The sequence below is a fragment of the Candidatus Ozemobacteraceae bacterium genome, assembly GCA_035373905.1.
GTDB lineage: Bacteria > Muiribacteriota > Ozemobacteria > Ozemobacterales > Ozemobacteraceae > MWAR01.
Genome location: DAOSOK010000012.1, coordinates 57,672 through 115,342 on the forward strand (window position 1 = coordinate 57,672; position 57,671 = coordinate 115,342).

34 protein-coding genes (1 of these 34 only partly in view) are annotated in these 57,671 nt (G+C 59.3%); 20 read left to right on the plus strand and 14 right to left on the minus strand.

Annotation, left to right across the window (positions count from 1 at the left end; translation table 11 throughout):
• Positions 1 to 76: 76 nt before the first annotated feature.
• From PLU72_07725 to PLU72_07740, 4 genes are all read right to left on the minus strand, one after another.
• Complete coding sequence (locus PLU72_07725; protein HOT28064.1) at positions 77 to 3,553, minus strand: flagellar hook-basal body complex protein; 3,477 nt, start codon at positions 3,551 to 3,553, stop codon at positions 77 to 79.
• A gap of 365 nt (positions 3,554 to 3,918) precedes the next feature.
• A complete protein-coding gene (locus PLU72_07730) occupies positions 3,919 to 4,323 on the minus strand; it encodes a flagellar biosynthesis protein (GenBank protein ID HOT28065.1) in 405 nt (134 codons plus the stop codon).
• 46 nt (positions 4,324 to 4,369) lie between these two features.
• Entirely contained in the window at positions 4,370 to 4,795 is a 426-nt protein-coding gene (locus PLU72_07735; GenBank protein HOT28066.1) for a flagellar hook capping FlgD N-terminal domain-containing protein, read from the minus strand.
• Between the two features lie 11 nt (positions 4,796 to 4,806).
• Positions 4,807 to 6,990 carry a flagellar hook-length control protein FliK gene (locus PLU72_07740; GenBank protein HOT28067.1) on the minus strand — a complete coding sequence of 728 codons (2,184 nt, stop codon included), beginning with the start codon at positions 6,988 to 6,990 and terminating at the stop codon, positions 4,807 to 4,809.
• A gap of 432 nt (positions 6,991 to 7,422) precedes the next feature.
• Here PLU72_07740 and PLU72_07745 point away from each other — a divergent pair, with 432 nt between their 5' ends.
• Positions 7,423 to 9,363 (plus strand): M23 family metallopeptidase, encoded by a 1,941-nt coding sequence (locus tag PLU72_07745; GenBank protein HOT28068.1) that lies wholly within the window; start codon positions 7,423 to 7,425, stop codon positions 9,361 to 9,363.
• A gap of 293 nt (positions 9,364 to 9,656) precedes the next feature.
• On the opposite strand, the gene PLU72_07750 is transcribed toward PLU72_07745, so the two are convergent.
• The 3 genes from PLU72_07750 to PLU72_07760 all read right to left on the minus strand — a co-directional run bounded on the left by PLU72_07750 (position 9,657) and on the right by PLU72_07760 (position 13,394).
• Positions 9,657 to 11,297 (minus strand): PEGA domain-containing protein, encoded by a 1,641-nt coding sequence (locus PLU72_07750; GenBank protein HOT28069.1) that lies wholly within the window; start codon positions 11,295 to 11,297, stop codon positions 9,657 to 9,659.
• A gap of 61 nt (positions 11,298 to 11,358) precedes the next feature.
• Positions 11,359 to 12,726: a carboxypeptidase regulatory-like domain-containing protein gene (locus PLU72_07755; protein ID HOT28070.1), complete on the minus strand. Its 1,368-nt coding sequence runs from the start codon at positions 12,724 to 12,726 to the stop codon at positions 11,359 to 11,361.
• A 23-nt stretch (positions 12,727 to 12,749) separates the two neighbouring features.
• Entirely contained in the window at positions 12,750 to 13,394 is a 645-nt protein-coding gene (locus tag PLU72_07760; protein HOT28071.1) for a carboxypeptidase-like regulatory domain-containing protein, read from the minus strand.
• 398 nt (positions 13,395 to 13,792) lie between these two features.
• Here PLU72_07760 and PLU72_07765 point away from each other — a divergent pair, with 398 nt between their 5' ends.
• The 3 genes from PLU72_07765 to PLU72_07775 all read left to right on the plus strand — a co-directional run bounded on the left by PLU72_07765 (position 13,793) and on the right by PLU72_07775 (position 18,419).
• Complete coding sequence (locus PLU72_07765; protein ID HOT28072.1) at positions 13,793 to 15,451, plus strand: FecR family protein; 1,659 nt, start codon at positions 13,793 to 13,795, stop codon at positions 15,449 to 15,451.
• A gap of 26 nt (positions 15,452 to 15,477) precedes the next feature.
• A complete protein-coding gene (locus tag PLU72_07770) occupies positions 15,478 to 17,448 on the plus strand; it encodes a hypothetical protein (GenBank protein HOT28073.1) in 1,971 nt (656 codons plus the stop codon).
• Positions 17,449 to 17,528: 80 nt separating this feature from the next.
• On the plus strand, positions 17,529 to 18,419 hold the full coding sequence (locus tag PLU72_07775; GenBank protein HOT28074.1) for a hypothetical protein: 891 nt from the start codon (positions 17,529 to 17,531) through the stop codon (positions 18,417 to 18,419).
• A 239-nt stretch (positions 18,420 to 18,658) separates the two neighbouring features.
• Here the strand turns inward: PLU72_07775 and PLU72_07780 are convergent, their stop codons facing one another.
• The gene (locus tag PLU72_07780) at positions 18,659 to 18,832 is read right to left on the minus strand and encodes a hypothetical protein (GenBank protein ID HOT28075.1); all 174 of its coding nucleotides are present in this window, start codon (positions 18,830 to 18,832) and stop codon (positions 18,659 to 18,661) included.
• Positions 18,833 to 18,943: 111 nt separating this feature from the next.
• On the opposite strand from PLU72_07780, the gene PLU72_07785 reads away from it, so the two are divergent.
• The 9 genes from PLU72_07785 to PLU72_07825 all read left to right on the plus strand — a co-directional run bounded on the left by PLU72_07785 (position 18,944) and on the right by PLU72_07825 (position 32,730).
• Positions 18,944 to 20,068 carry a hypothetical protein gene (locus PLU72_07785; GenBank protein ID HOT28076.1) on the plus strand — a complete coding sequence of 375 codons (1,125 nt, stop codon included), beginning with the start codon at positions 18,944 to 18,946 and terminating at the stop codon, positions 20,066 to 20,068.
• Positions 20,069 to 20,086: 18 nt separating this feature from the next.
• A complete protein-coding gene (locus PLU72_07790; GenBank protein ID HOT28077.1) occupies positions 20,087 to 21,247 on the plus strand; it encodes a hypothetical protein in 1,161 nt (386 codons plus the stop codon).
• Positions 21,248 to 21,537: 290 nt separating this feature from the next.
• A complete protein-coding gene (locus PLU72_07795) occupies positions 21,538 to 22,815 on the plus strand; it encodes a DUF4912 domain-containing protein (GenBank protein HOT28078.1) in 1,278 nt (425 codons plus the stop codon).
• Positions 22,816 to 22,860: 45 nt separating this feature from the next.
• Entirely contained in the window at positions 22,861 to 24,453 is a 1,593-nt protein-coding gene (locus PLU72_07800; GenBank protein HOT28079.1) for a DUF1957 domain-containing protein, read from the plus strand.
• A gap of 11 nt (positions 24,454 to 24,464) precedes the next feature.
• Positions 24,465 to 27,242, plus strand: coding sequence for an adenylate/guanylate cyclase domain-containing protein (locus PLU72_07805; protein ID HOT28080.1), 2,778 nt, complete (start codon positions 24,465 to 24,467; stop codon positions 27,240 to 27,242).
• 47 nt (positions 27,243 to 27,289) lie between these two features.
• Positions 27,290 to 28,537: an HRDC domain-containing protein gene (locus tag PLU72_07810; protein HOT28081.1), complete on the plus strand. Its 1,248-nt coding sequence runs from the start codon at positions 27,290 to 27,292 to the stop codon at positions 28,535 to 28,537.
• Positions 28,534 to 28,887, plus strand: a complete 354-nt coding sequence (locus tag PLU72_07815) for a phage holin family protein (GenBank protein ID HOT28082.1) — start codon at positions 28,534 to 28,536, stop codon at positions 28,885 to 28,887. Before PLU72_07810 ends, PLU72_07815 begins: the two co-directional genes overlap by 4 nt.
• Positions 28,866 to 30,587, plus strand: a complete 1,722-nt coding sequence (locus PLU72_07820) for a hypothetical protein (GenBank protein ID HOT28083.1) — start codon at positions 28,866 to 28,868, stop codon at positions 30,585 to 30,587. Before PLU72_07815 ends, PLU72_07820 begins: the two co-directional genes overlap by 22 nt.
• 178 nt (positions 30,588 to 30,765) lie before the next feature.
• Positions 30,766 to 32,730, plus strand: a complete 1,965-nt coding sequence (locus tag PLU72_07825) for a C25 family cysteine peptidase (protein ID HOT28084.1) — start codon at positions 30,766 to 30,768, stop codon at positions 32,728 to 32,730.
• Positions 32,731 to 33,081: 351 nt separating this feature from the next.
• On the opposite strand, the gene PLU72_07830 is transcribed toward PLU72_07825, so the two are convergent.
• Genes PLU72_07830 through PLU72_07855 form a run of 6 tightly spaced genes read right to left on the minus strand, consistent with a single transcriptional unit; the run spans position 33,082 to position 47,725 of the window.
• On the minus strand, positions 33,082 to 33,585 hold the full coding sequence (locus PLU72_07830; protein ID HOT28085.1) for a phosphatidylglycerophosphatase A: 504 nt from the start codon (positions 33,583 to 33,585) through the stop codon (positions 33,082 to 33,084).
• Positions 33,545 to 34,153, minus strand: coding sequence for a CDP-diacylglycerol--glycerol-3-phosphate 3-phosphatidyltransferase (gene pgsA / locus PLU72_07835; protein HOT28086.1), 609 nt, complete (start codon positions 34,151 to 34,153; stop codon positions 33,545 to 33,547). Before pgsA ends, PLU72_07830 begins: the two co-directional genes overlap by 41 nt.
• A complete protein-coding gene (rimO, locus tag PLU72_07840; GenBank protein HOT28087.1) occupies positions 34,150 to 35,457 on the minus strand; it encodes a 30S ribosomal protein S12 methylthiotransferase RimO in 1,308 nt (435 codons plus the stop codon). Before rimO ends, pgsA begins: the two co-directional genes overlap by 4 nt.
• A 43-nt stretch (positions 35,458 to 35,500) precedes the next feature.
• Positions 35,501 to 40,108: a tetratricopeptide repeat protein gene (locus PLU72_07845; GenBank protein ID HOT28088.1), complete on the minus strand. Its 4,608-nt coding sequence runs from the start codon at positions 40,106 to 40,108 to the stop codon at positions 35,501 to 35,503.
• A 48-nt stretch (positions 40,109 to 40,156) separates the two neighbouring features.
• Entirely contained in the window at positions 40,157 to 44,998 is a 4,842-nt protein-coding gene (locus PLU72_07850; GenBank protein ID HOT28089.1) for a tetratricopeptide repeat protein, read from the minus strand.
• 9 nt (positions 44,999 to 45,007) lie between these two features.
• On the minus strand, positions 45,008 to 47,725 hold the full coding sequence (locus tag PLU72_07855; GenBank protein HOT28090.1) for a DNA translocase FtsK: 2,718 nt from the start codon (positions 47,723 to 47,725) through the stop codon (positions 45,008 to 45,010).
• Positions 47,726 to 48,146: 421 nt separating this feature from the next.
• On the opposite strand from PLU72_07855, the gene efp reads away from it, so the two are divergent.
• The 7 genes from efp to PLU72_07890 form a co-directional block, all read left to right on the plus strand.
• On the plus strand, positions 48,147 to 48,713 hold the full coding sequence (gene efp, locus PLU72_07860; GenBank protein ID HOT28091.1) for an elongation factor P: 567 nt from the start codon (positions 48,147 to 48,149) through the stop codon (positions 48,711 to 48,713).
• 131 nt (positions 48,714 to 48,844) lie between these two features.
• The gene (locus PLU72_07865; GenBank protein HOT28092.1) at positions 48,845 to 49,921 is read left to right on the plus strand and encodes a hypothetical protein; all 1,077 of its coding nucleotides are present in this window, start codon (positions 48,845 to 48,847) and stop codon (positions 49,919 to 49,921) included.
• A gap of 856 nt (positions 49,922 to 50,777) precedes the next feature.
• A complete protein-coding gene (locus PLU72_07870) occupies positions 50,778 to 51,290 on the plus strand; it encodes a hypothetical protein (GenBank protein HOT28093.1) in 513 nt (170 codons plus the stop codon).
• A 14-nt stretch (positions 51,291 to 51,304) separates the two neighbouring features.
• The gene (locus tag PLU72_07875) at positions 51,305 to 52,270 is read left to right on the plus strand and encodes a pseudouridine-5'-phosphate glycosidase (protein ID HOT28094.1); all 966 of its coding nucleotides are present in this window, start codon (positions 51,305 to 51,307) and stop codon (positions 52,268 to 52,270) included.
• 371 nt (positions 52,271 to 52,641) lie between these two features.
• Positions 52,642 to 54,678: a hypothetical protein gene (locus PLU72_07880; protein HOT28095.1), complete on the plus strand. Its 2,037-nt coding sequence runs from the start codon at positions 52,642 to 52,644 to the stop codon at positions 54,676 to 54,678.
• A gap of 148 nt (positions 54,679 to 54,826) precedes the next feature.
• Complete coding sequence (gene glgA, locus PLU72_07885) at positions 54,827 to 56,032, plus strand: glycogen synthase (GenBank protein ID HOT28096.1); 1,206 nt, start codon at positions 54,827 to 54,829, stop codon at positions 56,030 to 56,032.
• A gap of 2 nt (positions 56,033 to 56,034) precedes the next feature.
• On the plus strand, positions 56,035 to 57,671 hold the 5' portion of the coding sequence (locus tag PLU72_07890) for an alpha-1,4-glucan--maltose-1-phosphate maltosyltransferase (GenBank protein HOT28097.1). 349 nt of this gene lie beyond the right edge of the window; 1,637 of the gene's 1,986 nt are visible here — the first part of the coding sequence; it begins with the start codon at positions 56,035 to 56,037; the stop codon falls past the right edge of the window.

Consider the following 57,671-nt stretch of genomic DNA (forward strand, 5'->3'; position numbering starts at 1 on the left):
TTATCATCGGAACGGAGTTCCGGACCTGCCCTTCACCGCATACCGTTCTTCTCAATTACCTATCGGCTGATTCCGGTTAACGCTTGAGGTTCACGACTTCCTGGAGAATTTCGTCCGAGGTCGTGATGATTCTGGAACTCGCCTGGAAGGCCCGCTGCGTAACGATCAGATTGGTGAACTCCTCGGCGATGTCGACGTTGCTCATTTCGAGAGACCTGGCGAGGATCGAACCTCGCTCGCCTTCCGCCGGCCGGCCGATGATCGCGAGACCGGAGTTGGGGGAATAGGCATACATGTTCGAGCCGGTCTTCTCGAGGCCGCCGGGGTTGTTGAACGTCGCGAGCGCCACCTGGCCGATCGGCTGCTTCTGCCCGTTCGAATACACGCCGCGAATGGTGCCGTCCTGCTCGAAGTAGATGCTTTCGAGGAGTCCCATCTCGTAGCCGTCCTGGTCGCGGGCCTTGGTCGTGAAGGCGGAGTCGAACTGGGTGATGAGATCCATGTTGAGCTTGATCGTGACCTTGTTGCTCCCGGCCGGGGTCATACTGATCTCGTTCACGATGGATTTGGCGATGTCGATCTTGCCCTGATTGGTGAAGTAGCAGGTGCCGGTGCGGCCGGAGATCAGGGCGTTGTTTGCCCGTTCGAGTTCTTCATCGGTCGGATCTTGCGGGTCGACGACGCCGTTCTGCGGGTCCTTCAGCCAGTTCACGATTTCGGGGTCGCTTTTCCCGTAGGAAATCTTGTACTGCCACTCGTGCGTGGCCTTGTTCGTATGTTCCCAGGTCGTCACCAGTTCGTGGGAACTGCCGAGCGAATCGTAGATCGTGATGCTGGTCGTGTGGGTTTGCCCCTTGTTCAGCGCTCCGGAGATCTTGGTTTCGGTCGTTCCGACCTTGGCGACGAAGGTCAGTTCGTCGGACGAGGGGGTGGGAACGTAGATTTTCACGCTTTCCGACTGGCCCTTCTCGGCCGTCGTGGTCATCGTCATCGTGTCGTTCGGCACCCACGGGATGCTTCCTTCGTTCAGGGTGAAGTCGAGACCGCCGAGATTGAACCGGCTGGTCGCCGCCTGTCCGTGAACGACGGTGCCGTTGATGAAGCCGAGCTGCTCGGGATTCTCGCCTCCGATCTGGATCAGCTCGCCGAGGCCGCTCCCGGTGCCGGTGATCGCGAGCTGGTCGGGAATGCTGTCGTTGTTCGAGTCGACGAACTGCGCGTAGGCGGCGACGTTGTTCGCGGCCAGTTTCGAGTTGATGGTCGAGAGAATCTCGCCGCGGTTGTAGATGCGGTTGTTGCCTTCGACCAGATCGTTGAAGGTGATGAGGGCCGAGTGGCCGTTCTTGTCGGTGATCGTAAAGCTGACGTCGCGCGACGGATCCCACTGGTCCGTGGCCATGTTCCAGAGGGTGGGAATTTCGAGGCCAAGCTGGTTGAGGCCGCCGCGATCCGCGATGGTCAGCGTCTCGCCGGCGCCGACCGTGTTTCCGGTGATCAGGAGCGTTTCGTCGGTGCCGTCGCCGTCAGAATCGGTGAACGAAGCGGTCGCATCGACGCCCTGGGCGGCGAGGGCGACGTTGATCGTATTGACGATGTCGGCGCGGGTGTAGACGGTGGCGCCGTCGAAGTTGATCGTTGCAACGTTTCCGGCCGTATCGGTCACGCTGAACGAGACGTTGGTCATCGGATTCCACTGGTCGCCGGCCATGTCCCAGAGCTCGCTCTTGCGTGCGGCCAGGCCGGAACTGAAGGTGAACTGGGGGGCGGTCGTGTCGGTTCCGTTCTGGGAGGTGGGTGTGAGGTCCGCGAGCACTTCAGGCTCCGCGGCGCCGGTTCCCTTGACGGTGGTCTGGAACGGCGCGACGGTCAGCAGATCGAGATTCACGGCGTTCTTGATGGTGACCTGCTGGTCTTCGCCGGGATTCGTTCCCGCGATGATCAGGGTGTTGTCCTGGAACTGGGCCGTGGCCGACAGGTTCGCCGCATTCAGCTTTTCCTGGATGATCCGGGTGATGTCTCCGCGGGTGTAGCCGGGGGCGAGGTTCGTCGGAAAAGTGACCGTGGCGGTTTTTCCTTCGGTGTCGATGACGTCGAAGCTGACGTCGGACGTGGGCAGCCAGGGGATCGAGACGACGGGAAGCTCGATCTGCGGTGTGGTCAGCGTCGAGCCGGAGCGGCTCAGCAGGCCCAGCCCCGAGAAGTCGCTCAGATTGGTGACGCCGTTGAGGGTCAGGCTCTGGTCGGCGCCTGTCTGGCGGCTGGTGATCGACATCTTGTTCGTGACGGAGTCGTAGGTGGCGATCGCGTTCAGTCCGTTGTTCGCCATTTGGTTGTTGATCGTGGCGATGATCTGGGCCGGCGTGTAGGTGGGGCCGTTCGGATCGGTGCTGCCGGCGAACTCGACTCTCGCCGAGCGGGGAGGATTGTAGTAGTTGTCGGTGATGGTGAAGCTGAGGTCCGCGTTCGGCTTCCATTTGCCGGCCGTCAGCGACATGACGCCGCCTTCGATCGTGGCGTTGGTGCCGCCCAGGATGCCGGAGCCGATGAAGCCGCGGACGGAGCCGACGACGCGGTACGAGGTCGCGCGGGTCGGGTCGCCGCCGTCGAAGATGACCGTGACGGTTTCGTCCCTGATCTCGCTGCCCGACGCGATGACGCCGGGGCAGGAGCCGTTCGCGCCGTCGTTGGTGACGGTGTTGACCAGATTGGTCGCGGTGGCCGAGACGGGGATGCCGTCGGGATCGTAGGTGAAATAGGCGTGACCGAGCGTGCTGTCGGCGGCGGCCGGATCGACCGTGCTCGCAATGACCTTGCCGTCCTTGTCGGTCTTGATCGTGCCGGTGGCGACGTTGCCCTCGGTGTCGTCGACGGCGGTCCAGATCCAGTTCTGCGAGTCGATCTTCTTGAACTTGAACTGGAGGTTCTGGTAGTTGCCCGCGGTGTCGAGATAGGTCAGCGTGTTCACGCCGAACTCGATGTCGCGCTCGTCCGAACTGCTGTCGAGGTTCGAAGCATAGCTGATATTATTCGTCTGGTGCGCGTGCTTCTTGAGATAGCGAACGGTATTGATATTGGTAGGGACGGTTCCGGTGTCGGACAGCTCGAGATTCCCCGTCTTGGGATTCTGCGTGGCCATCCAGCCCTGGACCTTGTAGCCGCTGGTGCCCATGACCAGGTCGTAGCTGCTGTTCAGGTTGAAGTTCCCGTCGCGGGTGAACAGCTGCCGGCCGCCGCCCCCGTCGATGACGAAGAAGCCGCCGCCTTCGATGGCGAGGTCGGTGTTCTTGCCGGTCGTCTCGGTGGCGCCCTGTTCCATGATGGTGTCGATGGAGCCGAGCTTGGCTCCCAGGCCGACCTGCATGGGGTTGAGGCCGCCATACGGGCCGAACGACTGCTGCGCGTTGCGAATGGTCTGGCAGAAGAGATCTTCGAACATCGCGCGACCGCGCTTGAAACCGGTCGTGTTGACGTTGGCGATGTTGTTGCTCAGCACGTCCATTTTCGTCTGGTTCTGCTTGAGCCCCGTAACTCCCGTGAAAAGTGATCGCATCATAGCACGTTGTCCTTGTCTCTAAACGGCAACCGGTGCCTTCGCGCCGCGGGGCGTATCCGTTCGTCCCGTGCCGGCAACCCTCGGTGGAGGGCTGTGGGCCGGCCCGGAAGACAACACTTCATGTGCCTCTTCCGGACCGGCGCTGCCTGTCAAAAGACGTATCCGGCGCGTATGCTGCCGCCCTCTGTCGATCGGGCGGTGATGCGGGCTTCCCTTTCGGGTCCGGCCTGCGTTCGTTTCTGTCTGGTTTCGTTGCCTCGTGCGCCTTGCTACGTCCCTGAAGAACCTGTGTCGAACTGCTTATGTCGCTTTCAGTGAGATGTTCACCTTCCTTTCCGTGTCAGATGGTTGGTTTGTCGCGCTCCTCATGCGTGATGCTTGATGCTCACGCTATCTATCTGTGTAACTATTCTATCTCGCAGATCGGCCGGGTCCATCGCGGTCACGAGAGTCCGCGTCGGCACGTTCACGACGAACGCGGCGTTTCCCGTCAGGACGAGCGAGTCACGCGCGCCTTTCGCCTGGAGTTCGTCGAGGGCTTCGCCCAGGAGTTGTTTCGTTTCCGTATCGAACGGAATATTTCGCTCCTGGAGACGCTTCTCGGCGTGCGCCGTCACGTTCAGGCCGCTCCGGAGGCCGGTGGTCCGCGTCAGGACTTCCCGCAGCGCCAGGTCGAACCCGTTTCCGTTGACGGCATTCGGCTTCACCGCAGCGGATGGCGTCGCGGTGCGTGTGGGGGTGATCGGACCTATACTGAATCTTGGATCCATCGAACGTTACCTGGTTCTCCCGAAGTCAGAATCGCTTTCCGGAATCTCAGGACGGGAACTTGACGTTGTTGATCTCGGCCAGTTTGATGTCCTGCCCGTTCACCGTGAAGACCGCCTCGCCGTTTTCGAACCGGACCGCCGTCACCTCGCCGGTGATCGACTCGACCTGGCCCGACGGCGTCGCGTTCACTTCCATTCCCAGATACGTCATCGCCTCGGTCTTGTAATTCTGGCCAAGAGCGCTGACGAGCTGGGTGATCGATTTGCCCATGTTGGTGATCTGCTCGAGCGTCGAGAAGTTCGCCATCTGGGCCACGTACTCCGTGTTGTCCATCGGTGAAAGAGGGTCCTGATACTGCATCTGTTTCGTCAGCAGCAGCAGAAACGCGTTCTTGTCCAGGTCTTTGGTCTTCCTGGTGGTTGATGGTCCCATTGTTCCGGGAGCAACGGTGTCAACGAGCTCGAGAGCCATGTGCCTGCCTCCTAGACCGTCACGTCGACGGCCTTGATGTGTAACGCCATTCTTCTGATTTCCGGATTGATGAGAACGGAGGATTCGACCGCGTCCGAATCCGCAGAACCGTTTCGGGACGAACGCCGGGAGCCGATCCGCAAGCCGGGCTGATGCTCGCCGTTCGACATCCCTCTATCACTTCCATCGGATTCTCTCCGCGAAACATCCACGGAAATTTGCAGGATATTCACGCCCTGCTGCTCCAGGTGCTCGCGAATCTGGGGAACGAGCTGCTCCAGCTTTTCCTTCACCACGGCGTTTTCGGCCGAGATTCTCGCCGTCACCGTCCCGTCCTTCGTCGCCAGCTGCATTTCGAGTTTTCCGAGCGCCTCAGGTTTGAGCTGGAGCGTCATGAACTTGATCTGCTGCGGTCCCTTGAAGAACTCGGCTTTCTCGATGATCTGCGAGAAGATCGCCGACTTCACCGTGTCGCCGCCCTTCGACTGCGAGGTGTCGGAACGGACCGACTGCGCGTTCGACGGGTTGTCGCGTGTGAACGAGAACTCGCGCGACGTTTCGTGCCCCGACATGCTGACCCGCTTGACGTTCTGGTTGGAAGCGGCGTTCAGCGCCTGGTGCCCGTCCGCTTTTCCCGTTTCCCCGCGAGACTGGAAGGATTTCAACAGGTCGGAAATGTCCGGAGCGTCGCCGCTGATGGCCACCTGGGCTGACGTGGTGACCGCGAAGGCGCCGGAGGACGCGCCCGTGACGCCCGCGGATCCCGTCTGGGCCGATGCGGAGTGAGAGCGTGATTCCCGTGCTTCCCGATACTCCTGGCGCAGCGACTTCACGTCGCTGCCGAACGTGGCTTTCCGCTCGGGCTCGACGCCGGATTCGCCCTCGGTCGTGACCGCGGATGGTTCCTTCGCGTCTGATTTCTCACGGAGTTTCCGTTCAGGCCGTTTTTCACCGGCCGTCGTTTCGACCTGGCTCCCCATCGTCTGGGAAAACGTGTCGACGGTCATCTCGGAATCTGTCTCGGGAACCGTCTCAACCGGCTTTTCATCGGAGAGAGTCGCGACCAGTTTCTCTCCGGTTCTCCCGCCCTTCATCTTCGACAGGACCGACAGCAGTTTGTGAGCCGTCTCGTCATCGACGTTCTTCCAGAACTCGGCCGTTTCAGGATTCCTGCGGAGCGCCGAAAGAACCTCGTCGGACTGCGAATCGGTCGCTGGCTTGTCGGACGGTTTTCCCGCATCCGAAGCTTCCTGCTTCTTCTCGGACACGACAGGCTTTGCGGCTTCCTGCGCCGAATGCGCAGCGGCCGTGTCGGCCTTCGTTTCCTGGACGGCGCTTACCGCTTCGGTTTCGACGGGAATCCCCGCGGTTTCGGAAACGGCTTCCGTTTCCTGGACCTGGACCGCTGCCTGGACGGGAACGGCCTGCGCCGAAACCGCCTCGATTTCATCCGTCTCCTCGGAACTTCCTTCCCCGTCTTCGGGCATGTCGGGCTGGTCTTCCTCGGATATGGCGTCGACGGCTTCGATCAGGTCGGGCTGTTCTTCAACCTCGGGCGCTGCGGCCTGGACCTCGGGTTTCATGGCTTTCATGAGTTCGAGGCTTGCCGCCAGGATGTCGGGCGTCATCGCTTCCAGGGATTCGATCAGGTCCAGGGCAGTCTTGTCATCGAGCGACTGCCAGAATTCGCCGACCGTTTCATCCGCACGCAGGGCCGAGAGTGCGGATTCAGCCGATGAATCATCGTTAGAATTCAGCTTGTTGACGATCTTGTGGCTTTCCTGGAGAACCTCAACCTCGAGGGCATTGGACGCATCCGAGGCTTGTTTGGAGCCTTCGGACTTTTCGAAGGAAGGCTTTTCGCGCACCCCGGGCGTGGTGTCTTTGGAGGACATCCTCGGTTTCTCGGGCTTTTGATCGATGCGCTTGGTATCTTTCCCGGTTTGTACCGCATGCTCCTTGGAAGGACGTTGAGACACTTCCTGAGGCCTGCCGGCCGATGCGGTTCGCTCTGTCGCCGCAGGTTTCTGCGGCTTCGACGAGAAGGAGACGTTCGATTTTGAGTTCACGAGACCCGACAGGAGTTCTCCGAACGAAGAGGGTCCGGACTGCGTCTGTGAGGGCGGAGTGAAGGACTTCGTGAAGAAGACGTTCACCAGGGAACTGGTATCCACGTGATCTGTGGCTGTTTTCATGACGATGGTTTCACCTCCTTTCGATTGAGTTTCGGGAAGATGCTACTTCCCCATAATCTGTATCGACATTTTCATCCCGAACCTTTAGACCCTTTGCGCCCCTTCGATGAAAAAAAATGAATTTCGAAACGAATGCTCCTCTCAGAGATACGAAACATTGCTTCACCACAGAGTCACAGAAAAATTTGTCACCACGTAGACGCACATCAACCGCTCTACACCCGTAGGAGCGGTTCGCGAACCGCCCATGCCCGGGGCCAATATTCTGTAGGGGCGGGTTTGAAACCCGCCCCTGTGGCGCAACTCTGTGAAGCCTCAGTGCCCTCCATGATTCAGGTGTTGTGCCTCTCCCCTTCCTGCTTCAAGGTTGTGGTTTGACGGAGGGCACGGGGGAGGGTATGATTCCATTTCAAAACAAGGGGGACGGGGCACATGAAAAAAATAATTGTTGCATCTATACTATCTGGGCTCGCGGCCGTCGGGCCATCGCTGGCCGACCAGTTCCGGTGGCCTCTCGACATCGAGATCAGTCCCAGTTCGAGTTTCTGCGAATCCCGCGGCTGGCGGTTTCATGGGGGAGTCGACCTGAGGACGCGCCTCACAACCGGTTTCCCCGTCAAGGCGCCCGCCGACGGCTTCGTGTCGCGGGTGAAAGTCCAGTGGCGGGGCTTCGGATACGCCCTGTATGTCGATCATCCGCAACTCGGCGTCAGATCCGTCTATGGCCACCTGGATGACTTCGCCGGCCCCGTCGCGGCGTATGTCGCCGAAAAACTGAAAAAGATGAAGGCCCGCTACGGCATCGACGACAGCTTCGGGCCCGACCGGTTCCCCGTGAAAAAGGGGCAGGTCATCGCCTTCACCGGCGAGACCGGCCTCGGGCCGCCCCATCTGCACTTCGAACTGCGACGGTTCAACGACGATCCCATCTCCCCGTCCGCCGTCGGACTGACCGTGCCCGATACGATCCCCCCGGTGTTTCTCTCCCTGCATGTCGATCCGCTCTCTCCGGAAACCAGGATCAACGGCGGGTTTCTGCCCGCATCCGTTTCCATCAAACGGCAGAAGGACGGGACCTGGGGCTGGGACGGCGTTCCCGTGCTGGAAGGGAAAAGCGGGTTTTCCGTCGGGCTCGTCGATAACGGAGAAGGCGGGAACAAATTCGGGGTCGAACATATATCTATGGCTATAAACGGGAAAGTTCTGCTCCGGCGCAGTTTCAATCAATATGGATACGATGAGAATTCTCAGGCATCCTGGATTTACGATTACCCCAGAACCAGCCTTCCCGGGGCCGGATACGTGTATACGATGTTCCGCTGGCCGTTCGAGACATTGCGATTTTCCGAAGGGTTCGCCCCCTGGAGCGGTGCCCTCGGAGAGAACCCTGGAAGCGTCGAAGAGATGACGATCGAGGCCGTCGATTTCGGCGGCAACAGGATCGTCGCGAAGGGGCGCGTCGATACGCGCGGCCTTCGGCAGGCGAAAAACGTGTTCGACGGAACGCTTCGCTTTCGCCGGTGCCACTACACCACATACGGCGTCGTCGCCGAAACGGTCCTGGCGGATGCCAAAAATACTACAGGCTATACGCACGTCACGTGCGCGGATGCCTCCGGCGGCGTTGCGGAACTCCCGGCGTCGTTCGGTCCCGACGGCGTCGTGCAGGTGGCATTCCCGAACGAGGAACGCTGGGCGGGCGGTGCGAGATGCGGGGGAGAAACGATTCTTCCTCAGCATGTCTTCGTGCCGGTCAGCGGCGGAACCGTTGCAGTCGATGGGGCACGGGTGGTCATCCCGGCCGGAGCTCTGAATTTCCCGGTCCTGGCCAGGCTGGATATCGTGGATAACGCTCCACGCCCCGGCGGCTCACCCAAAAAGGGGATTCTTCCCGCGAAAAGCCCGGTCTGGCAGTTCTCGCCCCCCTGGCTCGTCACCGCGAAGCCGATCCGGCTCGAAATCGACCTGAAAGGCCTGACGGCATCACGAAGGCTCGGTATCTACGAAGCCAGTGGGAACGCCCGATCATACTCGGGCGGCGAGGGGAGGGAGTCGACCATGTCCGTCACCTCGCGATGTCTGCGCCCATGCGTGGTTCTCGAAGACGCCGTTCCGCCCGTCATCACGGTGAAACCACGACGTACCGTGAAACGTCTTGGTCTCTGCGCCGTCTTCGGCGTCGAAGACACGGGCGAGGGCGTCGACTACGAATCTGCCCGCGCCACCGTCAACGGAGAAAGCGTCTCCCCCGATTCTGACCCCGACAAAGATGAAATCTACGTCCCCATCGGCCCCGGCAAATCGAAAAAGAACGTCGTCCTCACCGTCTCCGACAACGCCGGCAACCCCCGAACCCTCACCTCCAACCGCTAGACTCAGGGCCAGCTTCACCACGAAGAAATCATGGGGACGTGATACCGAACGTTCATATTCGATATCACGTCCCCTGAATCCGCATATACTTGCATACTCGATGCCGTTCGTGCTGGGCTTGTCGAAGCACGAAAGCTCTCGCCCTTCGACAAGCTCAGGGCGAACGGCTATATCATGTCAGGTCGCATGCGATATATTTCACACGCGATAGTTGTTGCGTAACATATGAGACGAGTATTAAAGAAGAACCCCGGAGCCGATATGCCGGCCCCGGGGTTCTTCCTGAGAACGGGTTAATTCTGGACTTTGAAGATCATGACCCCAAGATTGCTGTTCGCAGGGGCGATGACAACGACCTGGTTATTCACGGCGTCATAATGGATCACCCGTTTCCCGAAGGCCGGTGACTCAAGATTCGGCAGCGCTATGCCGTCCTCTCTGTTGCCGACTGCCGAATACCGGGCGATTGAATATGGGTTATTGTTGATGGTGTAGAGTCGATTGTTCGCATCGAAAGCAGTTTGCAGGTATCCGGGGACAAGGGTAATGCTGTCCGTGACATAATGAACGGTACCAAAGTCACCCGAATCGCCCCAAGCATAGCCCAGATTCGGAGACACAGCAAGATCATAGGCGCTTCCGGAGAAATAAGATGTCGTCGAGGCTGTGAGAGCCGGATTGGAATCCACGATGTATCCGCCGGCGCCATCGGAAATCATCAGGGCGGTTCTTGGACTGTTGCCACTGCTGGTATAGGACGTCCATTCCATCGCCGTCGGGGTGACCGGAAGGGTGATAGCCACGGTGGCAACCGCGACCAGAGTAGTCGGAGTCGTGTTGAAATACGTTAGCGACGCAACGCCGACACTGTTCCAGGAAACAGCCTGAAGTGCCGCTGTGACACCCGTATTATTATTGGCCTTCAGTTTGATTCCGAAGGCCGCCATGGCGAAGCTGGCTGAATACGTATTTACGGGGGTGGTTGGTGTCAGATTGTATTTCTGTAGATATACAGATAATGATTCGGTCCAGCCCACATATACGCCTGAAGAATCAACATAAAGATCTCTGACGGTGCTGTATCCAGGCATAACCGGATCTTGAAGCGCAACGGGGGGGTCGGCAGGTGTCGCAGGATTGGCCAGCATGTATCGTACGATAGAATAGACGCCGCTCGTGCTGCCGATGGCGTAGAGATAGCCGTTATAAACGAACGATTTCTCGAGAGTTCCGATACTCCGGGTGGAGTCGTAAACCACTGGAGCGGTGAACACCCTTCTTGTCGTAACCGTGACATTCGTCCGGGGGCTATTAGAGATGCCGTTTCCGACGGCTTCCACGCCGAAGGTATAGGCGGTGTTCGGTGTCAGGCCCGTGAACGTGTAGGAATTGGACGTTGTCGACGTCACATAGGTGCCATTCATGTAAACAAGGTATTGTGTGGCTCCAAGGAGGTAGTTCCAGTTCATCGTGTAGGACGTCATTCCGATTGTGCCTGTTGTGGTGGCCGGACCGGTCGTGAAGGGCTTCGAGAAGCTGCCCGAACCGGCCGAGACGGCGCCGTCCGCTCCGTAGGCCTTCACCGTGTATGCGCCGGGATTGAAGGCGGTCACGTCCAGCGTCAGCTGGTTTGCAGACTGGGTTGTCGGGGTGTAGGTGTTGTAACTCCCTCCCTGCGGCGCAATGTAAAGGTAAGCCGTCCCAAGCCGCGTGCCGGTCACCGTGACCGTCGGGGCCGCGTAGTTGACGAGGCTCACGGTCGGGAAGGTCGGGGTGAGGGTGATGTTTCTCGTGTTATTGCCGGCAGCCAGGGTGATGGAGGTGGAAAACGCCGAATAGCCCGGCGCTGAGACGGACAGCGTGTAAACCCCGGGGGTGATCAACGAGATAGAGTAGCTGGTGCCGCTGACATACCCGGAATACCCGGGGTTCAGAGAAACGTAGCTGACGGGGAAATTCGCGTCGATGCCCGATATCGTGCCGGTGAGGTTCGCCTTATTGTACTGAAGGCGGGCGACGAACGAGGCGTTCCCGGCGGGCCGCGACGGTAATCGAGGCGAGAAGGTCGGTCGAGCCGGCGGCGGGGTTCAGCAGGTTGTAGTTGCTGCCCGGTTCGATTCGCACGTAATACGTTCCGGGGTTCAGGTAGTAGCTGGAGGTTGATGGAGAGGTGCTGTACCCATAATAGAGTTCGTTTTCGGGATTGTTCTGATTATAAAGATAGTAATATACATATCCCCCGGTGCCGGTAAGGCCGGCAAGACTTACGTCGACCTTCGCCGTCGTGGCGCTTCGGGGCAGCAGGGTGACAAGGGCGACTGTTTTCGTGGCGACCGCATCGACGAGCACGACCGTCGATCCCGTATAGTCTTCGCTGCCGTAGTATTTGCTGAAGGTCAGGGTATGCTGGCCGAAATAGACGTTCTGGAGCGTATATTTGCCTTCCGAATCCGTGTAGGCATAACTTCCGCCTCCAGAGACGTAAATCCCGCTATGCATGTTCGCTCCCTGGATCTGAGCGATGCCGGTCAGCGTTCCCATGGCGGCGATGAGTTCGAGCGTTCCGAGATCGGTGTTCGTTCCGGCGACAGGAGTCACCAGCACCGGCGAATTCTTGAACGTGTAGCTCGAGGCGGAGGCCCGGACGGTGGCCTGAACGGTCGAGGTTTCCGGCTGGGGGGATGCCGGCGTCTGATCGGAAGTCTTGACGTCAGGGGCAACGCGAACGGATCCGCCGGGATAATAGCCGCTCGGGATGACCGGAACCAGGGTATAGGGCGTCGTCTCGACGGGAACGTTCATGATCTTGAACGAGCCGGCGAGGTCGGTGATGCCGATATACGAGGTTCCCTGAAGGAAGACCATCGCCTGGACGGGATTTCCGTTGAAGGTGACCTTGCCGGAGATGCTGCCGGTGGGCTTGAGGGCGAGATCGAGGTTCGAAATGGCGCCGACCACGACCGACTGGGAAACCCTGATCGTCGGGGAGATCGAGGCATCCAGCGTATAGGTGCCGACCGGAACCTGCGCGAACGTGTAGTTGCCGTTCGCGTCAGACGTGGTCTGGTATCCGTTGCCATCTGCCGTCAGGACCGAAAAGTCGGGCTTTGGCTGGCTCAACAGTGACGCACGCCTGGAGAGTTCGCTCTGCTGGTCGGTGACTTTGATCAGGTACACGGCCGCATTTGCGACCGGCTTGCCGAGATAGGTCACTTTGCCGTTCAGATCGGCGAGCGACCCATCCGCGACCGGAGTGACTGGACTGGAACTGCCTCCGCCGCCACCTCCGCCGCCGCAGCCGACGGTGAGAAGGACGCCGAGGAACAGGGCCAGGGACAACAGGGTGACGAATGATTTGCGCATGTTCAGATCTCCCTCAAAAAAATCTATTCGATCGTGACGTTCGGAACGGTCAGGAACTCGAAGCCGTCCTTCGCGACGATCAGCGTGTAGGTGCCGGCAGCGGGGGCTTCGAGGTAGTAATAGCCGTTTGCATCGGTCAGGGTTTCGGCGACCCGGACATCGCCCTGGTAGAGGGCCGCGGCGGCGTTCTGGACGGGCAGGCCCGACTGGGCATCCGTGATGTAGCCCTGAACGCCCGTACCGGTGACGACGAACGAGGGGAGGGTTTCGATGACGAAGTTCTCGAAGACCCAGCGGCCCTCATACAGCGAGAGCTCGAACCTGACGTTGACGGTTGTGGCGGCGACATCCCCGAAGCGGTATCGCGTGTAGACATGGGCGATACCGGATACGGGAAACTCGACACCGATGACGTCGAACGTCCACGAGTTGGTTCGATTGATATCCCGGAACGTGATCGTCTGCGTTGCCGTAGTCTGGGCGAGCAGCGGGTGAGCGCTGCCCGTCCATTCGGCCACGAGACCGCGTACCGCCTCTTCCGGCGCGTTCGGCCTCGTCGTCGTCGAGGGGTCGCCCTTGCCGAGGCAGCCCGTCAGGGCAAGCATGCAGGTCAGAAGCACGGGGAGCAGGAGAAACAGGGTTCTCCGAGAAGGGGAAACATAGTACACGTTGTATCCTCCTAAAAAGGTAGGAAGCATCGAACAGCCTCTCATTCCGGCGCTCGTGGCGATTTCTGCCGGGAACCGAAACGCTGCCGCTCTTTTTCCTGTACGGCAGCAGCGAAAATATATCACATCGATCCGGTGTTTACAATATGTCGACAATGATGATCAGCACGGCCCCCTTGAAACGAAGGCCGCCTGACAAGCGCACGCCAGCGGCCATCGTCGCATTCTCGATGAACATTGACTCGACTTGTACGCCATGATAGTATTCCCACCCGGGGCTGTCTGCGTTCAGCTCCATTTGTTTGTATACGTTTCGGTATATAAAAGGTTCGGAATGGTGCAAACGCAGCGGTTATGAGAGGAAGTCGACAAGAGTGAAACTCTATGAGGAGTCTGGTATGAAGCGTCTGTTGTTCGCCGTTTTCGCTTTCCTGTTAAGTTTCGGTGCCGTCGCGATGGCCCTGGAAGACGCCGGCGTCGTGTTTTCCGACCTGGCGGGCCAGGTCGAAGTTCGGCCCGGCGACGATGAAGAAGCATGGGAGTTCGCGAAGATCGACCGCAAACTCTTCACGGACGACCACATCAAGACAGGCCTCGATTCGAGCGCCATCCTCAGCTTTGCCGACATGTCGACCTTTGTGATGAAGCCGAGCACTGAAATCATTCTCAGCTCTCCCACGAAAAAAGAAAGCAAGATCAAGCTCGCCGCCGGCAACATCTGGGTGAACGTGAAGAAAATGGTCCAGGACGGCACGATGGAAATCGAGATGAGCCAAGCCGTCGCCGGCATCAAGGGAACGAACATCACCTGCGAGAGCAATCCCGATGGAAGCGAAGACAGAATCGCCGTGCTGCGCGGTATCGCTGAAGTACTCATCAGGGAAACCCAGGAGCGTGTGGCGGTCAACGAAGGCGAAGAACTTATCGTAAAGGCCGGCGGCAAAGCCGAAAAGAATACGATCGACGTCGACAAGGAAAAGGAAAAATGGAAAGACCAGCTCGGCAGGCTGGGCGAGTCGATCCAGTTGAACGAGATTCCGGATGTGTTGCGTCAGATCCATCAAAGCGAAGCCGAGAGATTTGCGGCGGTCCAGGATTCATACAAAACGCTTCTTGGGCAGGAATCGGTCACCGCAGAAGCTTCCCAGGCATTCTTCAAGGAAGTCGAGCGATTCATCGGCGCCTTGATGGAAGACGGCATCATTCTCAGCTCGATCCAACTCAAGGTGACGAACGCCCTGGCCACGCCTGACCTCAAAGCGGAGGACCGCGTGAGGCTCGTCAGCTACCAGAAGATGATCGCAGACGTCCGGGCGACGATACAGAGCTACCAGAACGAGGCGTCGAAAATGATGAAGGTTCGGTTCAAGACCGCCGCCGTTTCCCTCGAGGAAGAGCTTTCGCCGATCCGCGACAGCGCCCAGGCCGTCTTCGAAACCGTCGATTCGATTATGCGCGAGCTCGAGGGAAATCCCGTCCAGGGTCAGGACTGGTTCCGCGCCTCGATCGACACCTGCACCGACGCCCTTGCGCAGCTTGCTCCTCTCGCCGAAAACGTTTCGACGCTTCTCGAGAAGAGCCCGACCGACGCCGGCGCTCAGTCGCTTTTGAAGCTGATCGCCGCATACCAGTCCAAGATCGGCACGATGCTTCGGAATCTTGCCGTCGTTCCCGTCGACCCCTCGACGTTGACCGAAATGCAGCAGCTGGAAGACCTTGTCAGCGCGTCCATCTTCGCTCTCCAGCAAAAAATCAACGCCTATAACAGCATCTCGGGAACGTCGATCGACGTTCAAAAACGCCAGTTGGAAGAGTCCCTGCGCATCTTGAACGAGTTCTCGATCGCCCGCCGCAAATACATCAGCGCCCAGCGCATGTACGATTCCACGATGCGCGCGGCTTCCGGTCAGAAATACCGCACCACCGAACAGGAAGAGCTGGCCGAGATGTTCACGAGGATTTCCGACTCGTTCAGCCAGCTCGGCGTGGTGGCTGATGTTCTGCAGACCGAGCTGAACGATCTCGAGAACCAGCTCAACACCATCCTGAACCGATGAGCGCACAACAAGGGAGAAAGCATACTATGCGAAACAGAATCACCGGCGTGCTGATGATCGCTGCGTTCATTCTCGTGAGTGCTCAGGCGTTCGCCCTGTCCGTCGCCAGTTCGAAGGCTCTCGACGCCTTCAGGAGATACGAGCCCGATTTCGTGAGTGCTCTCCAGCGACTCCAGGAAATGGACCGCAAGGCGACGAACCTGAAGCTCGATGTAAAGAGCGACGCCTTCGCCGCGATCAAGGACGAGGCGGACGAGAAGATGGAGTTCGTCCAGAAGCGATATGACCTCCTCGAAGATCTCTTCAAGTCCGTTTCCGGCGATTATCCCGCCGACCGGGCCAACCTGCTCGACGGGTTCCAGCGGATCGACGATCTGTACCGCAAAGTTCGCGACTTTCACATGAGCCGGTTCCAGGAACGCACGGCGGCCCCTGCGGTCGACACCGGCAAGACGGAATACGAAGCCGACGTCGCTCCCGCCTCGAAAAGCACTGAGCCGACCGGCGAACCCGCCCCGGCCGCAAAGGCGACGGAGCCGGCGAAATCCGAACCCGCCGAGAAGAAAGCTGCATCCGAGCCCGAGAAGGTCCGGGTCACCGGAACGCTGAAACTCGAAGCGCGAAACCGCAACGAACGCTATACCGACGCCGACACCGCGCTTCCGAACAACCTGTCCCAGGCGAAGCTGTCGCTCATGTACGAGCGGGATGCGAGGAACAAGCTGGCCCTCGACGAGAAGATGCTCCAGCGGCGCCGCAACGAGCTGGTCAAGGAGAACATCCTTGCTCTTTCCTGGCTGCATCAGCATTCGAAGAACACATCGTTCACCCTGAAGGACACCCTGCACCACGTCTGGTATCCGGACGCCGACCTCAAGAGCTACCGCGACAACCTGGCCGAGGCGTTCTGGAACAGCAAGCAGGGAAAGTATGAATACCTGATGAATCTCGGCGTCGACGGCCGCGTGTATCCGAGATACAGCCGATCCGACTTCACGCAGCTGAATTACAACTCGCAGACGACCTACTTCGTCCCGAACGGCACCCTCTTCTTCGAGGGGACCCACAACTGGCGCAGCTACAAGAACTCGCCGAACCTCGACTACATCAACCACACGTATTACGGCGAGTTCAGCCGGTCCTACGAAGGCAACAAGAGCGACATCTCGGTGTCGAACACCTACGATGCCCGCCACTATGGAAATGAGGCGGTCAACCTGTTCCGATCCACATACTGGGACAACTACTTCCGCTTCCGCTACGACATTCCGGTCAGCAAGACCTTCAGCTGGACCTTCGAGGACGAGTGGCAGAAACGCCTGTATCCCAGCGACGGTCCCCGCGGGTATGCCCAACTGAAATTGCATACCACGGCAAATATAACCATTGACAAGGAAACCAAGGGGCGCCTCGGCCACCTGTACACGGCAAACATCGAGAACACCCGCAACAAGACCCACAAGAACCATGAGTTCTCGGGCATGTGGGAGCGCAAGTATTCGAAGAACTTCAAACTGCGCCTCGAGGACATCTTCCACCGGCGCAACGGGCTGACCGACAACACGATGGATTTTCGCGAGAACGAGTTCATCGCCAAGGCGGTCTGGAAACTGCCCAGCAAGATTGAGCTGACCTGGCGGAACGAACTGCTCAAGCGCGTGTATGAGGCCGCGACCTACCCCGACTTCAAGTTCATCGCGACCGTGCTCAGCGCGGCCTATGCGAAACCCAAAAAATACGACTGGCTCCTCGAGGCGGGATACAAGAAGTTCTCGCACGAGCGCGCCGCCGCCGCCGGCTGGAACGATGCCGCCCACCCGTTATTGCTCGCGAAGGTCAACTTCGTGCTTCGCGATGATCTGAAACTCCAGCTGTCCGCCTCGACCGAGAAGACGTTCTACCGGTCGTTCGACACCCTCGCCCAGGAACTGCTCTGGGACTTCACCAAGCCCGTCACGATCACGGACTTCTACGGCAGTCTCGTCTACGATTTCTGATCGGGTGATCGCGACTCTCCGCAGAAAACCCCTTCCGGCAACGGGAGGGGTTTTTTCAAGGCCGCAACGGGAGGAACACCGTGGTTGAATTCGATGATGTCATCTCTTCGCCGCCGCCGCCCCCGCCCCCGCCCCCGCCGTCGCGCGGACAGAGGACCGGACGCATGCCCGCCGTGGCGGCCGGGTCCTGGGGTTCGGGCGTCAGCGGGCGCATCATGCCCCCTCCGCCGCCTCCTGCTTCCGGCGGAGGATTTGCCGGCGTCAGCAGGTCGGGCTCGACGATCACCAGCGCGGATCTGCTTGCGAGCGGCCTGGAAACTGCCGGCCCGGGGCGGCTGAAAGTGGACCTGACCACTCCTCTCGAGAAGCTGTTTCTAACGATCTTTGTTCTCGCCTGCGTTTTGTCGGGGATTCTCCTGATGACCGCCGTCCTCGAAGACAAATCGGCGCTGCCGATCTTCTTTAGTTCGCTGATTCCCCTGGGAATCGCCTTCTGGCTGTACTGGTGGACGGACAACTACTACGTCGTCGACCTGCGGAACAAGATGTTCCTTTTCCATTTTCACTTCGGTCCGATCGATTTCGACTGGTCAGTCGCGCCTTTCAGCAAGATCGTCGCCTGCACGACGACGAGCGTTCACAAGACGTCCAAACAGGGAAAGCACGGCCCCACGCGGCATTGGTGGGAGTATGCGACGGTCGTGGTGCTGGATTCGGGAAAAATCATTCCGGTTTCTGATTTTTCCCGGGAGAGTCTGCATGCCGCGAATCTGCTGGCTGAAAAACTCGCGCGGGTGTTCCAGACGAAGCACGTATTCGGCCGGTCGCAATGTATTCCCGTCGTCAAGCGGGATTCGCGGGGCAACATTGTCGTCACCCAGGAGGAACCGAGCCAGTTATGGCTACTCGTGGTGGTTCTCGTCATTTTCGGATTCGTTCTCATCGCGCATCTGGCCGACAAGGTGAGATAGGAATTCCTGCCATGACATAAGCGAGTTTCCCGTTCCCGTTCGCCCTGACCTTGTCGAAGGGCGAGAACACGTGTGCTTCGACAGGCTCAGCACGAACGGACTCAAGGGTGCGAATACACTGCCGTGTTCCTCATGAGACGAGGAGAAATTCATCGAATCAGGCGCAAAGCAAACCCGCGCCGCTCGAACCGTTCGGGTTCGGCGGCGCGGGCCTCGTATATCAGGGCCGGATCAGGCCCTCAGTGGATGCAGTCGGATTTCGGGCCGTTGGGAAAGGACACTTCGGTCAGGATCTCCTGGATGATCTGGAGCGCGCCGGGGGTCACTTTTTTCCGGGTGGCCGTTTCGAAGTTCGTCACGAACAGGTCGAGATTCGTCAGGATGTAGTAGGCCTCGTCTTTGGTCAGTTTCACCGTTCCTGCCTCCTTAGACAATCATCGGGGTTTTCTTCCCTCTACGTTGAATATCGGCATCTTTCTCCGAAAAATTGAGAGGAAAGAACGAAATGTGGTAAGATGCCTGCCATGAACAGCTCCGAGACCCGTTTCTTCATCGGTTCCGTCGAACAGGCCGCCGCCGGCGGTTACGATCCGTTGTCACCGGCCATATCGGTCAGCCGCAACGGCACCCTGGCCAAGTGGCGCGGGAAGATTCACTTCATGGACCTTCGCGTGAACGATCCGGGGCTGAAAACGTATCGGACGATCTTCGTGAACGTCCTTCAGAAGGCGCTCAGCCTTGGTATCGAGGTGGTCCTGACGCTTCCCGAGGTCATTCCGACGGTCCACGAACCGCCGCCCGAGCCGCCCGTCGAGCGTGCGTCGCGCGGGAAACAGCCGCCGCCCCCGAAAAAGCCGGCAACCCCGCTTCCCGTCGTGACGTTCAAGGACTGCTTCCTGGCCGTTCCCCGGACGGTTTCCGAGCCCGAGCGGTATCACGCGCTGACGGTAGAGGAGTGCCTTCCGATCATCGAACTGGCGAAGGAATTCGGGGTGAAGAACGTGATCGTGCCGACGTCGCGGCCGGGGCTGTTTCTCGATCCCGCGGCCGGGGAGGAGTTCCGGGCCAAGTTGAAAATCCTCGCCGCCGCGGCGAAGCAGTTCGACATCACCCTGCACGTGCGCACCGGCGGCCTCTCCTTCGACCTGTTCCGGCGCATCAACCGCGAATCCGACTGCATGCTGGCTCTCGACGCCGGCTGGACACACCTCGAGAGAAACGATCTGGTCGCCGTTTACGAGGAGTTCAGAGAAAAAATCAGCATCATCCTGCTGCACCAGGTGCAGCCAGGAATCGACAAGTGGGGCGCCTGGAAAGACTCGATGGAACTGGCCTGGCGGGAGTATCAGAAGCGATCGGCCGAGTGGCGGGCCTATCCCGTGGAGGGTGACTCCCAGGAGCGCCAGACGCTCGAAGGGCTCGCCTACGACGCCTACCGCGCCTATCAGAAGACGACCGGTAACGAGCTCGCTTACCAAGGCATTTTCCAGGGGGGCGACATCAATTACGTTCCGTTTCTCAAGACGATTCGCAAAGACCTCGAGGCCGGACGGGAGTTGTATCTGCTTCTCGAGACGGTTCCGAACATGAAAAACGTCGAGTTTCTCGCCAGATATCTGCTCTCGGATTCGATGGCGAAGCCCTTCTGATTGGGGCGCCCGAAGAGAATGCCGAAGGGAAAACGTCTCGCGCTCGCGGTGGCTTTCGCCTGTCTCTGGGCGTCCGGCCCGGCTCCCCTTCGCGCCGCGTCCCCGGGAAATCTGCCGCCGAAGCCGCTCACGGCCCCTTATGAACTGGCCGCCCTCTTGACCCGCGGCGAGGAGTTGTTTCAGAACAACAATTTTCGTGAAGCCGTCATCTTCTACTACGAAGCGCTGACCATGGTTACGGACCCGGCGATGAAGGCGAAACTGCACTTCCGGATCGGCGAATGTCTCGAAGGGGTGAGGCGGTTTGAGTTCGCGACGTATCACTACAAACTCGCGATCAATAGCGGTCGTCTTACCGAAGTTCTCGTCAGCCGGGCGGCGATGAAACTCAAGCATCTCCCGAAGATGGCACAGCACGAGGAAGCGCTGAGGTTGTTCAACAAGGCCATGGCGGCATACCGCCAGCGCGACGTGCGGGGTTGCATCGACGATTATCTGAAGAGCCTCCAGCTTGAGCCCTCGCTCATGGCGCAGGACAACTCGAACCTGCTCGATGACGCGATCCAGTATCTGACCTACGTTTCAGAAAGCAAGGAAAAGGAGCCCGAGCGGCTTCTGAAGCTGGCCACGCTGATGGAACTCAGAGGCGACACCGAAAAGGCCATCGAGACGCTGAAGCAGATCCTTATCATCTATCCGAGCTCGTCGGTGGCCGGCGAGGCCGAAGAAAAGGTCGCGTTTTACACCCAGAAGCGCAGTTCCTATCTCGAGGTCCGGCGTCCGAAGGATGCCGTCTCGGAAGTCCGGGAACGGGCAAATCCGGTCCTTCATCAGACGAGACTCGATTTCGCCGATCCCGGCGCCGTTTCAAAAGATCTGACGGAATGTGCCTACACGTTCAAGGCGGCGAACGAGTCGGCGAACATCCCCGAACACAGGTTCGAAGTTTTCACCGTCATTCTCGGAAAAGGGGAAAACCAGAGGGAGTTCTCCTATCGATCCGACGAGGGAATTACCGAGCGAAAATTGACGCACGAAGACGGGGATGTCGTGTACACGGTTGAATTCACGGAAGTGAATCTCACGACCGCCTACATCCAGGATATTTACGGGGAAGGCGTGCGTTCGACGCAGTTGTTCAGCGGCATCAAGCTCAATCTGACCGTCACGCGCAAGTAAGTTCGGAAAAGGGGGCGCCTGCGGAATGCTGTTTCAGATGCTCGGGTTCGCGTTCGGGCTGGTGATGGCCGTTCATTATTACGTGCTGTTGGTTTTTCTTCCTGCCCTCATCGATGCGTTTCTCGGCGACGAATAACCGGCAGGCGCCGGAAGGTACGGCTTCATCGTCGGAGGGTGTTGACCCCGTTTTCGCCCTGCGCTAAGATTGTACACACTTCCAGGTTCTGTGCTGGTATGAATTTTGCTCTTTCCACTTGGCAAATCACTCATGAGGATACGAGGAGGCGGCCATGGCACGCGGACAGGATGCGCGCGACCTGAAGAAAATGTCGCGTGAGGAGCTGTACAAGCTTGCTCAAAAATTCAACATCAAGGGGCGCTCTGCGCTGACGAAAGATCAATTGATTGAGCAGTTGACGCCGCTCCTGGCATCCGATGACCCTCCCCAGCCAGCGGTTGCGACGAAACCGGCCGCGATGAAAAGCGCCGCTCCCGAGGGCACTTCCGAAAAACCCGCGACGAAAAAGCGCGCTTCCAGAAAGACCGCCGTCGAAGAGCCTGAGATCCCTGCCCGGCGCACGCCGGTCCCGGGAAAACAGAGCGTGGCGGCCCTTGAACCGAACGCTCAGACGTCCGACAAGCGGGCCATCCCTGGGTATGAAGAGCAGACTCGCGCCAAGCAGGTCGTCAACCGCCCGATTCCCGATACGGCGCGCCCCGGCGAAGAGCGCCTCACCGGCGAACTGCCTCTCGGCTACGGCGACACCCGCATCGTGCTCCAGGTGCGCGACCCGCACTGGGCGCACGCCTACTGGGACGTCGCGGACCGCACCCGCCAGCAGCTGCGGAACGCCATCGGCGGCGAGGCCTACGACCGGTCGCTGTTCGTGCTTCGCGTCTACGACGTGACGGATATCGTCTTCGACGGGCTGAACGCGCACAGTTACTACGACATTCATATTTTCGAAGGCGCCAACAACTGGTATCTCAATCTCGGCCGTCCCGACTGCTCCTTCCTCGTCGATCTCGGCCTCATCACACCGTCGGGAGAGTTCGTCCTGATCGCGCGCAGCAACTCGATCCGGACCCCGCGCGACACCTACAGCGAGACGATCGACGACAAGTGGATGGTGCTCGACGAGGAGTTCCGCGAGATCTATCGCGCATCCGGCGGTTTCAACGTCGGCGCGAGCAGCGGCGAGCTTCGCCATGCGCTGACCCAGCGGCTTTCCGAGCAACTGAGTTCGGGCGCGCTGAGTTCGGCGGCCTTGAGTTCGGCAGCGCTGAGCTCCGAATCTCTCTCTTCTCCCGGCGTCGGCCGCGGCGCCCCGCAGAAGGGAAAAGATTTCTGGCTCGTCGTGAATACCGAACTGATCGTATACGGCGCGACCGAGCCCGATGCGACCCTGACGGTCCAGGGGCACCACGTGAAACTGCGGCCGGACGGCACGTTCACGCTGCGGTTCGCCCTCCCGGACGGACATCAGAATATCCCGGTCCGCGCCGTGAATGCCGACGGCGACATGGAGCGGACGATCACGCCGGTCGTCGAGAAAACGACGCGCTGATGCGCGTCCCGTAGGCGCCCTCCGGGGCGGAAAGGCCTGTACGTCATGAGCAACGGCTATCTTTGTCTGGTTTTGCACGCGCATCTTCCGTATGTCCGGCATCCCGAGCATGCGGACATGATGGAGGAGCGGTGGCTGTTCGAAGCCATCACCGAGACCTACATCCCGTTGATCGAGTGTTACCAGAAGCTCGTCGACGACGGCGTCGATTTCCGCATCACGATGTCGCTGACGCCTCCGCTGATGGGCATGCTCACCGATTCCCTCCTGCAGGAGCGGTATATCAAGCATCTCGAGCTGCTGATCGAGCTTTCCGAGAAGGAAGTCGACCGCACGCGCTGGATGCCGGAGTTTCACGACACGGCGCTGATGTACCGCGAGCGGCTGACGCGGGCGCGGCGGCTGTTCTGCGACGAGTATCAGTGCAATCTGGTGCGGGCGTTCCGCAAGTTCCAGGACCTGGGAAATCTCGAGATCATCACCTGCTGCGCCACGCATGGGTATCTCCCGCTGATGGAGCTGTACCGGCCGGCGGTGCGCGCCCAGATCGAGCTGGCGGCGAACGATTACGAGCGCCATCTCGGCCGCAGGCCGCGGGGCATCTGGCTGGCCGAGTGCGCGTTCAACCCCGGTGACGACAAGGTGCTCGCCGATCACGGCATCCGGTTCTTCTTCACCGACGCGCACGGCGTTCTCCACGCGCATCCGAGGCCCCGCTACGGCGTGTTCGCGCCGTTGTTCACGCCTTCGGGCGTGGCCGCGTTTGGCCGCGATCTCGAGAGCAGCAAGCAGGTCTGGTCTGCGGAAGAGGGCTACCCGGGCGATTTCGACTACCGCGAGTTCTACCGCGACATCGGGTTTGATCTCGACCTCGATTATATTCGTCCCTATATTCACGAGTCCGGCATTCGGTTGAACACGGGCATCAAGTATCACCGCATCACGACCAGAGGCGGCGGTCACAAGGAACCCTACAACCGCCGCGTCGCGCTGGCGAAGGCCGAAATGCACGCCGGCCACTTCATGTGGTGCCGCGAGCGCCAGGTCGAGTATCTGAACACGCTCATGGATCGTCCGCCGATCATCGTCTCGCCGTACGACGCCGAACTGTTCGGCCACTGGTGGTACGAAGGGCCTGATTTCATCCATTATCTGTTGCGCAAGGTCGCATGCGACAGCCGGAAGCTGCAGCTGATCACGCCGTCCGAATACCTGTCGGCGCACCCGAAGAATCAGGTGGCCATGCCCTCGATGTCGTCGTGGGGCCACAAGGGATACCATGAGGTCTGGCTCGAGGGAAACAACGACTGGGTCTACCGGCACCTGCACAAGGCCGCCGAACGCATGATCGAACTGGCCGACCGGTACCCGCACGCCGAGGGGACGAAACGGCGCGCCCTCAACCAGGCCGCGCGCGAGCTCCTGCTGGCGCAGGCCTCCGACTGGGCGTTCATCATGAAGACCGGCACGACGGTTCCCTACGCGGTCAAGCGCACGAAGGACCACTGCGTTCGGTTCACCCGCCTGTATCACGACATCAGCGCCGACGCCGTCGACGAGAACTGGCTGTCGGAAGTCGAGTCGCGTGATAATATATTTCCACAGATAGATTACAGGCTCTATGCGACGTCCAGGTGACGTTCTGACGCATGGCTGAGTCGAACGGTTCGCTCGGCGGCGAACGAAGCTGGTTCTGGGGCGGGTTCGCCGACCGGAACGCCGGGCTCATCTTCGCTCTGTGCGCCATTTTCCTCGCCGTCCTGCTGTTCGGCAGCAAGTCGCTGGAGGGAGTCGAGGAGTATCTCCACGCACTCTATTTCCAGGTCGGGTACGAGCCGGAAGTGACGAGGGGCGATATCCTCATCATCAAGAAGGATGAGCATACGTCCGAACTGCTCGAGCGGAACCCGGACCGCGGGGATTTCGCCTCGATCCTGCGGACCTTGACGCAGCCGCATTTCGTCAAATATTCTTCGGGGGGGCGACCGGCCTATTACGGCGGAATCGAGCTGAAGTTCGGCCGTTTCGAGATGAAAAGCTGCCCGGTCGTCAGTTCGCTCAACGAGTGGGATCGCGCGATCCTCGCGAACCGGGCGAAGGAGACCGGCGGAAAAGCCCCCGAACGGCCGTCGATTACCTCGTTTTTCGGCTTTTCCGAACGTCTCTGGACTCCGAAGGGAACCAGCGTCCTGAAGGTGTTCGAACTGCCCGACGCGTATCCGCCCAAAGACGTCGAAAAGATCGACGATGCGGTGCTCGAAAAGTGGGAGGCGTTTTTCCTCGGCCTCTTCCAGGGATATGTAACGATCGATATACGAGCTGCGCCCGACAGCGAGACGGCGTTCTCGATCACGGCGCTGTTCAACCGGCCGGGCCTGCCGCCCGGCAGATGGGTGACGCCGGCCTCCGTCGTCGCCTGGGACTTCGTGCTCCAGGGAAAGAAACTCGAAGATGCCGAACATGACAGGGAATTGATACGGGCGATCGCATCGGCCAGCGTGCCGATCGTTCTCGCCGCCCAGGTCAACGAATCGGTCGTGAGCGAAAAGACCGTCGTCGCGGACGGCCCCGATGCCGGACGGGTTATCTACAATACGGCGAAGCGGATATCCCTGGTCATGCCGGAAAAGGAATTTGTCACCGGTCTTGCGGATCTCGCGTTCATCAATGTCGGCGTCACCGGCAAGGGGAACGTGAACCGGTTGCCCCTGTTCATCGAACCCCCTGGGAACAACCGTCTGGAGCCGTCGTTCTGCCTCCGAACCTCCGCCAGCGCTCTCGACAGGCGCGCCGGCCTCGATTCCACCGCTTCCGACTCGTATGTTGCCTCCATGAAACGCGAGCTCGAGCGGATAACCCCGCTCTGGCAGAAAGGCGCGTATCAGGGTGGCTTCCGCCTCAGGGATATCGACATCCCCTGCGATAACAGGGGCCTGTTCACGATCAAATATGTGGGATCGGTCCAGAGGATCGGCAACCATCCCCCGGTGTTCCCGGCTGTCTCGTTTTACGAGTGTTTCGATGCCGATCACCTGATGGAATGCGCTTCTGCCGCGACAGACCCGAAAAACGCGGAGAAACTCGACCCGGCGAAGGCGCACATGAACACGCTCATCCGGCGCGATTTCGGAAACCGGATCTGCATGGCGGGGCCGTTCGAGGCGACGGATTTCGACTTCTACTCGACGCCGCTGAGCGTGAAGACGCCCTTCAACAAGTTGAAAGAGCAGTTGTTCGGCATCGAGATCCACGCGAATGCCGTCCAGAATATCGTCGACAGGAATTTTCTGCGCGCTCCGGATATGCACGTCACGTTCGGGCTTCTCATCCTGGGAACCCTGACGTTGGGCTTCCTGCTGGACCGCTCCGGTCCGGGAGCCGGGGTCGTCCTGCTGCTCATGGGAACGGGCGGCGTGAGCTGGCTGGCCTACCATTCCTACCACGCGTGGGGCCGGCTGATGGTCATTTCGCCGTGTCTGGTCAGCTTCCCGATCACCTGGGCGGCCACGGTTCTGACGAACTATTTCCGCCAGCGGGCGAAGGCGAACACGACGAAGGCGATGTTCTCCCGGTTCGTTTCGAAAGATGTCGTGCAATATATGCTCGAACACCCCGACCTGGTCAGGCCTGGCGGGCAGAAGGTCGAGATGACGGTGTTCTTCTCCGACGTCGCCGGGTTCACCTCGATTTCCGAAGCTCTGACGCCTGAAGAACTGGTCGTGTTGCTCAACGAGTATCTCGGAACCATGACGGACATCCTGTTCAAATACGGCGGAACGCTCGACAAGTTCATCGGCGATGCGGTCATGGCGTTCTGGAACTTCCCGAAAAGCCAGCCCGATCACGCGGTGAGAGCCTGCCTGTGCGCGCTCGAAATGCAGGCGACGATCACCGAACTCCAGAAGGGGTGGGCCAAGCGCGGGCTCCCGAAGGTCGCGGCCCGGGCCGGTATGAACACGGCGCACGTGGTCGTCGGCTACATGGGCTCGATCAAGGCCCAGATGAACTTCACCTGCATGGGCGACGGCGTCAACCTCGCTTCCCGCCTTGAGGGCGCGAACAAGGAATACGGCACGATGATGATGATCTCCGACGCGACCTACCAGCAGGCGAAAGAGCGCGTGACGGCGCGGTTCCTCGACTTTCTGGCCGTGAAAGGGAAGAAGGAGCCCGTCAAGGTGCATGAACTCGTTTGCGAGAAGGGCAAGGAACCCCCGGGCTGGAGCGAACTCGCGGAACTGTACGATACCGGTATCAAGCTGCATCTCGACCGGAAATGGGACGAGGCGATCGCCAAATTCGAAGAGGTGCTTGCCCGGTGGCCCGATGACGGTCCGAGCAAGACCTACATCGGCCGCTGCCAGGAATACAAGATCAACCCGCCGCCGGAAAACTGGGACGGCAGTTATCACCTGACGCACAAATAATCGCCGCGCTTCTCGCCAATTCGTGCCGGATGTGGTAAATACTGTGCATGGAATCATACAACGTCGAGCCTCTTCTCAGTGAGGCTCTGATCATCGAAGACACCGACACGCTTTCCCGATTTCTCGACAGCGTCGCCGATACCGACGTGGTTGCCGTCGATACCGAGTCGGCCGGGTTTTACAAATACCGTGCGATCGTGAACCTCGTCCAGGTTTCCACGCGCACGCGCGCCGCGCTGATCGATCCGCAGGCGTTCGCCGATTTTTCCCCCCTGGCCCGGTTCGCGAAGGAGCGGGACTGCGAATGGCTGTTCCACGGCGGCGATTACGACGCCGCGATTCTCGCCCGCGAGCTCAACGTGCATGTTCGGAAGATTTTCGACACGCGCATCGCGGCCGAGATGATCGGCTCGAACGAGCTCGGTCTGAGCGCTCTGGCCGAACGCTATCTCGGTTTTCCCCTCGACAAGAAACTGCAGCGGTGCGACTGGTCGCGCCGGCCGCTGACGCCGGGTATGATCAAATACGGGTTGCTCGACGCGATCTGCCTTGTTCCGATCCGCGACGCTATGTATGCCGAGCTCGAACGGCTTGGCCGGCTCGATTGGGCCCGGGAGGAGTTCGAGGTTCTCACCGAGCGGTTCGTCAACTCTCCGCGCCTGCCGATGCACGATAATCCATACGCGTATCTGATCAAGGGGTCCGCCCGCATGCCGATCAGACAGATAGCGATCCTGAAGGAAGTCTGGACGCTGCGCGAGCGGATCGCCGAAAAGATCGACCGCGCCCCCTTCATGGTGATCGGAAATCAGGCGCTGCTCGATATCGCGCGCCAGGCGCCGCGCAGTCTCGCGGGGCTTTCGGTCATCAAGCAGATCGGCCGCGACTTCATCGCCCGCTACGGCCGCGATGTGCAGGAAGCGGTCAAGCGCGGCCTGGAAGCCCCCACCGAGGGCCTGTTGCCGCCGTCTCGCCCGCGCCACGAACAGAACTTTTTCACCTCCTGGGAAGGCGATCTCGTCAGAGCCCTGCGCGACCGGCGCAACGCCGTCGCGGCCCGACTCGGGATGCCGCCGGCTTTGCTGACCGATCCCGAAGTCCTTGGGGTGCTGGCAAAAGAGCGACCGACCGAGATTGCCGGGATGAAAAAAATCCCCGGATTCAGAAACTGGCAGGTCGAGCTTCTGTTTGATGAATATCTTCCGATATTGAATCGCGAGCCGCCGGCGGGGCCCGTCGGCCGGAGGCGGCGCAGGCGCAGAAAGCCGGCCCCGGCTTCCGGTGGCGGCGAGTGATTTCCACCGCCGTCAGCCTGTTTCTGGGAAGCGTCGCCGTTCTGGCGCTGCCCAGGCTGGTTCCGGGGATCAAGATCCGGGACTACGGCTCGGCGCTGAGGCTCGTGATCGCAATGGCCCTGATCGGGACCTTCGTGAACCTGGTTCTCGGGTTTTTCACGCTCGGCCTCTGGCGGGTGTTCCAGGCGCTGTCGCTGGGCGCGCTCTCCCTGCTGGTAAACACGTTCGCGCTTGATTTCGCCTCGGACATCGTCGGGGGCGTCGAAGTTGACAGCTTTTCCAGCGCATTCCGGGGCGGCCTCGTGGTGACGATCTGGACGTATTTCCTGTGGATCCTGATCCCGGCCTGAGCGCTGCGGACCACCCGCAGAAGGCGGTAAGCGGAACGCCGGCCCCCGGTTGGGTGGGTGCTCGTTCTTCGCTCCTTGCGGCATGGGTGCCCGAGATCGTTTTTCTGAGCATCTGCGCCTGGCTGTTTGTCGCCGACCTGAATGCGAACGGACGGCCGTGGGGCTTCCCCCTCGACGACGCCTGGATACACATGACCTTCGGCCGGAACCTCGCCCAGGGCGCCGGCTTCGGCGTCAACCCCGGGGAGCCGTGCGGGGCCTCGACGAGCGTTCTCTGGTCGCTCTGGCTGGCCGCTCTGCACCTGCTGCCCGCGCGATTCGGCCTGGCCGGGGTGATCGCCTGCGTCAAGGCGAGCGGCGTTTTTCTCGGACTGGCCGCCATCGCCGGCACGAGGCGGTTCCTGCGCGCGGCGGGGCTTTCTCCTCGGGAAACGCTCGCCGGGCTGTTGCTGACGCTCGCCGCGTATCCGCTTTCATGGGCTGCCCTCTCGGGAATGGAAGTGCCGCTTACCTGTGCGCTGTGCGCCTGGGCGGCCGCATATCAGGCCGAAGCCGCGAACGGGGCGAATTCCGGCCGCGCCCGCCGGATTGCCGCCGTCCTCTGGGCGCTTGCGACCATCGCCAGGCCTGAAAATGCCGTCTTTCTTGCCGCGGCCGTCCTCCTCATGAGCCGGCATGAGGAGCAGGGACGGCTTTCAGGTATGGTTCGACTCGCCGGATGGGTTCTTCCGATAGTGACCTTATATATATTATCAATGATATATATCAGCGGGAAACCGTGGCCGTCGACCCTCGAGGCGAAGATGACCGCCGGTGCGCTTCCGGCGATGGCAAGAACCGGCGACTGGTCCGGGATTCCAGCCGCGACCTTTGCGGGATGCGCGAAGGCGCTGGGCGAATCGCTGGCCTTCCTGCTCGGCGAAAACGTCGTCGCGCTCGTCGCTTGCCTCCTGGCGCCGTCGTTCTGGTTCATATCGAGAAAGGAGCGCCTCGAGCGTGGAAGCGTCGAGACGGCCTGGTTTGCCTGGGCGAGCCTCCCCGTGCAGGCCGTGCTCGTCGCGTTGATCGCCGCACCCGAATCGTATTCCGCCTTTCATGGACGGTATCTGGCGCACACGGTATGGCTTGCGGTTCCTGCCGCGACGGTGTTCGCTTCCGCCGCCCGGCGCCTCCTCGACAGGCCGCGCCTGATCCGGGCGGTCGCGCTCGTGGGTCTGCTCGCGGCGGCGGACAGGCAGATCGATCTCGCTGATGCGTATGCCCGCGAAACCTCGAATATCACCAACCTGCAGGTGCGTATCGCGCGCTGGTTTGGAGAACGCCTGCCGAAGGGTGGGGCGGTCGCGATCAACGACGTCGGCGCGATGGGCTATTTTTCCGGCCGCCGCCTGATCGATCTTGAGGGACTGATTACTCCGCAGGCCATTCCCTCGAACCGAGCCGGCCGGATCGATGCCTTTCTCGAAGACGTGAAGCCCGAATATCTCCTGATTTTCCCCTACTGGTATCCCGAGGTCGTCGCCCGCCTAGGCTTTTTCAAACCGCTCATGCGGTTCACCATCGAGCGAAACGTCACCGGGGGAGGGGAGGAAATGGTTCTTTTCTCCATGCCCTGGACTTCTGAGCGAACAAGCTCCTTGCCGCCCCTTCCCGAACCGGGTTTGCCGGTCGCGGTACCCCCTGCCGGCGGCAGAAAGTGATATCTGCAGAGAAATCATCGCTGTTGCGTTCTCGGGCTATTCCCTTCCGTTTGAGGACGGGAACGCCGATACTTGTTCCGAGAAGAAAAACGGTGAATTTGCCGTACCCTGAAATTATGGGTATACTCAAAGAATCTGGTCATCGTTTTCAGATCATATTTTATCAAGGAGGAATCTCGTGAAGCGTTTCTTTGGTTCTTTCCTGGCAGCGGCGCTCTGTTTTGCGTCGGCCGGCGGTGCGTTCGCGGCTCCCGGCATCAACATCAAGGCCGTCAAGGGCTTCAACACCGAAGTCGAGGTCGATGTTCCCGAGGTTGCGATCGACGCCTGTGAGGCGGCGGGCCAGAAAGCCCTTTCGATCACGATTCCGAACGGCTCGATCTCTCTCGACAAGGCCTGCCCCCAGCTTCCCAGGCTGACGGCGATGGTCATGGTCGATCCTTTCAAAAACCCGGTTTTTCGCGTGAAGCCCGTCCAGTCCGAGATCATCGACCTCGATGCGCGCGTCGTGCCCAGCAAGGGCAACATCACCCGCAATGTCGATCCGAACACCGTTCCGTTCGAATACGGCGATGTCTACGGCCAGGATCGCTGGTATCCCGCCGATAACGAACTCGTCGCTCTCAGCGAGCCCTTCATCATGCGCGATATCCGCGGCGTTCGCCTGCTCGTGAACCCGGTACAATACAATCCGGTTCAGAACAAACTCCGCGTGCATCGCCGCATGAATATCTCGATCGTCGGCGGCGCCGCCTCCACCAACGCGCTCCGCTCCGCCCAGCGCATCAGCAGTTACTACGAGCCGATCTATCGCAGCGTGTTCGCGAACTTCGACAAGGCCGCCACCCGGCTGCCCCGCCTCGAGGAAAACGGCCGCCTGCTGATCATCACCGCCGACGCCTTCGCCGACGCGATGGGCCCGTTCGTCGCCTGGAAGAAGAAGTGCGGTCTCGATGTCGCTCTCGTGAAGATGAGCAGCGTCGGCAATACCGCCGTCGATATCAAGAACTATATTCAGGCTGACTACAACAAGGGCGGCCTGACCCACATCATGCTGGTCGGCGATGCCGCCCAGGTTCCCACCCTCAAGGGCGTGAGGGAAAACGCGGACTCCGATCCGTGCTACACCAAGCTCGCCGGCGACGATCACGTGCCGGACTGCATCATCAGCCGCCTCTCTGCGACCACCCCGGAAGCCGTTGCCTACCAGGTCGCCAAGTTCGTGAACTATGAGCAGTTCCCCTCCACCGGCGCCGAAGCAGCCTGGTACGGCAAGGGAATGGGCATCGCCAGCAACGAAGGCAATCCGACCGATTTCGTCCGCGCCGGCTGGATCCGCGATGCGCTGCTCAAGGGCCAGTTCTCCTCGGTTGACGAAGTCTACGCCCCGAAGGCCACGAAGGCCATGGTGTTCTCCGGCATGGCCGAGGGACGCAGCCTGATCAACTACATCGGCCACGGCAGCAACACCACCTGGGTCACCACCGGTTTCGGCGTCTCCGACTGCTCTCAGCTGAAGAACGGCTGGAAGACGCCCATCATCTGGGACGTCGCCTGCGTGAACGGCAACTTCGTCAACATGGAATGCTTCGCCGAGGCCTTCATGAAAGCCGGCAGCATCGAGGACCCGAAGGGCGCCGTCGCGATCTTCGCCGCCAGCACCAACATGGAATGGGTTCCTCCCTGCGACGTGCAGAAGGAAATCAACAACAACTACACCGTGAACGAACTCTACAAGACCGTCGGCGGTCTCGCCTTCAACGGCATCATGAAGGGGCTCGAGATCTACGGAACCGATCCGAAGAAAAGCGGCGTCATGATGTTCGAGCAGTGGCACTTGTTCGGCGACGGAACGATGCTGGCCCGCTTCAAGGCTCCCACGGCCGTCAACGTCTCGGTTGAAGCCGCCAAGGCAGAAGACCGCGTCAACCTGACCGCCAAGGTCGTCGATGCCGAAGGCAAGCCGGTCAGCAATGCCCGCGTCACCTTCTACACCGAGCGCATCGAGAACGCCCGGGTCGGAACCACGAACGAGCAGGGCATCGCCAACCTGTCGATGCCTCTCGTCCGCAACGACGGCGGTTACGTGACCGTCATCGGCGCCGACCTGGTTCCGGTCGTCGACCAGAAGGTCCAGTTCTGATCTGATCCAGTCCCGATAACTGGGCCCGGGGAACTTCCCCGGGCCCGGCTTTATTTTTGCGGATATAATCCATGTCGTATCGTCTGGAAGCGGCTGATTGCGATCCGCCCCGCGACGCAGGGTTTTGCGCGCCTCATGTGATAGGCGGCAAATATCACGAATAATATATATTGTATCCGCATCGACATGATGCTCCCGACCGCCCTGAGCCAGTCGAATGAGGAGAGCATTCGTGCTTCGGCAGGCCCAGCACGAACGGCATCGATCATGCGAGTGATCGTCGTGTAACTCCTGAGCGAAAGGGCGCATCGCGATGCCCCTCAATCGATCGGCCAGGGACGATCGTCGGCGTTACAGGATGCCCGACAGCAGCACGATCCGCATCACGATGTTCGCCAGCATGCCCGCGGCGACGTCGTCGAGGACGATGCCCACGCCGCCCCTGAAACTTTCGAAAATGTTCAGGGGGTAGAATTTCAGGACGTCGAACGCCCGGAACAGCAGGAAGCCGGCGACGAGCACGGCGAGATCGGCCCGCCAGAGGAACAGCAGGGTGGCCCACATCCCGACGACTTCGTCGATCACCACGAAATTGGGATCGCGGATGCCGGAGATGCGCTCGGAACGGTCGGCCAAGCCGATCGCGGCGAGACATCCGAAGAAAAACAGGACGACCTGCAGCCATGCGGCGAGGTCGCGCGTCAGCAGAAAGATCGCGATGCCGGGGAGACTGCCCCATGTTCCCGAGGCGACCGGGATATAGCCGAACCCGCCTCCGGCCGACAGGAGGCTGAGCAGACGCCCGCCGGGCGTTTCACTCGTCGAGAAGGTGCCAGTTTCGTTTGAGGTAATCATATCCTGAATAGACGGTCATGATGACGGCGATCATCATGAGAACCTGGACGATCGGCCCGTGATAGACGGCGAAGACCGCCGCCGCTTCCGTGTAGTTCCAACTATAGAGAATCACGCGGGCGCTGATGAACACCAGCGCCGTGATGATCGCCGTGAGCTGGGCCGTCGTCTTCCATTTGCCGAGATTGCTGGCTTCGATGGCCATCCCCTTCGGCGTGCAGATCAGCCTCAATCCCGTGACGGCGAACTCGCGCGCGATGATGACGATGGCCACCCAGGCCGGAGTGAACGTGATGGAGCGGTATTCGACCATCGCGATGAGCGCCGTCGAAACGAGCAGCTTGTCGGCGATGGGGTCCATGAACTTGCCGAACGTCGTCTCCTCCTTGTACCAGCGGGCGACGGCGCCGTCGTAGTAATCGGTGATGGCGGCCAGGATGAACGTGACGGTGGCGACGATCTTTCCCCAGTCGCCGTTCGGCGTGTCGGGCCCGCTCCAGAGGAAGGCCCCGAGAAAGACCGGAATCGCCGCGACCCGCATGAACGTGAGCTTCGTGGCAAGGGTCATCCGTGGACCTCGGCGGCGAAGTCGTAGGCGTCGGCGGATAAAATTTTTACTTTTATTATATCGCCAGGCGTTATATTTGCCTTCGCCGCGAATGTGACCGTATTGTCGACTTCCCATGCGTCGCCGGGAAGACGCGCGGTCGCGGCACCATTCTCGACGACATCGACCATGACGTGCTGGAGCGACCCGACGAGTTTCTGATTGCGCTCCGCCGAAAGCACCTGCTGGAGCGTCATCAGTTCATCGAGCCGGCGGGTTTTCTCCGGTTTCAGGACGCGCGGCCTGATCTTGAGGGCCGGCGTGCCGTCTTCGGGAGAGTAGGGGAAAGCGCCGACCCGGTCGATGGGGTGCTCCTGGATGAACTCGATCAGCTGGGCGAAATCCTCATCGGTTTCGCCCGGGAACCCGACGATGAACGTCGTCCTGATCGTCGCCTTCCGCCAGGTGCGGCGGATGTGTCCGATCAGCGACACGAGGTGACGCCGGTCGGTGCCGCGGTTCATCAGCGTCAGCATGCGATCCGAAGCGTGCTGGAATGGAATGTCGAAGTAGGGTACCAGCTTGGGGAGGCGATACAGGTCATCAAGCAGATCGGGGGTGACCCGTGCCGGATGCAGGTAGTGCAGGCGAATCCAGTCGATGCCGGGAACGGCCCCCAGTTTTTCGACCAGCTCCGGCAAACGACAGGCTCCGCCGTGATCCGTTCCGAAGCGCGTCGTGTCCTGCGCCACGATGTTGACTTCCTTGGCGCCGGTGGCCGCAAGTCGTTCGGCATCGCGGATGATCTCGGCGAACGGTCTCGAATGGAACGGGCCGCGGATTCCGGGGATGGCGCAGTAGGCGCAATGATTGCTGCAGCCTTCGGCGATCTTGAGAAACCCGATGTGCGGGGGGGTGAACCTGCGCGCGGAGGGAACCCATGTGTTGCGGCCGGCGCGGGGCGGGCGCGGCGTCTCGGTGATCCGGGAGATCATCCCGTCGAGTTCGCAGCCGGAGAAGAACTCGAACACCAGGTCGATCTCGGGAATCTCCTTCGCGATCTCGTCGCGGTACCGCTTGATCATGCAGCCGAAAACGGCCACGCGAAGCTCGGGTCGCTCGTCCTTGAGCGCGAGCACCTGCATGACCGTGCGAAGCGACTCTTCCTTGGCGTCCTTGATGAACCCGCAGGTGTTGATCAGGACGAGATCCGCCTCGTCGGCGGACGAGACCCAGACGAGTCCGCGCCGTTCGAGATCGGCGGCGACGACTTCGGAATCAGCCGTGTTCTTCGGGCATCCCAGCGAGATCAGGTGAAACTTCATGGCTCACAAGATACACGGGGTCGCCCCAAAGATCAAGGTTTGCTCAGCCTTCTCCGCGAGATCGTTCGATATGAACCAGCGAGCGTTTCGCATCTTTCGACAGGATGCTCGTCGGATCGAGCTCGATAACCTTGTTGTATTCCTCGACGGCCTTGTCGAACATGTTCTTGACGCGATAGATGCTTGCGAGCCTGAAATGCGCATCCACGAAATCCGGCGCCAGCTGGATCGCCCGGCGGTATTCGTTGAGCGCCTCGTTCTTCATGTTGTGGTCGTAGTTCTCGTTGTAGGCCTCGCCAAGCTCGTAGTGCGCGCGGGGGTTGTTCTCGTCGACCTTGAGGGCCTTCTTGCAGATTGCGATGGCCTCGTCGTACATGTGCTTTCCCGAGATCGACTGCTTGTTGTAGACGATCTTCAGGCCCCAGTACGGCCAGAGATTGTTCGGGTCGGCCGCGTTCGCCTGTTTGAAGTAGTAGACCGCCCACTGCTGCTCTTCCTCGGACGGCGTGAAACCCGAGCTGAGCGTGATGTAGGCGTACCCCAGCGCAAAGCAGTTCATCGAGTCCTTCGGATTCTGTTCGACCTTGGCTTTCAGGTCGGCGATGATCTGGAAGAACTGCTTGGCGCGGCCCTCGTCCTTCGCGTGGGTTTCCTTGTGAAGATCGATGATCTTCATGTGGTATTCGCCGTTTGCCGGCTCGAGCTCGATCAACTGCCGATACTCGGAAATGGCTTCCTGGAACCGGTGCTGCTGTGAGTAGAGGTCTGCGATTCTCCGATGGACGGTGATGTTCTCCGGGTCGAGCTCGAGGATCTTCTTGTAGGTCGCCTCGACCTGGTCGAAGAGGTTCTTCCGGTAGTACACTTTGGCCAGTTCGAGCATGGCGAAGGAGTTGTTCGCGTCGAGTTGGATGACTTTCTCGAAACACTCGATCGATTGCGAGATCGCGTCCTCCTCGGAAATGGTCGTGTCCAGACCCTTCGACACGAAAAGACCGAGTTCGAGCCAGTCCTGCGGAGTCTGGTTCTTGTTGGCCGCTTCGCGGATTTTCGCGTTCAGCTCGGAAAGCTCGTCGGCGGTGTGAAAATTGTTCATGACCTTGAACTTGAGCTGTGTGATCAGCTGAATGCGCACATTCAGGTTGGTCGGGAAGTTCCTCTTTGCCTTGTGAAGCACCTCGACGGCCTCGACGATCTTGCCCTTCCTGGTGTACAGATCGCCAAGCCTGACCGGGATGTCCTTGAACCGGTCCTCCTGGTCATAGGAAATGGCCTGCTCGTACTCGAACGTGGCTTCGTCGAACATGTTCTTCGATTCGTACAGCCTGCCGAGGTGGTAGCGCGCTTCGAGATTGCGCGTGTCGAGATCGATGATGCTGTCGTAATGCATGATCGCGGCGTCGATGTCGCCGCTCTTCTCGGCCTCCTGCGCCTTCTTCATCGCGTCGTCGATTTCCTGGGTGCGCTGCGAAGCGCTCAGATTGGCGAAAAAGTCGGTCGCGATCGCGTTTCCGGCGTCGAGGTCGATGACTTTCTGGAACCACCGCTTCGCCGCGTCGAAATCGTTCTTTTCCTTGTTCAGAATGGCGAGCTGGAGAACCGGATCGAGCCCGTACGGATCGATCTGAACGGCGGCCTCGAACCGCTCGATGGCTTCATCTGCCCAGCCTTTCTGCTGGAAGATCTTTCCGAGCATGACGAGGCCTTCGTAATGGTTCGCCTCGATGCCGAGGAGCTCCTGGAGCTCCATCGATGCGTTGTCGGGTTGTTCGATCTTCAGGTAGGTCTTGGCCAGAGCGATATATACTTCAAGATATTCCGGTTTGAGCTCCTTCGCCTTAGCGAAGCATTCGAGGGCGTTGTCCGTCTGGTTCAATTCGAGGTGGACGAGGCCGAGTTCATACCAGGCGACTTCGTTGTTCGGGGCCATGCGCAGGACGTTCTCGTATTCGAGAATCGCGTTCTTGAACATGCCGCGCTCGTTGAAAACCCGAGCCTGGTTCAGGCCTTCCGATGCCTGGTTGGAAAGCTTGACCTTCGACAGCTGGTCGAACATCTCCTTGCCTTGGATGTGCAGGGGGTCGATGCGCAGGACGGTTTCGAACTCCGCGAACGCCTCTTCGATTCGTTTCTTGGCATTGAGCGCCATGCCGAGCTCGTAATGGGCCGCGGCCGAGTCGGGACTGACTCTGACGGCTTCCTGGAGCTCGTTCATGCCGTTATCGACCATGGAATCATCGTTGAATTCGTTGCCCATCGTCACATAGATCCGGCCGAGCTCGATGTGCCCGGTCGGGTCGGACGGGGCTTCCCTGATGACTTCCTTGAACATCATGGTTGCCTGGTCGAACATCCGTGCGATCGAATATACCCGCCCGAGCTGCACTCTCGCGTCGATGTTCGAGGGATCTTGGGCGATCAGCTGTTTCAACTCGAGAATCGCCATCTCCTGTTCGCCGGACTTCGCGTAAGCTTCGGAGATCAGCGCCGTGAAACGGCTGTCGGTCGGAGCGATGCTCCTGATCTCCTTCATCAGTTGAATGGTTTCGGCAAACTGCTCTCCGGCGATGTACAGCTTCCCCAGTTCGACCGCGACGTCCAGGTTTTGCGGCGCGACCGTGCGGGCCTGGTTCAATAGCTCCAGTGCTTCGGCGTGCTGATTTCTCCCGAGGTAGATCCTGGCGAGTTTGATATAGATGTCGATATCTTCCGGATCGCGCTGGCGCAGGCCCTCGAGTTCGAGAATGGCCGCCTGGTCGTTGCCGGCTGCGAGGTAGATCTGGACGAGCCGGTCGGTGATCCGCCGGTCGTCGGGGGCGAGTTCCTTCGCCTGCTGGAGGGCCTGGCCGGCTTCCTCCATCCGGTTGTTCTGCTGCAGAAGCGAGCCGAGTTCGAGGAAGAGCATCGGTTCGCGCGCGCCGAGATCGATGGCGCGCTTGAGGGACGCGATCTGTTCCTGGATTCTCCCGAGTTGCTTGTAAAGCGCTCCAAGCTCGAGATGGGCCTGAAGATTGTTCGGATCGACCCGGATGATCGCCTGATACGACTCGATGACTTTCTCGTTGAGCCCTTTTTCCTTGTACAGATCGACGAGGGCGTAATGTGGCGACGGATCCTGAGGATCGAGCTCCAGGGCGCGTTTGAAGGAGGTGATCGCCTCGTCGTTCTGGCCGAGCTCCTGGTAGATTTTTCCGAGTTTGACCGACCAGGTGACCGACGGGTTCAGCCGCATGAGAGACCGGAGGGTGGAAATCAGTTCCTTCTTCCGGCCGGCCTGGCTCTGGAGGTTCTCGAGGTCGATCCAGAGTTGGAGGTTGTCGGGTTCGGCTTCGAGCAGATGGGTAATCGCGTCGATCTCTTCAGCCACGAGGCCTTTCGAACGGTAGATTTCCCGCAGTTCTCCCTTGATCTCCGCGCGGTCCGGTTCGAGTTCCAGGACGCGCGTATAGTACGCGTTTGCTTCGTCCATCATGTCCCGGTCCCGATAGGTGCGAGCCAGGAGGAGGAACAGGTTGGCGTCATCGGGGCGCTGGACGGACAACGCTTCGAGCGCGTCCATCACGGGATCGGAGGGGGCGCCTGACAAGACCAGTTCGTATATTTTCTCGGCTACGCTGAGATTCTCGGGATCCGCATGGAACGCCTTGTGATACGCATCGAGCGCCTTGTCGAGCCGGCCTGCCGATTCGTATCCGGCGGCCAGGTTCAACATGACGTCGACTGAGCCGGAATCCATCTCGGCGATCGCCTCATACTGCCTGATCTGTTCGTCAAATGCGCCTTTCGACGCGTACAACTGGGCGAGCTCATACCGGATCTCGAGCCAGTCGGGTTTGATCCTGACGATCTCGAGAAACTCCGCGATCGCCTTGTCGGGCTTGTCGAGTCGCTGCCAGAGCTTGCCGCACCGGTAACAGACTTCCAGGTTGTCCTTCGAGAGCTCTTTGACGGCCTGGTATTTTTCCAGGGCCTCTTCGAGCTTGCCCTTGGATTCGAGATCCTTTCCGATGCGGAAATGGACGTCGGGATTATTCGGGTCGATATACTCGGCTTTCTTGTATTCCATCAGGGCGTCGTTGTACTGGCCGTTCAGGTTGTAGGCCTCGCCGAGTTCGAAGTGCAGCTGGGCATTGTCGGGGGATGATTCGAGGGCTTTCAGATACAGCTCGACGGCGCCGTTCACGTTGTCGCGGGCGATGGCCAGCCGGGCCAGTTCGATCGTCGCTTCGACGCACGAAGCGTCGGCTTCGGCCGCCGACCGAAAATGCTCCTCGGCCTTGTCAACGTTCCCGCGGCTCAGATGGAGCTTCCCCACCTCCAGTTGCAGACGGGCGTCGTCGGGATGACTGCGCAGGGCCTGGTCGAACAGGTCGACAGCCTTGTCGACGTTGCCGGCGGCCATCAGAAGCTGGCCGAGAGCGCGGAGCACAGCCGGATCGCCGGGTTCCTTCGCAACGAGAAGCTCCAGGGTCTGGATCGCATCGGCGTTCTGCCCGAGCGCCTGGTGGCACTCCGCCTTCATTCTCAGCGTCGGCACATGGTCAGGATTGTCCTTCAATACCTGAACGAATGTCTGGACTGCCTTCTCATACTGCTTCAGATCGAAGTATGCCTGGCCCTTCTCGAGAAGGATTTCCCAGCGGCTGATCATCTGTCTGCGCTCCTCGTCGTTCTATTCTTGATGCTGTGTCCGTTGTGGTCAGGAAGCGGCCGACTGCAGTTCGTCGGCTTTTTCGAAGGCCCTGATCGCTTCTTCGCTGTTGCCGAGCTTCCGGTAGGCCTTGCCCATGAGATAATACACCTCGCTGGTGGGTTTTTCCATGGCTGCCGCCTTCTTCAACTCGACCAGCGCTTCTTCGCACTTCCCCTTCTCGAGATACTCGGAACCGAGCTTCACGAGGATCTCGAGGTTGCCCGTCATCATGACCTTCGCTTTTTCGAAGGACGCCGTGGCTTTTTCCCGGTCGCCCGTTTCCTCGTAGCACTTACCGAGCAGGAAGAAGGCCTCGCCGTTCTTCGGATCGAGCTGCGTCGCTTTTCTGAGACACTCGATGGCTTCGCGCGTCATGCCGTTTTCCTGATACAGGCTGCCGAGCTCGAAATGCACTTCCGGCTGGTTCGAATCGAGATTGATGACTTTCTTGAACTCGTCGATCGCCTCGGCGACCTTGAACTTCCGGCGATACGCTTTGCCGAGTTCGAAGTGCGCCCGGCTGTTGGTCGGATACAGTCCGATGGCTTTCTTGTACAGCGTCACCATCTTGTCGTAATACTGCTTCTCCCAGTAAATGCCGCCGAGCGCGTAAATGCACTCGATCAGGTCGGCGTTGAGCGTGAGCGCCTCCTCGTAGCGTTCCATCGCCTCGTTGAGTTGGCCGAGATTGCGCAGGGCCTCTCCGAGTTCGAAGTGGAACAGGGCGTTGCGCGGCGTCATCTCGACGGCCTTGCCGTACAGATCCTGCATCTTCTGGAAATCGCCCTTCACCTTGTATTTGGCTCCGAGACGATAGATGATGTTCACGTTGCCGGGTTTGAACTGGAGAGCTTTTTCGAACGCCTCAATGGCGCCGTCAGTGTCCTCGAGCTTGTCGCACGCCTCGCCCAGTTCGCTGTACACCGAGTAGTTGTCGGCCTCGAGGTCGATCGCCTTTTTGAAGAACTCGCGCGCTTTCGCCCAGTCTTCCAGGTGGGCGTTGATCGTTCCCAGTTTCTGGTAAGCGTCGACGTAATCGCTCTGGAGCTGCAGCGTCTTGTTGAACATCTCGAGAGCCGAGGTGAACTCGCCTTCGCGGTAGTACACGTCGCCGAGCTCGTAGTGGATGACCGGGTTGTTCCGATCGAGCTCGATGGCCCTCAGAAACTCCGCGACCGCCTCGGCGGAAGAGCCCTTGTCACGCAGATGGCGGCCGAGTTCGAGGTGCGCGCGGGCGTTCGACGGCGCGAGGGCGATCGTCGAGCGGTATTCGGCGATGGATTCATCGATATTCCCCTGATTTGAGTAGAGGCTCCCGAGCTCGAAGTGGGCCATGGCGTTGTTCGGCTCGATCCTGATCACCTTGCGGTAACACTCGATTGCCTCGTCGAGGATGCCCTGGCTCGCGTAGGCCTTGGCCAGCTCGATGTTGACGTTCAGGTCGTCTGGGGCGAGCCGTACGGCTTCCTTGAACTCCGCGATGGCCTTGTCCACGCGCCCCTTGTTGATGTACGCCTTGCCCAGTTCCTGGTGCGGGACCGGGTTCTTCGGGTCGAGGTCGATGGAAGCGAGGAACCGCTCGATCGCCATGTCGAGATTGCCCTGCTTGCGATGGATGAGGCCCATCCGGGTCACGATCTCGGCGTTGTTCTGGTCGGAGCTGAGGGCCGTGTCGAACTCGGTGAGGGCGTCCGAGAGCATATTCAGGTGGTCGTACACTTTGCCGAGCTCGAAGTGGATCGCGGCGTTCTGCGGGTCGGTGTTGAAGACCTTCTTGAAATACTTGGCGGCTTCCTGCCATTTCTCCAGCGAAGTGTAGATCTTGCCGAGTCGGATAAGCGCATCGACGCGTTCCTCGTTGATCTCGGCGACTTTGAGATACTCGTCGAGCGCCTTTTCGAGATCTCCAAGGTGGTAATAACTCTCCGCGAGCCGGAAGCGGGCGGTGTGGTTCTGCGGATCGAGTTCGACGAGGCGTCGGTAGCACGATCCGGCGTGGTCGTAGGTTTCACCGTTGTAATACAGATCGCCCAAGGCCGAGAGGGCGTCGGGAATGTTGGGGTCGAGATCGAGGGCCGCTTTGAACTGGCCCATCGCCTCGACGTTTTTCTCCTCGGCGAGATAGACCTCGGCGAGTTTCAGATGGGCGGAAATGCGCTTCGGATCGATCTCGAGGGCCGACCGGTACTCGGCGACCGCCTTGTCGGGAACACTCTTGAGCGCGTAGATGCGGGCGAGTTCGAGGTGCGCCTGGAGATGCTTGGGCTCGATGTCGACGACGCAGTGAAGGGCGTCAAGAGCCTTGTCGAGCAGGTCGCGGGTGATGAAGATCTGCGCGAGCGACATCTGGGCGCTGATGTGGTGCGGGTCGATCCGGACGACCTTGGTGAACTCGTCTTCGGCCTTGTAGATCTGGGCTGTGCGCTCGTACAGCAGGGCGAGCCGTTCGTGGGCGAGCAGGCTGTCGGGCGAAATCTCGATGGCCTTGAGATACTGGCGTTCGGCCTGATCGTTGTTACCGAGCCGTTCGAGGGCTTCGGCGTGCGCGATCGTCGCCTCGACATGCTTCGGATTGGCCTTGAGAACGGTTTCGAGAATGGCACGCGCCTCGGCCCAGTTGCCCATCTCGCCGTATAGTCTGGCCAGGTCGAACTGCGGCCCGGTGGGATCGGCCGCGAGTTCGATGGCGGCTTTGTACGACGATATCGCGTCTTCGCGCTGGCCGCGGCGGTGCTGGATCTGCGCGAGGCGGTTGTGGGCGATCGCGTGGTGGGGATCGAGTTCGAGGACGCGGCGGAAACGCATCAGGGCGTTCTCGTCGTTCCCTTCCGCAAAGGAAATCTCACCGATCGCGAAATGGGCGTCGAGGTAGTCGAGATCGAGTTCGACCGCCTTCCGGAGGTTGCTGAGGGCTTTTTCGTTCTGACCCGTTTCCTTATAGACATCGCCGAGTTCGAAATAGCCCCGGGCATAATTCGGATTGATGCGGATGACGCGCTGATACAGCTTGATCGCATCGTCGAACGTGCCGGCTCTCCGCCGGATTTCGGCCATGCTGAAATATGCTGGGATATACATCATATCGTGTTGAATCGCGAGGTTGAAATTCTCCTGCGCGAGCTCGATTTGTCCCATGCGGCAGTAGACGGTGCCGAGTTCGTAATACCCGCGGGGATCTTCGGGATCCAGCGCGACGACCTGGCGGCAGGCCTCGACGGCTTCGTCATACAGGGGCGAACCGCCGGCAATCGGGGTCAGATACGCGTCTTTGAGACCCCAGTAGGCCCATTTGAAGTTCGGGTCGAGGTTGATCGCCAGCTGGTAGCCGTTCAGCGACTGTTCGAGGCGCTCCTCCTGCTTTTCAGGCATCTTCGAGGGGAACACCTGGCAGGCGTAGGCGTGGGCGAAGTGGACGATCGGGCTTTGCGGATCGACCATCGCCGCGTTCTTGTACTGGTCGATGTAGCGGTCGTAGGTCGTTTCGACATCCTTCGCATCCTGGCTCTGGAGCTTGTACAGATTGATCTGGTTCACGACCGCGAGCGTGCTGTTGCGGTCGATCGAGAGGGCCTTCTGGTAGGCCTCGAGGGCTTCGGAATACTGGCGTCGCTTGGTGAGGATGTTGCCGAGCTCAATCCAGGCGCCGAGCGCGTTCGCTTCCTTGAAGAATCGGAGCTTGTTGAAAATATAGCCTTCCTGATAATTCTCGATGCGGAGTCGCGAGGAAAGGGAGATCACCTCGCGGAATCGCGACGAGGCGAGGTCCAGCATGCCGTTCAGGGCGTAGATGCGGCCGAGGCGGAAATGGGCGAAGATGTTCGTGGGGTTGAGGGTCAGCCCCTGCTGGTAGAACTCGATCGCCTGGTCGTAGGCCGCGCGCTGCTCGCTCACGAAGGCGACGCGGAAGTAGGCCGGCGCGTATGTCGGGTCGAGGCGCATCGCCTGCTTGTAGGCGTCGTAGGCGTTCTGAAGGGCCGTCTGTTGGATCATCGGTCTCTCGACCTGGGCGAGCAGGTGGCACTCGCCGAGCTCGAAATACAGGCGGGGATTTTCCGGGACGACCTGGATCGCCTGGGTCAGTTGCTCGATCGCTGCATCGTAGGCCTGTTCGTAAAAGAGGATGTCCTTCATGCCCAGGTGGGCCCACATGTTGGCCTGGTTGATTTCCAGGGCACGCTCCATCAGGAGGCGCGCTTCATCGCGCTGCGTCTTGAACGTGTCGGGATCCATCGAGTGAAGGATAAGCATGATGAAGCCCGTGATGCAGTTCGCCATCGACTGACTCTCGAGGGCGCGCAACTCGTCGCGAAGCTTCTGGGTGACTTCGGCATACAGCGCCTCGCGATGCGGAAGATGGGAATACATCGCGCGATACTGGAGAATGAGCTTGATCCAGGTCTCTCCGCTGTCGGGATCGCACCGGAGCACGTTCTTGTAGGCCGAGATGGCCTCGTCGAAGATGCCCTGCACGGAGTATATGTCTCCGAGGGTCTGGTGGGCTCTCGGGTTGGCCGGATCGAGGATGAGGGCCTTCTTGAAATCGAGCGTCGCGCGCTCGAGATCGCCCTTGGCCTTCGAAAGCTGCCCCTGCGACATGTACAATTCCATGCGCTCGGTCTTCTCGTCGGGCGTGAAGCTTTCGCACCGGTCGCGGAGGAGGATCAGTTCGTTCTGTTCCGCGAGTTTCTTGAGCGAAACGAGATACTCGCGGGACGCCTTGCCGATCTCGTGAAACGTGCAGCAGGCTTCGGAAGTGTTGTAGAACGTGCACTTCTCGAGCAGGCAGGGTTTTTCAGTTCGGTCGGCTTCGGTTGTGAATCCGAGAAATGGGCAGACGATCTTGCTCATGATCGAGAACTACTCCTTCCGTAACACCCGGCGTTTGTTCGAGCCATCCAGGGGGCTCACCATCCCCTTCTCTTCGAGAAGATCCATGATGCGCGCGGCCCTATTATATCCGATCTTGAATTTGCGTTGAAGCATGCTTGTCGAGGTTTTATCCTGCGTCGCCAGATAGGTCCTGATCTGCGCCATCAGGCCGCTGTCGCCGTCGGCTCCGGCGTCTTCTTCCTGCGGTTCGTCCTCGTCATCCTCGTCGTCGGTTTTCGTCGGGGTGATGTCGATGTATTCAGGCGTGCCCTGGCTCCGGACGAAATCCGTCAGGGCCTGAAGTTCGCGGTCGGAAATGTAGGCACCCTGGATGCGGAGGGGCTTCTGCCCCTTGAACGCGAACAGCATGTCGCCCTTTCCGAGCAGGGATTCGGCGCCCTTGCCGTCGAGGATGGTGCGCGAATCGACCTGGGAGGCGACGGCGAAGGCGATGCGGGTCGGCAGGTTCGCCTTGATGATGCCGGTCAGAACGTCAACGGACGGCCTCTGCGTCGCAATCACGAGGTGAATGCCGACGGCGCGGGCCATCTGGGCCAGCCGGCAGATCGAGCCTTCGACCTCGGCCGAAGCCGTCATCATCAGGTCGGCGAGTTCGTCAACGATCAGAACCAGATACGGCAGGGGTTCGAGATCCGGGTTGATCGAGTCGCGGAGCCTCGGAAGATCTTCGTTATAGCTTGCGATATTTCTGACGCCGCAGGTTTCCATCAGCTCATACCGGCGCATCATCTCCTCGATCGCCCAGAGCAGCGCCGCCGACGCCTTCTTCGGGTCGGTGACGACGGGGGCCATCAGGTGGGGGATGCCGTTGTAGGACGACAGTTCGACCCGCTTCGGGTCGATCATGACCATCTTGACCTGGTCGGGGCGGGCCTGGAACAGGATGCTCGCGATGATCGTGTTGATGCAGACGGACTTGCCGGCGCCGGTCTGGCCCGCGATCAGCAGGTGCGGCATATCGGCCAGGTTGGCGAACACCGGCTGGTTGCTGATGGTCTTGCCGAGAGCGAGATTGAGAATCGTGTGTTTCGCGCGGAAATTCTCGTTCTTCACCAGGTCATAGAAAAACACGGGGGTCGGTTTCGCGTTCGGAATCTCGATGCCGATCGCGCTCTTGCCAGGAATGGGGGCTTCGATGCGGATGCTTGCCGCAAGCGACATGGCGATGTCGTTCGCCACGCCAAGGATCTTGGCCGATTTGACGCCGGGGCCGGGTTTCAGTTCGAATCGGGAGACGGCCGGTCCTTCGACGACGGCGATGATCTCCGCCTTGATGTTGAACTCCTCGAGCTTTTTGAGGAGGTTCTCGGACCGCTGGACAAGATCCGCCGGCGGTTCGGGAGTTCGCTCCGGCGGGACGGTGAGCAGGTCGAGGGGCGGAAGTTCGGCTTCATGAAGAATTTCCGATGCCGGTGCGGCGATTTCATTGAGATTCTTGAGATCGCGATCGATGGGGTGGGTATCGAGGGAGACAGGAGCGTTCGCCTCGGCGTCTTCCAGTTCGATATCGACGATGAGTTCTTCTCGTACATCGGACTCCGTCGAAAAATCCATGGGATCTTGGGATTTTCCTTCTTCCTGAACGGATATCTGAGAATCTTCCGGAACGGCGGATTCGCGCGCATACGACAAGGGGTCGGAGATGATCTCCTGCGGATCGGTCGGAATCGGAAGTGCCCGGGGAGTGGGCATACAGAGACCGGTTGAGAGGTCCTGGACGTGGATCTGGAACATGCAGGTTGCAGGAACCGAACGCGCGGCCTCGCCCTCATCGCTGGAAATTGAAGCCGGGGTGGGGGAGGGGGCCGGGGAGGGCGCGGAAGCATCCGGGGTGACGATGTCACGCGAAGGAGTCGCAGGGGAAAGCGTCGACCGGCTTGAAATCTCCGCGTCGGACGTCGGGGCGCCGTCGAGCTCGATATCGAGAGGAGTCGTATTGCCGGCGCTCGTTGCGGGGATCATCCCTGATTCAAAGGTGAGCAACTTGCCGATGGCTTCACGCGCCTCATCGAGGGGCGGGGGCCTGAGCATGGCTATCAGCGACCGTCCGGCGAGGGTGAGGACGGTGACGGTGCTTCTGAATGCGTCTATCCCCATGCCGAGAAGTGTGAGCGTGGCTTCCCAGGCAGCGGAGAGAACCCTCAGGATGATGCGGCCGACCACGATCCCTGCCATGAGAAGATCTTTGTAGACAATATCGAGGGCAAAAATGACGGATGCCATGAAGAAGAAGGCGAACAGCACCGTCGTGGGGGCATTTCCGAAATGCTTTGCAACGCTTCCGAAAGCCAGTGTTCCGATTTTCCCGCCTTCCAGGCCGAGAAGGCCAAGGCCGAAAACAAGGGCAGAGCTGCAGCCTGCTATCCGGGTGTTCAGATTGTCGAATGATCGGTCGAGAAAACGCTGTATTCCCCAGACTCCAACGAACGTCGGAACAATGAACACGCCCATCCCCAGGTAAACGGAGAGCGTCGTCACTGCAGGCAAGGCCTTTGAGGTGTTCAGATAGTGAAGCAGGGAGAGTGAGAATGCGCTTGTTCCGATCAGCACGAGCCCGATCGCTTCATTGCGCTGGCGTGAGGTAACGATGATCTGGTTCTTGCCTGACGGGAGATGTTGTTTTCGCTGGCCGCCCGGTTTCCTGGGTGGCCGACCATCGGGAATGAGGATTCTCTTGGCTTTCATAGAACTGCTCCGGAAAAGCGAACGTGGGGTTTGGCAGTCGGGTGGATGGTTGCGAGAGCGTTCGGGGGAAGACGAAGGGTTCCGACACTGGAACCCCCCGAAGAAAGCAAAAACAATCCCCTGAGAGAGGTCTTAAACAAAACAAGGGTATGCGATTCAGTACTCTCGACCATGATTGCCTCCGAAATGCGGACCTGATATCTTTCTCGTATGTCTATCGGCAGATTCCCCTGGAACGGAGAGAAAAATAGAAAGAACTGTTACTGTGTTTTGTGATGATGTTGCAATAATGAGTGTGATATTATCGCGATATAAATTATCAATATTGCATGGGTGCGGTTGATATTTTTTGACCTTGCCGCGGGGGTGTGTTACAATAGCGCATTCATCCCTTATCTTTTTCAAGGAGTTAATCTCTCGTATGCCTATCATCGCCAATGATCTCCGCAGGGGAATGATCATTCATTTCAATAACGAGCTTTGCCAGGTCGTCGAAGTCGAGTTTGTGCGGCCGGGAAACTGGCGGGCCATGGCTCAGACCAAGTTGCGGAGCATCAAAACTGGCGCGATTTTCCAGCAGCGATTCAGTACGACCGAAAAGATCGACGATGCGCAGGTCGACACTCGAACAATGCAGTATCTCTATTCGACAGAGCACCTTCATACCTTCATGGATATCCAGAATTACGAGCAGGTTGAAATGAACGATGACTTTGTCGGGGATGCCAGGCGTTTCCTCAAGGAGCAGATGGAAGTCGTTGTGAAGTTGTATGAAGGTCGCCCGATTGGCCTCGAACTCCCTTCTTCTGTTGAGCTGAAGGTCGTTGAGGCTGCTCCGAATGTTCGCGGCAATACGGCGAGCGGCGGTGGAAAGCCAGCAACTCTCGAGGGTGGTCTCGTCGTGAATGTGCCGTTTTTTGTTGAATCCGGCGATGTCGTTCGCGTGGATACACGGACAGGGGAATATCTCGAACGCGTTACCAAATGAGTGATATTGACGATCAAGTGATAACACCAGGAGGCGACAGTTGCTCTGCGCGCCTCCTGGTGCTTGACTTTCATTCATTTTCAAATACACTCATATCTTAGGTATTTTTCTTTCGCGGGAGAGGAAATCTAGTGAAATATCAACGAGGGAAGGGACGGTATTTTCTCTTCACTCTGGGTTTTCTCCTGGTGTTTTCGAGCGGTTTTTTTGCCTTTCTTGCCTGGGAAGGTCCAGGATATCAAGGATCGGTAGCCGCACTCGAGCAACCAGTCCTTCCTCCTTCTCTCGATTCAGTACCTGGTAAGAAAAATGACCCGAAGGTGCATGCCGTTGGAAAACCTGCGGCAACCTTGGAGTCTCCCGAGAGCCAGCCAATGACTGAATTGGTTTCCGGGCCTGCCAGTCAGCCGGCATCTCTCACTGAGCCGTTGCCGCCAACGAATCCGCAAGAGGCTTCTCCCAAAGGCAATAGCCTTGGGGGGAAAAAGGAAAGAACAGCGAAGGCCGATTCACAAGGCAAGGCGGAAAAAATCGCATCGCCTACGGGGCACGGCGTGCAGAGCTTGAAAACGGTAGAAGCTGCGAAAGATACGAAGCCATCTGCGGACAAGCCCAGGAAAAAGAGCCGGAAGCCTGTCCGAATTCCTCCCGTTGTCGTGGATGAGACGAAAGTCCCCCCTGAATGGGATTGGTTTGCCACTCCTCTCAGACTTTCCATGACGGATCATCGAGTCACAATCGTCGCCGATGTCGGGCAGGTTTCGTCCAAGAACGCAATTCTCCAGAAGTCGGTATCTGAGGCGAGGACGGACGAATCTGAAGTTCCTCCGGCAAAACAGGAGGCCAGGCAAGAGCCAGGACCGGAAATCGAATCTGCGAAAGATCTCGAGAGCTCACCTACGGCCGTTCCGGTCGTCTCTGCCGACGAACATGAAGCCTTTGCTAAGCGGTTGAACAATATCCTCGTCCGTCTCCAAGAGCGCCGCGAAAAGCGTCTTGCTGAAGCGCGCGCGCGCGCGCTGATTCTTCCGAGCGCCAGATGCAATGTGAAGACGGGCGAAACGATTGGAAATGATGTCGCTGAAAGGCTGGATGCCTCGGAAACTGCGGTTGCAACCACTAAGGATGGAACGTCTATTCCGAGAGAAATGGAAGAGGGGCTTCCGCCGCTCAATGCGGAGTCGCCATCCGGAGAAGCGGAGAAGTAGAGCTTCGCGCTCTGGTCGCCTTTCTGCGGTCACTTTCCCCGCTTTGTTGTCTCCCTCCCTGACTGCGGTTGGCCGAAAATCACAGCACGCAAGGAATTGAACAAAAGACCGGCTTAGGTCGGTTTTGTTCTTTCCCTGGGGCCCCTTGTTTGCACGAAACTTCGCAGTTTCTTCCGAAGCTGCGAAGTTTTATGTTTCCTGAGCTGGCTTCACTGGCGCGGAAGACGGCGATTAAAAATCACAAAGTATTAAAGACAAGCCCGAAAATGGCAAAGGCCAAGAGTTGGATTCAAGAAGAAGACGGAAAAGGCATAAAATAAATCTCTATTAATCGTGAATAAAAGGCTTTCTAGATGAGCGTGTTCCTTGCATTTCTGTTGTAAAGAATAATTTATTTTGATTCCACCGCTGTTTTCTGCTGGTTTTCGGGGTTATTGTGAAAATAATTAAATAATAATGTAAATTCTCCCGTTTCGATGTTTTTAGGGAGTTGGATGTTTGTCATCCGAGGCGAAAATTGAAAGTGCGGGACGCTTGGCAGGACAGAGACGCGTGTGTGCAAAGGGGCTGTCTGAATTTTCCCAGGCGACGGATGTCTCGTGAGGGGAACCAAAGGAGTTTGAAAAAAAGAGGGGGCTGCTCGATGAAAATACTCGCTCAACTTTGCGTGAATGGGTGAGAGGTTTTGATGTGGTTCATGGGTGAAATGGTTCTTCCCTTGGGGAGAAGGGTACCGAGGTTAGTTTGCCAGGGATATGAGAAAAGGGTTTTTCCAATCCGGAATGGGATTTGAAAAGACCGCGGAGTTTATGGTAAGGTGAATAATTCGCGCTGAGCCAGGAGAACGGAAAATAACATGGAAGACCGCCAGCCCTTCGGAATGAATGCGTCGGAGACGGTTTTTGTCGGCATCGGCGATGCAAACGACCCTCTCCCTCACATTGAAAAGAAGACGAAATACTGGGTATATGCGGCTCCGTGCCCTCGTTGTACGTCACCGGCGAGATGGATTGAGCAGGCGCCGTTTGAAGTTCGTCTTCGCTGTACGAAATGCAACACGGAGGAGGGGATCGGCCTCTCCCTTGCTACCTGGCAAAATCTTTCGTATGTGTTCTGGTGCAGGAGTCCGATTTTCAAAAGCGATCTCGTTTCCTTGCCTAAGGCTGTCGTATCGGAAATCGAAAAAATCATTTCTGATTCCGGGGCTGAAAAAATGCCGCCTCCGTACCTCGCCGTCGTCGTTGTCGGAGGAGTGTGCGAAAAAACACTTGTGTGTGCTTCAAAGAATTGTCCCTATAAAATTGGACCGCGAAGCGTTAAGGGTGGCAAAACAAACATTATTTCAATAAATTCAAAAAAAAGAAAATAATATCAGGGAATAGCATGAATTATCTGAAAATTAGCAATGATGTGAAGCGGGCTATTGAGAGAGGCAAACCGGTCGTTGCATTGGAGTCGACTATTATCACTCATGGAATGCCTTACCCGGAGAATGTTCAGACAGCCCGGGAAGTTGAACAGGTCGTTCGAGATGAAGGGGGAGTTCCTGCGACGATTGCTCTTCTGGATGGAGTCATTCGTGTTGGGTTGACGGCTGGCGAACTCGAACGCCTGGGCCAGGAAAAAAGATGCGTCAAAATCAGCAGACGTGACATTGCAGCGGCGATCGTTCAGAAGAAATGCGGTGGAACAACCGTGGCAGGTACAATGATATGTGCGGCAAAGGCCGGCATACGATTTTTTGCCACGGGGGGGATCGGTGGAGTGCACAGGGGAGGTGAAGAGACATTCGACATTTCGGCGGATCTCGAGGAATTGTCCCGTACCCCTGTTGCCGTCATTTCCGCTGGAGCTAAAGCCATTCTCGATCTCCCCAAGACCCTCGAGTATCTGGAGACGGCCGGCGTTCCCGTCATCGGTTTCGGAACGGACGAATTCCCGGCATTTTATTCGCGTGAGTCGGGGTTGAAAACGCCCTTGCGATTCGATGAAGAGGGGTTGCTGGCGAAGATGCTCGTCACGCACTGGGGACTCGGACTGAACTCGGGGGTGTTGATTGCAAATCCGATCCCGGCAGAAGACGAATTCGCAGGAAGATCTGTCGGGAAGGCGATCGAAACCGCGCTTGCCGAGGCTGACGCAGCAGGAGTGAAAGGTGCCGCCGTTACGCCGTTCCTTCTCGACAGGGTTTACAAAGCCACGCACGGGAAAAGTCTCGAGGCGAATATCGCGCTTGTGAAAAACAATGCCCGGCTTGCCGCAAGAATTGCCGGTGAATTTTGCCGACGTGAGGGCAGCGGGGGCTCTATTGGTTTTTCAATGAAAAGCCAGAAAAGCTCCTCTGAATGAGGGATAAGAGAATGTTATTGAGTCCTGCAGAATGAAAACCAACCATTCGCCCTGAGCTTGTCGAAGGGCGAAATGAGGGACCATCGGCAAGTGGCTGTTCGTGCTTCGACAAGCTCTGCACGAATGGAGACACGAAGCTGGTTTTTGATATGCAGGACTCAATAACGGCTGTAAAAACCCCGCTGAGACCGCGGGGTTTTTGATTTTTTGTGTCGTTCGCAGAATGGGGCGGTTGCCCTGAAGATGAAAATAAATCGTTCCTAATTCTTGCGGTTTTTTCAAACCTTCTTATAATTGAGGGAAATGTTCTGCGGTACAATGGGTCTGTCGGTTTTTCGAGAGTGGAAGAAACTCTTCAAAGGAGTAACAATATGAAGAACAAGACGCTCAAGTTCATGTGCAAGGTTCTGTGTCTTGTCCTGGTTGCGAGCTTCGTGCTGGAAGCTCCGTTGATGGCCATCGAGACCATTCCGGTCAACGTCGGCGGTCAGCAGTTCCAGGTCTCCCCCGGTCAGTGGGTTTCCGTCCGGCAGGGCACTCAGATCGTTCACTACAACGTTCGGTATGTGAATGGCCGACCGGTGGCTCTCGAAATGAGCCAGTATGTGAAGCTGATCTTCGGTGATGCTTCGACGGCCGCAGCGACTGCAGGAACGGCCGGCAGTTCCGCGAACACCGGGACGGTGGGTTCTTCGAGCGGCAGCTCCGGCGGCGGTTCTGCGGCTGGCAGCGGTTCGAAGACCTCGAGCGGCAGTTCTGTTTCGAACAGTGGCTCCGTTTCGAACGGCGGTTCCGGTTCCTCGAGCGGAAGCAGTGTTTCAAATTCCGGCGGCGACCAATCGGCGGCCAACAACATTCGCAGGCTTCCCCAGCGTGATCCGGTGACCGGCCGGTTTGTGAAGAGTGATGGTTCGGCGAATGCCACCACGAACACGAGCGTCAGCAACACCACCACCAGCAACACTACCAGCAACACAACTACGAATAATACCACTACGAATAATACCACTACGAATAATACTACAACCAGTAATGCCGCCACCACCGGCAATTCCGGTTCGATCGTTGCCGACAACGGCGGCGCGGCTGTGACGGGCGACGCTGGCATTCAGACGAGCGGTTCGAGCAATCGCAACTGGGATCCCGCCGCGCATCCCCGCGATCCCGAGACCGGTCGGTTCATCAAGCGCGAATCCGCCACCACCGGCTCAGCTCAGAGCAGTCAGCAGTCGGGTTCTGACCCGGTTCTTCCGTCCGATTCCGACGGCCTCGGTCTTCCTGGCAGCGATGCCACGGGGCAGACCGGGCAGACCGGGCAGACCGGGCAGACTGGGCAGACCGGGCAGACCGGGCAGACCGGGCAGGCTGGTGATGGCACGCAGGCCGGTCAGGTTGGAGACAGCACCCAGTCCGGTCAGTATGGGCAGGCTGGCGACGGTACTCAGGCCGGTCAGGCCGGCGACGGCAAGCTGAGCTTCAAGGACAAGATCAGCGGTAAGTTCCGAGCCGGGTACGAAACGGGCAAGACCCTGACGAACCAGGGCTTCCAGAACGTGAAGGACAGCCTCAAGTCCGGCTTCAGCGCCAAGAACATTCTCGTGACCGCCGGTATCACCGTGGGCGTCGATCTTGCGACGCAGATCATGCGCGGTGAGAAGCCCAGCGCGAAGAAGGCTCTCAAGACGGTCTGCTCGGCCGAATTCGCCGGCGGCGTGGTCGGTTCCGTGACGGGTGCGGCGGCCGGTTCCTTCTTCGTTCCGTTCCTCTCGGCAGTTCCGGTCGTGGGCGGCTTCCTCGGCGCCCTGGCCCCGACCTTCGGCTCCATCGTCGGCGGGTCTGTGGGTTCCTATCTCGCCGGCGACCTGAAGAACGGCAAATTCTCCCTGAAGCAGGCTTTCAAACAGATCGACTGGATCGGCGTCGCCGGTCAGACGGTCGGTTCCACGGTCGGCGCAATGCTCGGTTCGGCGATCTTCCCCCCGTTCGGCACGATTATCGGCGGCATGGTCGGCGGATATGTCGGAAACTGGGCGGCCCACAAGATCGCCGGCATCTTCGGCAAGGACAATCAGAACAACGGTGTCGTCGCGATGCCCACCGGCGGCAATCCTCTGGGCGGTGACACGAGCCTGAACGGGAGCGTGACGATTGGTGAGACTTCCGGCACCACATCCGGGAGCGTTGCCGGCAACTCGGATGTCCTGACGATTCCGGGGGAAAGCACCACCGGCTCGATCGGCACCTACGAATCCGAAGTCCAGCTTGCCTATGCCCGCTATCAGGAGCTCTATAACCTCTACTGCGAGCTCACGAAGCAGGGGCGTCAGGATGACGCGAAGAAGATCATCGTCGAAATGAACGCCGCGAAGGCCCAGTTCGATACCCTGAAGGCCAAGGGCAGCAAGTAAGATCCGTCAAGTAAGATCCGTCCATACAAAAAACCCCGGAAGATGGCTTCCGGGGTTTTTTGTATGTCGTTCTCCGGTTGACAAGGCGCGCCGGCAGAGTGAAAATGTTCTTTCAGAGAATACAAAACGCGTGCCCAGGAGGGAATGAGTGAAGGCATTGTTTCTGACGAACGAGTATCCGCCCTACGTGTATGGCGGCGCCGGCGTGCATGTCGAGTATCTGACGCGTGAGCTCGCCCGGATGATCGATGTCGATGTGCGATGTTACGGGGACCAGAACTCCGAGTGCGAGCGGCTGAAGGTTCGAGGATACCAGCCGCGCGATTCATACGGGAGCGTTCCGAAAGAACTGCGGGGCGTGATGACGACCCTGGACCGGGACCTCGGCTTCGTCGGTTCGGCGATCGACGCGAATCTGGTTCATTGCCACACCTGGTACACGCACATGGCGGGAATCTGGGCCAAGCTCAATTACGGCATTCCGCTCGTTCTCACGACCCATTCGCTCGAGCCGCTCCGGCCTTGGAAACGCGAGCAGCTCGGCAACGGGTATGATTTCTCCTGCTGGGTCGAGAAGACGGCCATCGAGATGGCCGACGCCCTCATCGCCGTCAGTCAGGGGACGAAGGACGATATTCTGAAGTATTTTTCTGTCGATCCGAACCGGATCCATATCATCCACAACGGAATCGACATCGACGAGTTCCGGAAAAAGTCGTCTCGCTCCCTGCTCGACCGCCTCGGCGTGCCGAACCAGCCGTACATTCTCTTCGTCGGCCGCATCACGCGGCAGAAGGGCATCATCCATCTCGTCAATGCCCTTCCCTACATCGATCCGAAGATTCCGGTCGTGCTGTGCGCGGGGGCCCCGGACACACCCGAGATCGGCGAGGAAATGAAGCAGGGCGTCGATCGGGTCGCCGCGACTCGCGGCAACGTGTTCTGGGTGCGCGAGATGGTCGACCGGCCTACGCTGATCGAACTGTATTCGAATGCCGCGGTGTTCTGCTGTCCCTCGATCTACGAGCCGTTCGGTATCATCAATCTCGAGGCGATGGCCTGCGAGGTGCCGGTCGTGGCGAGCGCCGTGGGGGGGATTCCCGAGGTGGTCGTCGACGGGGACACGGGATATCTCGTTCCCCTCCGCCAGATGGATCGGAGCCCGTTCGAACCCCTCGATCCCCCGGCGTTTTCCCGGGACCTGGCCGCCAGGCTGAGCGAATTGATGGCCGACGAGAAGAAACGCGTCGCCATGGGCCTGAAGGGCCGGAAGCGGGTGGAGGATGTCTTCAGCTGGACGAGCATCGCCCGCCAGACGCTAGATATGTATCGTTCGCTATACAAGGAGAAGTGAGGATGGTTAGGATTCCCGAGCCCGTGCGGATTCTCATCGAAAACATCCGGCCGGCGGTCGACGACGGTCGGTACCCGATCAAGCGCGAAATCGGCGATTCCGTCGAAGTGACCGCCGACGTGTTCCGGGACGGCCACGATCAGATCGTCGTCTGGCTCCTCGACAGGAAGCAAGGCGCGAAGGAATGGCACCGAAGCCCGATGCGGTGCGTCAACCAGGGCCTCGACATCTGGCAGGGCCGGTTCACCGTCACTGAGATCGGCGCCCACGAGTATGCGATCGAGGCCTTCTGCGACCTGTACGGGTCGTGGGCGGCGGATACGCGGAAGAAGGTCGACGCGAAGGTCGATCATTCGAGCGATCTGCTCGAGGGAATCGAGCTGGCGAAGCGGTTCCTGAAGTGGCTGCCGAAGATGGAACAGCCGATGGTGCGCGAGGCGCTCAAGGCGGCCGAGTCGGCGAAGAGTGATGAGGCCCGCGCGGCGATTTTGCTCGCGCCAGGCCTCGTGGAGCTGCTGTCGAAGTGTCCGGATCCCGCGACCCGCGTCGTGACGGATCGCCTGTATCCCCTGTGGGTCGACCGCGTCGCGGCGAGGTTCGCGTCCTGGTACGAGTGCTTTCCGCGCTCCTGCTCCTTCAAGGCCGGGAAGAGCGGCACGTTCAAGGACGTCGAGGCCAGGCTGCCGGAGATCCGAGCCATGGGATTCGACGTGCTCTATTTCCCGCCCATCCATCCGATCGGGGTCACCAACCGGAAAGGGCGGAACAACAGCCTGAAATGCGCGCCCGGCGATCCCGGCTGTCCGTATTCGATCGGTAGCGCCGAGGGGGGGCACGATGCGGTCGAGCCGAGTCTCGGAACGATGAAGGATTTCGAGCATCTCGTCAAAGCCGCGCACCAGCACGGTCTCGAGATCGCGCTGGACTTCGCGGTGAATTGCTCACCCGATCATCCGTATCTCAAGCATCACAAGGATTGGTTCAACATCAGGCCCGACGGCACGATCAAGTTCGCGGAGAACCCGCCGAAGAAATACGAGGACATCTACCCGATCAATTTCGAGACGAAGGACCGGGAAGGGTTGTGGGAAGAGTTGAAGCGGATCTTCCTGTTCTGGGCGAAGAAGGGCGTCCGCATCTTCCGGGTCGACAACCCGCATACGAAACCGTTCAACTTCTGGCAGTGGGTGATCTCGGGCGTGCAGGCGGAGTATCCTGACGTGCTGTTCCTGTCCGAGGCGTTCACCCGACCGAAAGTGATGAAGGCTCTCGCGAAGCTCGGGTTCTCGCAGTCGTATTCGTATTTCACCTGGCGCAACTTCAAACAGGAAATCATCGAGTATTTTACCGAACTGACGACGTACCCCGTCGCCGAGTATATGCGCGTGAACCTGTTCGTCAACACCCCGGACATCTTTCCGACGTTCCTCCAGAAGGGCGGACGGGCGGCATACAAGATCAGGGCGGTGCTGGCGGCGACCCTCTCCTCGGTATACGGCATTTTCCAGGGCTTCGAGCTGTGCGAAGGGGAGGCGATTCCGGGCAAAGAGGAATACTTGCATTCGGACAAATACGAGATCCGGTTCCGCGACTGGAACAAACCCGGCAACATAAAGGAGCTCATCACCCGGCTGAATCG

Excerpts from the sequence above, each read along its gene's own strand:
- PLU72_07855 (HOT28090.1), bottom strand. The coding sequence starts at position 47,725 with ATGAAAGCCAAGAGAATCCTCATTCCCGATGGTCGGCCACCCAGGAAA.
- PLU72_07785 (HOT28076.1), top strand. The coding sequence starts at position 18,944 with ATGAACAGCTCCGAGACCCGTTTCTTCATCGGTTCCGTCGAACAGGCC.
- PLU72_07880 (HOT28095.1), top strand. The coding sequence starts at position 52,642 with ATGAAGAACAAGACGCTCAAGTTCATGTGCAAGGTTCTGTGTCTTGTC.
- PLU72_07800 (HOT28079.1), top strand. The coding sequence starts at position 22,861 with ATGAGCAACGGCTATCTTTGTCTGGTTTTGCACGCGCATCTTCCGTAT.
- PLU72_07795 (HOT28078.1), top strand. The coding sequence starts at position 21,538 with ATGGCACGCGGACAGGATGCGCGCGACCTGAAGAAAATGTCGCGTGAG.
- PLU72_07790 (HOT28077.1), top strand. The coding sequence starts at position 20,087 with ATGCCGAAGGGAAAACGTCTCGCGCTCGCGGTGGCTTTCGCCTGTCTC.
- PLU72_07850 (HOT28089.1), bottom strand. The coding sequence starts at position 44,998 with ATGAGCAAGATCGTCTGCCCATTTCTCGGATTCACAACCGAAGCCGAC.
- PLU72_07765 (HOT28072.1), top strand. The coding sequence starts at position 13,793 with ATGAAGCGTCTGTTGTTCGCCGTTTTCGCTTTCCTGTTAAGTTTCGGT.
- PLU72_07870 (HOT28093.1), top strand. The coding sequence starts at position 50,778 with ATGGAAGACCGCCAGCCCTTCGGAATGAATGCGTCGGAGACGGTTTTT.
- PLU72_07755 (HOT28070.1), bottom strand. The coding sequence starts at position 12,726 with ATGCGCAAATCATTCGTCACCCTGTTGTCCCTGGCCCTGTTCCTCGGC.
- PLU72_07845 (HOT28088.1), bottom strand. The coding sequence starts at position 40,108 with ATGATCAGCCGCTGGGAAATCCTTCTCGAGAAGGGCCAGGCATACTTC.
- PLU72_07730 (HOT28065.1), bottom strand. The coding sequence starts at position 4,323 with ATGGATCCAAGATTCAGTATAGGTCCGATCACCCCCACACGCACCGCG.
- PLU72_07745 (HOT28068.1), top strand. The coding sequence starts at position 7,423 with ATGAAAAAAATAATTGTTGCATCTATACTATCTGGGCTCGCGGCCGTC.
- PLU72_07875 (HOT28094.1), top strand. The coding sequence starts at position 51,305 with ATGAATTATCTGAAAATTAGCAATGATGTGAAGCGGGCTATTGAGAGA.
- PLU72_07770 (HOT28073.1), top strand. The coding sequence starts at position 15,478 with ATGCGAAACAGAATCACCGGCGTGCTGATGATCGCTGCGTTCATTCTC.
- PLU72_07805 (HOT28080.1), top strand. The coding sequence starts at position 24,465 with ATGGCTGAGTCGAACGGTTCGCTCGGCGGCGAACGAAGCTGGTTCTGG.
- efp (HOT28091.1), top strand. The coding sequence starts at position 48,147 with ATGCCTATCATCGCCAATGATCTCCGCAGGGGAATGATCATTCATTTC.
- PLU72_07830 (HOT28085.1), bottom strand. The coding sequence starts at position 33,585 with ATGATTACCTCAAACGAAACTGGCACCTTCTCGACGAGTGAAACGCCC.
- rimO (HOT28087.1), bottom strand. The coding sequence starts at position 35,457 with ATGAAGTTTCACCTGATCTCGCTGGGATGCCCGAAGAACACGGCTGAT.
- PLU72_07725 (HOT28064.1), bottom strand. The coding sequence starts at position 3,553 with ATGATGCGATCACTTTTCACGGGAGTTACGGGGCTCAAGCAGAACCAG.
- PLU72_07735 (HOT28066.1), bottom strand. The coding sequence starts at position 4,795 with ATGGCTCTCGAGCTCGTTGACACCGTTGCTCCCGGAACAATGGGACCA.
- PLU72_07810 (HOT28081.1), top strand. The coding sequence starts at position 27,290 with ATGGAATCATACAACGTCGAGCCTCTTCTCAGTGAGGCTCTGATCATC.
- pgsA (HOT28086.1), bottom strand. The coding sequence starts at position 34,153 with ATGACCCTTGCCACGAAGCTCACGTTCATGCGGGTCGCGGCGATTCCG.
- PLU72_07740 (HOT28067.1), bottom strand. The coding sequence starts at position 6,990 with ATGAAAACAGCCACAGATCACGTGGATACCAGTTCCCTGGTGAACGTC.